We start from the raw sequence: 55,715 nt of genomic DNA, 5'->3' as shown, positions 1-55,715 counted from the left end.
ACGGCGGTGGATTTGGGGGCGTGGGTGTGGACTACCGCGGCGGTGGGCAGCGTGCGGTAGATGCCCAGGTGGAGTTCAAGTTCCGAGGTGGGGGCGAGGTCGCCGGAGACGGCCTCGCCGTTGAGATCGACGATGGTGACGTCGTCAGAGGTCAGGTCCGCTAGGACTGCGCCGGTGGCGGTTACGGCTACCCGGTTGCCGAAGCGGAGGCTGACGTTGCCTGCGGTGCCGATCAGGAGGCCGGCGGTGGCCAGGTGGCGGGAAGCCTCGGCTACCTGGGACCGTTCGGGGTGGGCGTTGGTCGGCATGTGGTCAATCTACGAGATCTTGGGGGGTCAGTTCGTGTGCCAGGTGACGGACTGGGCGAGATCTGCTCGGGTGGTGCGGAATCCGTTGGCGGCGTGGTCGGGGTCGGGGTAGCCGAAGGAGATGCCGGCGATGATTTGGCGGTGGGCAGGGATCGAGAAGTACTCGTGGAGGAAGGGGGAGTAGGTCGCGAGGGCTGCTTGGGGTGCGGTGGCTATGCCCAGGCTTTGGGCGGCCAGGAGGAAGGACGTCAGGTAGAGGCCGCAGTCGACCGCGCCATAGACACCCAGGTCGGCTTCCGTGGTGAGGATGGCTACGTGGGGAGCGTCGAAGAGTTCGAAGTTGCGGAGCATTTGGCGGAGGGTGGCCTCGCTATCGCCTCGGGCCACGCCGACTGCCTGGTAGAGGGCTGCGCCGCACTCCTTTCGGCGCTCGCGGAAGACACCGTTGTAGGACGCGGGGAACGGGATGTCCGTGGTGGCGGGGGTGCCTTCGACGTGGGACAGCAGCGCTTTTCGGAAGCGGTCGGTGGCGGTTGCGTCTTCGGTGATCGTGAGGTGCCAGGGTTGGGTGTTGCACCAGCTGGGGGTGCGTTGGGCCAGCTGGAGGATGGATTCGATGGTGTCGCGGGGGATCGGGTCGGGGCGGAAGGCTCGGCAGGTGTAGCGGTCGGCCAGGAGCGATTCGAGGGTGGTGTAGCGGTCTGACATGAGGATCCCCTTTATGGTCGGTCTCGTTTTGAGACCGGAGCAAGTTGGTCTCATATTAGGACCGAATCGGTAGGATCGGTAGATGCGGTATGAGGAGCTGGCCGAGGAGCCTTGTTCGATCACGCGGGCGCTGGTGGTGTTCGGCGATCGGTGGACATTGCTGATCCTCAAGGCGGCCTTCTCGGGGGTGCGGCGGTTCAACGGGTTTCAGAGTTATCTGGGGATCAGCAAGGGGCGGCTGCTGGATCGGCTGGATCGCCTTGTGGAGCACGGAATCCTGGTGAAGCAGCCAGCGGAGACCGGGGCGCACGAGGAGTATCGGCTCACGGACAAGGGGCACGATGTGTACCCGATTCTCATGGCGTTCCGCGACTGGGGCGACGCGCATATGGCGCCGGACGGGCCGCCGGTCTACTACCGGCATCGGGAATGCGAGGGGGAGGCGCATGTGCGGCTCGAATGCGATCGGTGTGGGAGCGAGCTGACGGCCCGGGATGTGACGCCCGAGGCGGGGCCGGGACTCACGGCCGATGCGGCGGGATGACGAGCGGGTTATGGTCGGAGAGGTGTCCGGTGTGATAGTTCGGCCCACCACGGTCGACGATGAGAAGTTCTTGTGGGCAATGCTTTTCGAAGCTTCCCACGCGCGAGACCAGGGTATGGCGAACCCGGACGAGTTGCGGGACGTGCCGGCGCTGACGCGGTACGTCGAAGGATGGGGGCGGCCCGGCGATATCGGCGTGGTCGGCGGCATGGACGGCGTGCTGCTGGGCGCAGCCTGGGTGCGGGTGTTCGACGCGGAGGAATCCGGTTACGGCTTTGTCGCGGACGGGATTCCGGAACTGGCGATCGGGGTGGCGCCGGAGAGTCGCGGATTCGGGATCGGCACCACCGTGCTGTCCGCGCTGCTGGACACGCTGCGCCCGCTCTACCCGGGCGTGAGTTTGAGTGTGCGACTGGAGAATCCGGCGCGGAAGCTGTACGAGCGCCTGGGATTCGTCGACGTCCCCGACTCCGAACACCGCAATCGCGCCGGATCCACCAGCGTCACCATGTACACCGTCTTCGACGCGGACTAGCTGAAAGGTCCCTCGGCCATGAACCGCTGCAGGGAGCGGGCGAACGCCGCCGCTTCCCCGGCGGGCCATGCGTCGAGGCTGTCGGTGATGCGGGCGGCCAGGCGGCGGCGCAGTTCCGCGACCGTGCGGTTGCCCTCATCGGTGAGAACCAGCAGGGATGCGCGGCGATCGGTCGGGTCCGGGTCGCGGCGGATGAGGCCCGCTTCCTCCAGCCGGGTCGCCCGGCGGGTGACGCCCGAACGGTCCAGGCCGACCTCCGCGGCCAGGTCGGCGGCACTTCGCGGCCCGATTCTGGCGAGAGCGCTGAGGATCGGATAGGTCAGTTCGTCGACCGATTCGCCGAGTCCCTCGGTGAGCGCGCTGTAGAGCTGGGTGCGGGTCGTTCGCCGGAGCAGGACGCCGAGGGCGTCGGCGATGTCGTGGCCTACTTCGTTCTCCATGCCGCCACAATAGCGTGCGCGCCGCACGCATCTTGTGCTACCGTCCTCAAGAAGCGTGCGCCACGCACGCACTTGAGAGAAGGAACTCACCATGAGCGCCACGGATATCCACACCGCCCTCACCGACCTGCTGCTCACCCCGGGCCTGCCCCTCGACGAGGCCATCGACCGGCACTTCGCACCCGATTACCGGCAGCGCACCGACGGCAGCTGGGCCGACCGCACCGAATTCGCCGAGCACATCGCGCACCTGCGCACCGTGGTCGCGAACGGCAGCGTCGAGGTGCACGACGAACTCTGCGACGGAACGCGATACGCCGACCGCCACACGATCACCATCACCAAGAAGGACGGCGGCACCGTCCGCTCCGAGGTCTATCTCTTCGGTCACCTCGCCGAGGACGGCCGCTTCCGCGCCGTCGAGGAAGTCACCCTCATGCTCGAAGGCGCCGAAGTCGACCGCGACCTCGGCAGCGCCCGCGGGTAGCTACCGCAGGTCGAAGGTCAGCCGTCCGGGCGCCAGATAATCGTCCCGATCGAGGAGCATGCGGATCTCCGGCCGCGTCTCCTCGGGCAGGCGGGCGAACTCCTCGTGCAGCGGCGTGCGGAACGCCTCCCCGCGAGCCGTGATCAACGGCAACCAGTTGTCATGGTGATTCGGCACGAACACCTTGGGGCGCAACGCCTCCACGTAACTGCGGGGATCGCGCAGGCCGTTGGTGTACTGGTTGAAGCCCTGCACCGCACCGATGTGAACATCCGAGGCGGGCAGCGTATGCAGGACATCCAGCACATGCGGAGCCTTGTCCAGCAGCGGACCCGACGAGTCGTGCCACGTCAGCGTGAAATCGCCCACGCGGAACTGGTAGAGCAGCACTCCGCCCTCCGGAGCGAGCAGGTTGCGGGCCAGATGACCGGCATCGTCGAGAGTCGGTGGGTGCGTGCGGATATCGCAGGGGCACGGGCGTGGGCGCACCGGGGCGGAGGCATGCTCCTCATCGCGAGGCGTGCGACCGGAGTGGATGTGGCGGACAGCGGTCACCGACACTCCGCCGACCTCGAAATCGAAGCGGTCACCGGGCGCCGTCTCCTCGGAACCCAGTTCCTGGCAAGACAATTCGGCGCCGCCGACCTGCTTCCTTGCGGTCGCGCAATGCGAGGGGGTGCCGTGCAGCACGGCCCCACTCGCCAGCGTGATCGGGCCCGCGTCGGCGGCATGGTCGAAATGGCCGTGACCGATGAAGATTCCGGCCGGAGCGAGAGCCGCCACCTCGGTAGGCGTGGTCGGCACGTAACCGGAAGTCACACCGCGCGGCACCCACGCATCGAGCAGCAGCACCGTACCGCCCAGTGCCACAGCGAAACTCGCGCACCCGAACCACGACACGATCACCTGATCGGACCGCACCTCTCCGGTCTCACCATCCACCGCTTCCGCGCCGAAGAAGCGTCGCCGGGCGGCAATAGTGTCCGCGAGAGTCGGCCGGGGGAGCGGTGGCGTCGCGAAACGGCCGGACAACGCGGACAGGCCGCTCGAAATAGGACTGCTCGGCACGCTGATCCCCTTCACGTCTGGCAGGCAGCAGCGCCCGCTGCCGCGCATTCTTCCCGGATCCGGCAGGGCTGTCACGCAAGCGGCGCGAAACCGGACCCTCAGCGGGCGATCTTGCTGAAGGTCAGGTGCGTGACCGCCGGCGTCGATTCCATCCGGCTGCACTCGTAGCCCGGTAGTCGGCCCAGGCCGTCATAGAGCCGCTCGCCGGCGTTGAGCAGGATCGGCACCTGTGCAAGGTGCATCTCGTCGACGAGGCCGGCCTGGAGGTACTGCCGGATGAGGCCGGCCCCGCCGGCCAAGCGCACATCCCGCCCGCCCGCCGCGGCGAAGGCGCGTTTCAGCACAACACACAATGGGTCGTCGGTGAAGCGAAAGACGGTGCCGCCCTCCATATCCAGGTCCGGAGGCGGGTAGTGGGTGACCACGAAGACATCATGGTGATAGGGCGGGTTCGGTCCCCACCAACCGGCCCACGACAGATCCTGCCAATCACCCCGGGAAGGACTGAACATATTGCGCCCCATGATGCTTGCGCCGATATTGGCGTCGCCGGCCTCGGCGTAATCCTGGTCGATGCCGCGCTCGCCGCTCGGCGCCTGGCCGAGCAGCAGCCGCCCGTAATCGGTGTCGAAGAGCCAGGTGTGCAGTTCCTCGCCGTCGACGCCGAGGGGGTGATCCGGCCCCTGCGCTGGCCCGGCGACGTAGCCGTCGAGGGAGATCGACAGGTTGTGGACGCGAAGTTTCGGCATGATCCGCTCCTCCGGGATGGCGGCGATGGCGATGTGCGTATCGCTAGAATGCCTCATGGGTCCGACATTCCGCGGCCGCTTTGCGGGCGTAGAAGAACAGCGGGCCACGGCCGCGCGAACGCCATGCTGCGGCAGCCGGATAGGCGATCGCAGGTCAGCGGAGGTTGCCGAGATCTTGCCGTTGCCATTGGCAATCGGTCGGTGAATGTCGGAACCACACCGTGACCAAGCGGTATGTAAATGTTCAGGCCCTTGTTAAACAACTGGCGTTGCATCGATTTCAGTGGTAGCTGAACGAAGGCTGCCGGTAGGGCAATTGGGGGCCCATCATGTACGAAGGCGTGCATGTGGCCGCGCAAGATCGCGAAGACCACAAGTACACGATGCGCATCAGCCGGCTGGCGATCGACAAGCTCGGCATCCGGCTGTACGACCGAGTCTCGGCGGTATTGGCCGAACTCATCGCGAACTCCTACGACGCCGACGCCACCGAGGTGGAAGTGCTGCTGCCGTGGGGAGTCACCCTCGCCGGAACCGTCCGTGCCGCAGACGAACCCGCCTACGAGATCCACGTCTCCGACAACGGGCACGGCATGACGGCCGAAGAGGTCAACGAATACTATCTGATGGTCGGCTCGGATCGCAGGGTCCGCACCGGCTCCGATCTCTCCCGGGATCGGCGGCGACCGGTCATGGGGCGCAAGGGAATCGGGAAACTCGCGGCCTTCGGCATCTGCCGCACCATCGAGGTGGTGACCGCGGGCAGCAACGACGGGGATCGCACGGCGGAGGGCTGGCCGGTCGCGCACATCGTGATGGATCTCAACGACATGCTCTCCGACACCGAGAGCGATTATTATCCGAAACCCGGTGCGCTGGACGGGACTTTCAGCCACAAGCGTGGGACCACGGTCATCCTGCGTAACTTCTTCCGCAAGCGGGTCAATTCCGGCACTGAGCTGAGCCGGCAGCTGGCGTCGCGGTTCGGCATCGAACGCTCCGACTGGCGGGTCGAGGTGCGCAACACCATCGGCTCGGAGAGCTTCACGCTCAGCGACCTGGCCATCGATGTCATGGAGGAGACCCGCATCGATGTCGGGCGGGTGCCGGTGCGGTTCGGCCGGAACTATCTGCCCATGTCCGGGTGGATCGCGTATTCGAAACAACCGTATCGGGACGAGGCGATGGCGGGTGTGCGCATCTACGCGCGGCAAGATCGTCGCGCAGACAAGGGATTTCGGGATCCCGTCCGGTTTCACCGGCGAGTTCAAACTGCGCTCGTATCTGGTCGGCGCGATCCATGTGGACTGGCTGGACGACGAAGAGGACCTGGTCCGCTCCGATCGCCAGGACATCATGTGGAACTCCCCGCGCGGCGAGGCCCTCGCCCAGTGGGGGCGCGCGCTGATCAAGGAGATCGGCAGGCTCGGTGAGAAATCCATCCGGCGGCGGGTGTGGGAGGAGTTCGTGGACCGCTCCCGCATTCACGAGACGCTGGAGGCCATTGCGCCGGGGGATCGGATGTTCCGGGACTCCGTGCTCGATGCCGCGCGAATCCTGGTGGCGCACAAGGACCGTGCCTCCATGGACGATCCTTCGCACATCGAGAACATGCTGCGGCTGGCGCTGTCGCTGGGCCCGCAACGCAGCCTGCTCGAGACGCTCAAGGAGATCGCCGAGGACGCCGATCCCGAATTGGATGTGGTGGTCGCGCTGTTCGAGCGCGCCCGCGTGGCCGAGATCTACTCGCTCGGCCAGATCGCCAGTGAACGTGTCGCCGTGGTGGATCGGCTGCGCGCTCTCATCGACGATCGGCGCTCCCTGGAACGCCCCTTCCAGGAGCTCATCGAGTCCGCGCCGTGGCTGCTCGCACCGGAGTGGACGCCGCTCGGCATGAACGAATCCCTCAAGCGCGTGCGTGCCAGCTTCGAACGCTGGTACACACAGAAATTCGGCACCCCGCTGACGACCACCACCATCGGCAGCGAGAAGCGGGAACCGGACTTCGTGCTGCTGCACGACTCCGGCGAACTGTGGATCGTCGAGATCAAGCGCATGGACTACCACCTGACCGACACCGAATACAACCGCGCGGTCAACTACCTCTACGAGCTGGACCACTTCCTCGAAGAGAACCCGCGCATCGGCGCCCAATTCCCGCGCCGCCGCCTCACTTTCATCGTCGACCACATCGACCGGCTGGGCCCCGCGTCCCTCTCCTCCCTGGTCAGCGACCAGCGAGTGGACCGCCGCACCTGGCGCGAACTACTCGACTCCACCCTCCGAGCCCACCGCGACTTCCTCGAACGCGTCTACTCCATGCGCGGCGCGGACGAAGAGCCGCAGGAGGGCAGTGCCCGCGCCGGATGAAACAGCGCCCGCGCCGGATGAGCGGGCGCGGACGGGATTTGCCCCGGGGGTAAGGGCGCGGCCGAGGTGCGCGGCCGCAGACCGGGTGACGGCGCTCCGGCCGTCACCCGGGCCCCGGGGCTCCAGCCGGTGTGCGGGTCACACCTGGGGTGGGGCCGGTCCAGCCCTGGGTGAGTGCACGGCGAATTCATGCACGTGACACCATGGGTCGCGGCGCTGACGCGGTCGCGGGCGCTCGGACGGTCGAGAAGGTTTGGAGAATGGTGCACGGCACGGTGAAGTGGTTCGACAGCGAGAAGGGGTTCGGTTTCATCCACCCGGATAGCGGCGGACCCGACGTGTTCGTGGAGTACACCGCGGTCGAGGGCGAGGGGTTCCGGTCGCTCGCCGAGGGGCAGCGGGTGGAATTCGAGGTGCGCCGCAGCAAGCCGGGCCCGGAGGCCGTGACCGTGCGCGTCATCGCCTCAGCTGACGTCTGAAGAACTCCTCCGCCAGCCGGCGTGCGCGATCCCGGCCGGCGATATCGTCCGCGATGAATCGGTTTGCGGCCGCGGTGAACTCGCCGGCGATGAAATCGGTGATGGGCGCGGGTACCGTGCCCGAGCCCATTTCGCGGGTGCGGGACTTCAATTCCGTCAATTCGGTCACTGATTCGCGGAAATCGGCCGTCAATTCGCATTCTTCGAGCAAGGTCGGAAGATGCATGGGCGCGACCGCTTTATCCGGATGTTCGGTGAGCCAGCGCAATGCCATGGCCGGCCGCAGCGAATAGAACACCTTCTTCAGCGACCGGCTGGAATCGAACAGCCGCCACTGCCTGCGGCCCAGATGCAGATAGTGCCGCGCCACCCGGTTGCGGTCCGCGACCGCGTCCGCGAGTTCGCGTAATTCGTCCCGGAATTCGGGCTCGCCGCGGTAGACGATCGGCGACATCACCCATTCGATGAGAACCGCGTTGCCCGCCACCAGGAGTCGCAGCGCCTTCACCAGATCCCAGCCGTTCACATCCAGCAGGCCGATCAGCGGCGTCTCGATGACATCGCGGCCGGGCCACGGGGTGAGGTAGTCGTCGAGCGGCCGGAGGTAGACGAACCTGCAGTCGTAGTCCGAGTCGGGGGAGGGGAAACCCCATGCTCGGCTGCCGCTTTCGATGGCGAGCAGCACTCCGGCGCCGTGCTCGCGCTCGATCCGGTCCAGTTCGCCGTCGATCGTCGCGACCACCGCGGGGTCCATGGACGAGGGGATGGAACGCAAGGTCATGGACGGTGAGGCTAGCCGCCGCGCCGCGGCCGGTCCACGCGATAGCCGTCGCCTATGCCCCTATAAGTAGGGGCGTGATTTGCCTGTTATAACGGCGTGCCAAGTGCCGCATATGAACTGGCGCACACAATCCAAAGACTGTGTGCTGCATCACATCACGCTATCGACTCGTAACGATCACGAAATGCACCCCGATATGCGGGTTGTCAGACAGTTCGATCAAGTATTTGCAAGGAAGGCAATCTCATGATCCCCGTTATCATCGACACCGGTTCCGCTGCCCTCAATGGCGTTCTGAGCACCGGCAGTGCCGCGCTGAACGGCCTGCTGAGCACCCTGTGGACCGGCTCCTTCGGCGGCTGATTCGCTGATTGTCGACAAATTCGACTTCTGAAGACCGGCCTCGGACCCGCAGCTCCGAGGCCGGTCTTTTGCTGTGTCCGGGGCCTGTCGGCGGCAATTCAATTCCGTTCCGAATGCCTATGATTCGCTGAGTATCGGCTCGATCCGATTGCGGTGCTTTCGTTCCGGCGGCGCGTGCGATGCTCCGGATTGATCTCGGTCCGCGGCCGCCGCGCGTCGGCGCCGACCGCTGTCCGGTCGCCCGCGGTGCGCGACCGCCGCCAAATCTGGGCGTCCGACCAGAAAATTCCTGGGATGTATATGATTCCCCAGGTCAACGCTTTGATGGCAACTGCCTACCAGGCGGTAAAGCGCCCCGATTTCCCGCCCATTAAGCTGACGCCCGTAAATCCCGGATCTCTTCCACAGGAGTACCCCACAGTGAGCCAAGCAGGCCGTCCTGTTGTTCTGATCGCCGACAAGCTCGCCCAGTCGACCGTCGACGCGCTCGGCGACGGCGTCGAGGTTCGCTGGGTCGACGGCCCCAACCGACCCGAGCTGCTCGCGGCCGTTCCGGAAGCCGATGCGCTACTGGTGCGTTCGGCCACCACCGTCGATGCCGAGGTGCTGGAAGCGGGCAAGAACCTCAAGATCGTCGCCCGCGCGGGCGTCGGCCTCGACAATGTCGACGTGCCGGCCGCCACCGAGCGCGGCGTCATGGTGGTCAATGCCCCGACCTCCAACATCCACACCGCCGCCGAGCACGCCGTCACCCTGCTGCTCTCGGCCGCCCGGCAGATCCCCGCCGCCGACGCCACCCTGCGCGAGCACACCTGGCAGCGCAGCAAGTTCAACGGCGTCGAGATCTTCGGCAAGACCGTCGGCGTCATCGGCCTGGGCCGCATCGGCCAGCTCTTCGCCCAGCGTCTCGCCGCCTTCGAGACCAAGGTCATCGCGTACGACCCGTACACCTCCCCGGCCCGCGCCGCCCAGCTGGGCATCGAGCTGCTGACGCTGGACGAGGTGCTCGAGCGCGCCGACTTCATCTCCATCCACCTGCCGAAGACGCCCGAGACCAAGGGCATGCTGAACGCGGAGACGCTCGCCAAGACCAAGAAGGGCGTCATCATCGTCAACGCCGCCCGCGGTGGGCTGATCGACGAGCAGGCGCTCGCCGACGCCATCACCTCGGGTCACGTGCGCGCCGCCGGCATCGACGTGTTCGAGACCGAACCGTCCACCGACAGCCCGCTGTTCGAGCTGCCGCAGGTCGTCGTCACCCCGCACCTGGGCGCCTCCACCGCCGAGGCCCAGGACCGCGCCGGCACCGACGTCGCCAAGTCCGTGAAGCTCGCCCTCGCCGGTGAATTCGTGCCGGGCGCGGTCAATGTGCACGGCGGTTCGGTCAGCGAGACCGTCGCCCCGTGGCTGGAGATCGTGCGCAAGCAGGGCGCGCTGCTCGGCGCCCTCGCCGACGAGCTGCCGGTCAGCCTGGAGGTCCAGGTGCGCGGCGAGCTCTCCTCGGAAGCCGTTGAGGTGCTGGAACTTTCGGCCCTGCGCGGCGTCTTCTCCGCCCTGGTCGAGGACTCCGTCACCTTCGTCAACGCCCCGCAGCTGGCCAAGGACCGCGGCCTCGAGGCCACCGTCACCACGGTGACCGAGAGCCCCACCCACCGCAGCCTGGTCGACCTGCGCGCCGTGTTCGGCGACGGCCGCACCCTGAACGTGGCCGGCACCCTGACCGAGCCGCACCAGGTGCAGAAGATCGTCAACATCAACGGCCGCAACTACGACATGCGCGCCGAGGGCCTGAACCTGGCCGTCCTCAACTACGAGGATCGCCCGGGCCAGCTGGGCCGCCTCGCCACCCTCCTCGGTGACGCGGGCATCGACATCCTGGCCGCGCAGCTCACCCAGGACCTGCACGAGCCGGGCGCCACCGTCATCCTGCGCGTGCAGGAAGACGTGCCGGCCGACGTCCAGGCCACCATCGCCGAGGCCGTCGGCGCGTCGAAGGTCGCCCAGGTCAACCTGGACTGACATTCGAGAGTCCAAGCAGCACGCCCCCTTCCACAGCAGCGGAAGGGGGCGTGCTGCGTAGGTGACAACTGATCTCGTGAGAATCGGGGTAACTCGTCGGGTACGCCCGAAATCGGTTCGGCAGCCAGCCGCCGGTCCGCATGCGAGACTGGTGGCGGCACTTTGCCGCGCGCTGGAGTCTCGGGGAGGCGGGTTGTGAGAGGCAAGACGCCGCCGACCGAGCCGCTGACCGCGCGGGAACGGCGCAATCTGCTGGTCGGGTCCGCGATCATGGTCGCGGTGCTGGCGGTCGGTGTGGCGGCGTGGATGGTGCTCGATCATCGGCCGAACTACAGCCGATCCGGAAACGGTTGTGTCACAGTACAGTTCGCCGGAACCATGGGCGGATCGCAAGAGCATGCCTGCGGAGACAAAGCGCAGCAGTGGTGCAAGTCCGAATATGCGAAGCAGGACACGGAAGCCGAGCGGGTGCAGGCGCAATGCCGCCTCGCCGGAATCCTCCCGTCCCAGTGACTGAGAACGGTTTGCCCTGGTGGCAGCCCCTAAATCCACACCGGCTAGGGTGACGAACGGACTCGCCTAGATCCGAACGGAGCATGAATTCATGAAGCTGGCTGTCATCCCCGGCGACGGTATCGGTCCCGAGGTCATCGCCGAGGCCCTCAAGGTCCTCGATGTCGTGGTGCCGGGTGTCGAGAAGACCGAATACGACCTGGGTGCCAAGCGGTTCCATGCCACCGGTGAAATCCTCCCGGACAATGTTCTCCCCGAACTCAAGCAGCACGACGCCATCCTGCTCGGCGCCATCGGCGACCCCTCGGTGCCGTCCGGCGTGCTGGAACGCGGCCTGCTGCTGCGCACCCGCTTCGAGCTGGACCACCACGTCAACCTGCGCCCCTCCAAGCTGTACCCGGGCGTCACCAGCCCGCTGGCCGCCAACCCGGACATCGACTTCGTGGTGGTGCGCGAGGGCACCGAGGGCCCGTACACCGGTACCGGTGGCGCGATCCGCGTGAACACGCCGCACGAGGTCGCCACCGAGGTGTCCACCAACACCCGCTTCGGCATCGAGCGCGTGGTGCGCTACGCCTACGAGAAGGCCCGCCAGCGTCGCAAGCACCTGACCCTGGTGCACAAGAACAATGTGCTCACCTACGCGGGTTCGCTGTGGAAGCGCACCGTCGACGAGGTCGGCACCGAATACTCGGATATCGAAACCGCTTACCAGCACATCGATGCCGCGACCATCCACATGGTCACCGACCCGGGCCGCTTCGACGTGATCGTCACCGACAACCTGTTCGGCGACATCATCACCGACCTGGCCGCCGCCGTCTCCGGTGGTATCGGCCTCGCCGCCTCCGGCAATATCGATGCCTCCGGCGTGAATCCGTCCATGTTCGAGCCGGTGCACGGCTCCGCCCCCGATATCGCCGGCCAGTCCAAGGCCGACCCGACCGCCGCCATCCTCTCGGTCTCGCTGCTCCTGAACCACCTCGGCAAGACCGAGGAAGCGGCCCGCATCGAGGCCGCCGTCGCCAAGGATCTCGCCTCCCGCACGGCTCCGGCTTCCACTGTGGAGGTCGGCAACCGCATCGCCGCGGCGGTCTGACAGTCGTATTGCGGATCACCCCTGTGCCCGGACTCGTTCGGGCACAGGGGTTTTCTGTACGACCGGGCCCCGGAACAGGGTGATTCGCCGATGGTATTGCGAAACCACCTGGGGCAGTGAGACATATCGCACCATTGCATTCGGATGCGAAAACGTAACGGGGGCAGACATTCCGGATTTGCGGGGGGATCAGCACACAGCGGCGGGCCCCCGCGCTCGGACTCGGATGCGGGGGCCCGTGGCTGGGAGGTTCCTGTCAGCGGGAGTCTCTGGGGACCAAGGGGATCGCGGCCGCGGCGATGACGGCGGCCAGCACGTAGGTGATGGAGAAGCCGGCCGCGGTGATGAGGGCGCCGAAGACCGGCGCCACGGCCGCCATGGCCAGGTTCTGGCCGGTGTTCTGAATACCCAATCCGCGGCCCGACCAGTACGGTCCGGCGATCTCGGCCACCGCGGTGAAGGCCAGGCCGTTATCGGTGACCGTGATGACCGAGGCGGCGATCAGGATCGGCACCGCCAGCCACCACCAGTGCGCCCAGGAGGTGAAGCCCAAGGCGGCCATGGAGATTGCGGCCGCGACGGCGACGATCCGTAGCGGGCCCAGCCGGCTGCCCACTTTGTCCGACCACTGGCCGGCGCCGATACGCCCGGCGGCGCCCAGGAATTGGATGGCGGTCATCAATGCGCCGGCAGCTGGTAATGACCAGCCCAGGTCACGATGCAGCCACAACAAGGCGAAGGTCCACAGCGTGCCCTGCGGGATCACCAGCAACAACGAGACCATGTGTATACGCCACAGCGTCGAATCCCCACGATAGGGATTAACGGGACGGCCTGTGTCGCCGGTGATTTCGGGCCGGGGCGGATCGACGATGCCGATCAGGCAGGCGATCGCGCCGACGCCCGCCATCACCGCCGGTACCAGAATGGCCGTCGAGAACCCGTGTGCCGCAGCGACAGCCGGAATGGTCAGGGCCGCGATACCGACACCCACGGGCTGGGCGGTCTGCCGGATTCCCAGCGCCAGCCCGCGCCGATGCGCCGGGAACCAGCCCACGATGACGCGTCCGCTGGCGCCGTTGGTGCTGGCCGCGCCCAGGCCGCCGATGAACAGCAATGCCCCCAGCACAACGTAGTTCGTCACGGTGGCGGCGGCCACGCCCGCGATCAGCATGATGGCCGGACCGGCCACCAGCACCTTGCGCTCGCCGATGCGGTCCATCACGTAACCCCAGGCGATCAGCGTGCAGACCAGCCCCACAGTCGGCATGGCGACCAGCAGACCGGCAGTGGCCAGCGACATTCCGCGTTCGGTCAGCGCCGGCAGCAGGAAGGGCGTGCCGTTGATGAAGACCGCGCTGGCGGCCTGCGAGAAGACGCCGAGGCCCAGCATGGTCCACCGTCTGGTCGTGCCGATCTGCGTCACGGTGGCCATGGCCCTCACCTCATGTCTCACTATGTGGAACTGATGTCCTATACTTTGAACACCGGGCCCTACGTTACACCTGAGGCGCAAGGTGATTTCAGTGGCACGCTGTCTATTTGCTCACACTCCGTATCTGATCTTGTTCGAGCCCTTGCGGAGACTGAGTTGCCTTGCGTATAAGTCCTTTCCACATTTCCGGCGACCCGATGCGGGCCGGTATGCCACCGGTCCCCGGAAGCATGCGGCGCACCCCGGCCCGGGCCCGCGCGCCGGCTCCCGCGCCCCCGTGGTCGGGCGCGTTCGGGCAGGTCGAAGCCGGTCGATAGGATGCTGACCATGCGCCTAGGTCGAGTTGCAAGCCCAGATGGAGTCGCTTTCGTCAGCGTCGAAGGCGACGGCGATCAAGCCGTCGTACGGGAAATCGCCGAACATCCGTTCGGCACGCCGACGTTCACCGGTCGCAGCTGGCCGCTCGCCGATGTGCGCCTGCTCGCCCCGATCCTCGCCAGCAAGGTGGTGTGTATCGGCAAGAACTACGCCGCGCACGCCGCGGAAATGGGCGGCCCCGCCCCGGCCGACCCGGTCATCTTCATGAAGCCGAGCACCTCCATCATCGGCCCGAACGCCTCGATCGTGTTGCCGCCCAGCTCTTCTCAGGTGGACTACGAGGGCGAACTCGCCGTGGTCATCGGCCGCCCCTGCAAGGACGTGCCCGCCGCCCGCGCCGCCGACGTGATCCTCGGCTACACCGTCGCCAACGACGTCACCGCGCGGGATCAGCAGAAGTACGACGGCCAGTGGACCCGCGCCAAGGGCTACGACACCTTCTGCCCGCTCGGCCCGTGGATCGAGACCGCGCTGGACCCTTCGGATCTGGAGATCGTCACCGAGCTCGACGGCGAGGTGAAGCAGCGCAGCCGCACTTCACTTCTCCTGCACGATATTCCGAAGCTGATCGAATGGGTATCCACCGTGATGACCCTGCTCCCGGGCGATGTCATCCTCACCGGCACCCCCGAGGGCGTCGGCCCGGTCAAGGAGGGCCAGACCGTCTCGGTGACCGTCGAGGGCATCGGCACCCTCACCAATCCCGTTGCCGCCAAACGCTGATCGAGAGAGAGAAATGACTGACGTCCGGGTCCGATTCTGCCCGTCACCCACCGGCACACCACATGTCGGACTGGTCCGCACCGCCCTCTTCAACTGGGCGTACGCGCGGCACCACGGCGGCACTTTCGTTTTCCGCATCGAAGACACCGACGCCGCACGCGATTCCGAGGAGTCGTACGCCGCGATTCTCGACGCGCTGCGCTGGCTCGGCCTGACCTGGGACGAGGGCCCGGAAGTCGGCGGCCCGTACGGCCCGTACCGGCAATCACAGCGTCGTGACATTCATCTCGATGTGGTGCAGCGGCTATTGGCGGCCGGGGAGGCCTACGAATCCTTCTCCACGCCTGAGGAAGTCGAGGCCCGGCACAAGGCCGCCGGCCGCGATCCCAAACTCGGCTACGACAATTACGACCGGGACCTGACCACCGAGCAGATCGCCGCCTACCGGGCCGAGGGCCGGGGCGCGGTGGTCCGCCTGCGCATGCCCGACCACGACCTCACCTGGCACGACCTGGTGCGCGGTGAGACCACCTTCCGCGCCGGTGTGGTCCCCGACTTCGCACTCACCCGCGGTAATGGCGATCCGCTCTATACGCTGGTCAATCCGGTCGACGACGCGATGATGAAGATCACCCACGTATTGCGCGGCGAAGATCTGCTCTCGTCCACTCCGCGGCAACTCGCCCTGTACGACGCGCTGAAACGGATCGGGGTAGCCGAGTTCACCCCCGAGTTCGGACATCTGCCGTTCGTGATGGGGCAGGGCAACAAGAAGTTGTCCAAGCGTGATCCGGAGTCGAATCTCTTCCACCATCGCGACCGCGGGTTCATTCCGGAGGGTTTGCTGAATTATCTGGCGTTGCTCGGCTGGAGCATCGCCGATGATCATGATCTGTTCTCCATGACGGAGATGGTCGAGGCCTTCGATATTGCGAAGGTTAATTCGAACCCGGCACGTTTCGACCAGAAGAAGGCCGACGCGCTGAACGCCGAACATATTCGGTTGCTGACCCCGGGTGATTTCGCTCACCGGCTCCGGGAGTTCCTCACGAATCAAGGTCATATCGGCGCCGAGATCGACGAGCGGCTCTTCGAAACGGCAGCCGATCTTGTACAGACGCGCATCGTCGTTCTGAGTGATGCGTGGGATCTCCTGAAGTTCCTGTTCATCCGCCCCGAAGACTTCGTCATCGACGAAGCCGCCAAGGAAAAGAACCTCGGCGCCGATGCCGGACCCGTTCTGCAGGCGACGGTAAAGGCGCTGGAAGGCGTTTCGGAATGGACCGCGGCCGCGCTCGAAGAGGCGCTCAAGACCGCGCTCATCGACGAGCTGGGCCTCAAGCCGCGCAAGGCGTTCGCGCCCGTCCGCGTGGCCGTCACCGGTTCGCACATCAGCCCGCCGCTGTACGAGTCGATGGAACTGCTCGGCCGCGAGGTGTCCATGGACCGCCTCAACGCCGCGCAGGCACAGACGGCCTCGAACCAGCGTCCTAAAAACCGGCTCTGACCAGCCGATTTGTATATGACCGGTACCGGCCTGCTAATCTTCTTCTCGGTTCGAACGAGGCCGGGAAGCACTCACGAGGTGCAGGCCGAGTGTCCGGATCATTGGGGTATGGTGTAATTGGCAACACAGCTGATTCTGGTTCAGCCATTCTAGGTTCGAGTCCTGGTACCCCAGCTGCGAGCGCCGAAAGGCGCTCGATTGTTGTGAAGCCCAAGTGGTTACGCAACTCCTGGTCCCGTCGTCTAGCGGCCTAGGACGCCGCCCTCTCAAGGCGGTAGCGCGGGTTCAAATCCCGTCGGGACTACAAAAGCGAAGGCCCCCAGCAATGCTGGGGGCCTTCGCTGTTTCTGTCCTCTTATTTGCCGGTTACGGTGCTGCCGCCCAGCGGCATTGCCGGCAGGCCGAGTTTGCGGTGGTCCCAGCTGCGGGTGCGCTCGGGGACGATGCGAATGGCCACGCGCTTGTTCAGCATGGCTTCGACGTACGGTTTGGCATCCTCGCTGTAGGGGCCCGTGTAGCGCTCCCAGACGCTGATACCCACCTTGAACAGGGCGTCGGGGTCGTCGACGATCTCCGCGCGGCCTTCGATGGAGACGCCGCGCAGCTGGTCGTAGGTGTCGCCGGTTTCGACCATCACAGTGACGCGGGGGTCGCGGCGCAGGTTCACGGCCTTCTGCGACTTCGCCTTCGTTTCGAACCAGATTTCGCCGTCTACCAGGCCGTACCACATCGCGGTCAGGTGCGGCCGGCCCGTGGCGCTCAGGGTGGCGAGCGTGATGATGCGATTGCTCTCCAGAAATTCGCTGATCTCCTGGTCGGACATCACGATCTGAGCGCGTTGATTGACTCCCATGGACCGACTGTAATTTACGCCGTATGAGCCCGGTCACACGGTTGAGTCAACTCTCGGAACTCGCGGCTCCACCTCCCTGCGCCGGGGCTTCGCCCCCGAACCCCCCTCGAGCCGAGTTGCTCGTGGGGGACGGGAGGCCGCTGTGGCTGTGGGTGTGGCAGGGGGTACCCAGGGCCTGCCCCACGCCCTGATCGCCCGTCAGAGGCGCTTGTGGAGGGCGTCGGCGGCGGCCACCAGGTCGGCGGCCCAGCGGGCGCCGGGGCGGCGGCCCATGCGGTCGATGGGCCCGGAGACCGAGACGGCGGCGACCACCGCGCCGGCGGCGTCGCGGACGGGGGCGGAGACGCTGGCCACGCCGGCGGCGCGTTCGGCGGCACTCTGCGCCCAGCCGCGGCGGCGGACCTCGGCCAGGGCGCGTTCGCCGAAGACGGCCTCGGGGAGGACCGTGCGCTGGAGTTCGGGATCTGCCCAGGCCAGCAGGACTTTCGCGGCCGAGCCGGCGGTCAGCGGGAGGCGGGCGCCGATGGGGACGGTGTCGCGCAGGCCGGCGGCGGGTTCCATGGCGGCGGCGCAGACACGCGAATTGCCGTCGCGGCGGTAGAGCTGGACGCTCTCGCCGGTGATCTCGCGCAGGCGCGGCAGGATGGTGGCGGCGGCGTCCAGCAGCGGGTCGCTGGCGGTTGTCGCCAGCTCCGACAGGGCCGGGCCGGGACGCCACAGGCCCTGGCTGTCGCGGGCCAGCATCCGGTGCACCTCGAGGCCCACGGCCAGGCGATGGGCGGTGGCGCGGGGCAGGCCGGTACGGGTGCACAGCTCGTTGAGGCCGCAGGGTTGCTCGGCCACCGCGTGCAGGACCGCCATGGCTTTGTCCAGAACCCCGATGCCGCTATGCTGTCTCATAGAACGATATTAGCGTCTCACATGTCGGGAAATGCAAACCGGGCTCACCCGCCCGGGCGGCGCCCGGCCCCAATCGGGACGCGAGCCCCCGCGTCACAGCCCGATGCGGGTTTGTCTATCGAGAGGTGATGGAGATATGGCCGACCGGCCACGCACTCTGGCGGAGAAGGTCTGGGACCAGCACGTCGTCGTTCGCGGCGAGGGTGAGGGCGCGAACCGCGAACCCGACCTCATCTACATCGACCTGCACCTGGTGCACGAGGTCACCAGCCCGCAGGCGTTCGACGGCCTCCGCGCCGCCGGCCGTCCCGTGCGCCGGCCGGATCTCACCATCGCGACCGAGGATCACAACGTCCCCACCATCGATATCGACAAGCCGATCGCGGATCTCACCTCGCGCACGCAGGTCGAAACACTGCGCCGCAATTGCCAGGAATTCGGTGTGCGCCTGCACCCGATGGGCGATATCGATCAGGGCATCGTGCACGTGGTCGGCCCGCAGCTGGGCCTGACCCAGCCGGGAACCACGGTGGTGTGCGGTGATTCGCACACCTCCACGCACGGCGCGTTCGGCGCGCTGGCCATGGGTATCGGCACCTCCGAGGTGGAACACGTACTGGCGACACAGACTCTGTCGCTGCGCCCCTTCAAGACCATGGCCATCAATATCGACGGGCAGTTGCCCGAAGGCGTCACCTCCAAGGACGTGATCCTCGCGGTCATCGCGCAGATCGGCACCGGCGGCGGTCAGGGCTATGTGCTGGAGTACCGCGGCGAGGCCGTGCGCGCCATGTCCATGGAGGCCCGGATGACCATGTGCAACATGTCGATCGAGGCCGGCGCCCGCGCGGGCATGGTGGCTCCCGACGAGGTCACCTATGAATTCCTGAAGGGCCGCCCGCACGCCCCGCAGGGTGCGGACTGGGATGCCGCGGTGGCCGCCTGGGACGCGCTGAAGACCGAGGAGGGCGCGGAATTCGATGTCGAGGTGCATCTCGACGCCTCGGCGCTGACGCCGTTCGTCACCTGGGGCACCAACCCGGGACAGGGCCTGCCGCTGGGTGAATCGGTGCCGGACCCGGAGCAGATCTTCGACGAGAACGAGCGCGCGGCCGCCGAGAAGGCGCTGCAGTACATGGATCTGAAGCCGGGTACGCCGCTGCGTGAGGTGCCGGTGGACGCCGTTTTCGTGGGTTCGTGCACCAATGGCCGGATCGAGGATCTGCGTGCCGTCGCGGACATTCTGCAGGGCCGCAAGGTCGCGGACGGTGTACGCATGCTGATCGTGCCCGGTTCCATGCGGGTGCGCCTGCAGGCGGAAAAGGAGGGCCTGGGCGAGATTTTCACGGCCGCGGGCGCGGAATGGCGCCAGCCGGGATGCTCGATGTGCCTGGGTATGAACCCGGATCAGCTTTCGCCCGGTCAGCGCTGTGCCGCGACCTCGAACCGGAACTTCGAAGGGCGCCAGGGCAAGGGCGGTCGCACGCATCTGGTTTCGCCGCTGGTCGCGGCGGCCACCGCGGTGCGGGGAACCCTGTCCTCACCTGCGGATCTGAACTGATCCCGGGCATTTCCCGGGCATTCCAGGTCAGCGGCAGCCAGCCCTCTTCGGCCACAACAGACTCAGGAGAATCACGATGGAAGCCTTCAAGGTCCACAAGGGGATCGGCGTTCCGATGCGCCGATCCAATGTCGACACCGATCAGATCATTCCGGCCGTCTATCTGAAGCGCGTTACCCGAACGGGTTTCGAGGACGGTCTGTTCGCCGCATGGCGGGCGGATCCGAACTTCATTCTGAACGTCGAGCCCTACAACCGGGCCAGTGTGCTGGTCGCCGGTCCGGATTTCGGTACCGGATCCTCACGTGAGCACGCCGTTTGGGCCTTGAAGGACTACGGGTTCCGGGTGGTCATCTCGTCCCGGTTCGCCGACATCTTCCGCGGGAACGCGGGCAAGGACGGCCTTCTGACGGCTCGGATGGCGCAGAGCGATGTGGAATTGCTCTGGAAGTTGCTCGAGGAACAGCCCGGTTTGGAATTGACTGTGGACCTCGAGACACGCACCGTGGCGGCCGGAACGGTCGTGTTGCCGTTCGATATTGACGACTACACGCGGTGGCGTCTGCTGGAAGGGCTGGACGACATCGGGCTGACTCTGCGGCACGAGGACGAGATCACCCAGTTCGAAAACGCAAGGCCGACATGGAAACCCGCTACCATTCCGGCCCGTATTTCGCAGACGTAATCATTGATGGCGGTTAGCTGAACACCCTCTAACCCGGTAGCTGGGCGTGTGCCATGTCTCATCAAAATAGGCGTGGCACATAGACTCTTGCCCGGAAAGGGTTTACCGTGGTACCTAGTCGGTCCGACGACGGGCCATTTAGTCTGCGGAGGATTCAATGAACAAGGCGGAACTGATCGATGTTCTGACCGAGAAGTTGGGTACTGACAGGCGCACCGCTACTGCTGCAGTCGAGCAGATGGTAGACACGATCGTGCGTGCTGTGAACAAAGGTCAGAGCGTCACCATCACGGGATTCGGTGTCTTCGAACAGCGTAAGCGGGCCGCGCGTGTTGCTCGTAACCCCCGTACCGGCGAAACCGTCAAGGTGAAGCCGACTTCGGTGCCGGCCTTCCGTCCCGGCGCTCAGTTCAAGGCGATCATCGCCGGCAAGCAGAAGATCGCGTCGAGCGGCCCGGCCGTGAAGCGTGGTGTGGCTGCCCCGGTTTCGGGCAAGGCGGGTGCGAAGAAGACCACCGCCAAGAAGACCGCCAAGAAGGCAGCGACGAAGGCTCCGGCCAAGACCACGGCCAAGAAGGCGGCTTCCAAGGCTCCGGCCAAGAAGGCCACCGCCAAGAAGACGACTGCTGCGAAGAAGGCCACCACTGCGAAGAAGGCCCCGGCCAAGGCCACTGCCGCCAAGAAGACCACTGCGGCAAAGAAGACCACGGCCACCAAGGCCGTGAAGGCCACCGCCAAGAAGACTGCGAAGAAGGCTCCGGCCAAGAAGGCCGCCGCCAAGCGCACTGCCCGTCGCTGACGAGCGAAGCGTATTGCCCGTCCCTGACGGGCTTTCGACGCAGGACGACATGTGAGACGGCCCGGCGATGCCGGGCCGTTTCGCATGTCAGGGGCCGGAAATGGCCGGGCCGCGCGGGAATTCGGCCGCGGCCGGAAGCGGATCATCCCGGTCGACGAGATACGTTCTTCTCAGTTAGCCGGAAACGGTCGTGAATCCCCGTGTGCCGCCCGGTTATTACCGGGATTCTGTCCGCGAAAATCCCTATGGCCGAATATCGGTGGGCGCGAGCGCCTTATCCAGGTGATCCGCCGCCACCAATCGCCCCCCGTGCAATGAGAGCACCCAGACGCTGCCCTTCCGATTACGCGCCGGCGGCAGCGTGACGCCGTCCATGGCGGCCCACCACTCCACCAGGTCCGGAATCACCTTGCCCTGACTGCAGATCACCCGCACAGCACCCGGATCCACCAGCTCGCGGGCGCGTTTCCGGGCCGTGTCCCGCGCTGCCGCATAACCACTTTCGGAGAACAGCGGCTCCAGTTCGATCTCGGCGCCGAGCTGTTCGGCCAGCGGGGTAACGGTTTGGACACAGCGGGCCGGTGGGGCGGAGACGATTTCGGCCGCCCCGAAGGCGAGCAGGTTCGGCACCAGCTCGCGAGCCTGTGCGCGACCGGCCTTTTCGAGCGGCCGCTCGTCGTCGTCACCGGCGAACCGGTCCTTGCGGCCCGCCTTGCCGTGCCGGACGAGCAGCAGCGTGGACGTCTCGGCCGGGAGGCGCAGGAAATTGCGGATGATGGTGCGATCCATCGGATAGGAGACCGCGTCCATGACGCCCCGCGGGGTCTGCCAATCCAGCACGTCGACTTCCGGATTCGACTCGAACTCGCCGTCGAGGACGCGGGCCGCCCAGTAGTCCACTCGCTTGAGCTTGCGGTGCCCGGTGACCGGATACGTCACATGGCCGAGATAACGGCCCAGACGCGAATTCAGGCCGGTTTCCTCGGTCACCTCGCGCGCGGCCGCGACCACCGGGGTCTCGCCGGGATCCAATTTGCCCTTGGGCAGCGACCAGTCGTCGTACTTGGGCCGGTGCACGAGGGCCATCTCGGGTTCGCCGTCCGGGCCGGGGCGCCACAACACCGCCCCCGCGGCAAGGATATTGGCGGTGACCCGGGGGTCGGCATATCTGGCAGCGGGGGCGGTGTCGGGTCTGCTCACTGGTGATCCGGCCGTCGCAGTCGCATGAGGTATTCCTGATGGTCGCGAATGTCCTCGCCGGCCACTTCGGGATCGGGCTGCGCCTGCCAGCCGCCGTCGGCCTGCAGTACCCAGCAGCGGGTGTTGGGATGCAGGGCGGAATCGAAGACCTGCCCCAGCCGGTCGGCCAGCTTCGGATCCTTGACCTGGGCCAGCACTTCCACGCGCCGGTCGAGATTCCGGTGCATCATGTCGGCGCTGCCGATCCAGTACTCGTTCTGCGCCTGGAAATGCAGCACGCGCGAATGTTCCAGGTAGCGGCCGAGTATCGAGCGCACCTCGATATTCTCGCTCATTCCGGGCACGCCGGGGCGCAGCCCGCAGATTCCGCGGACCACGATCTGCACCGGTACGTCGGCCTGGGAGGCCCGGTACAGCGCGTCGATGACCTGTTCGTCGACGATGGCATTGGCCTTCAGCCGGATTCGCGCGTCCTTGCCCTCGGCGGCGAGCTGGATCTCGCGGTCGATGCGCTCGATGATCCCGGCCCGCACGCCGATCGGCGCCACCAGCAGATTGCGGTAGTTGGCCTTTCGGGAGTACCCGGTCAGCGAGTTGAACAGGTCGGTGAGGTCGGCGCCGATCTCCGGTGCGGCCGTGAGCAATCCGACATCTTCGTACAACCGGGCGGTCTTCGGATTGTAATTACCGGTGCCGATGTGGCAGTAGCGACGGATGGTGGCTCCCTCGCGCCGCACCACGAGACAGGTCTTGCAGTGTGTCTTGAGGCCGACGAGGCCGTAGACCACGTGCACGCCCGCCTGTTCCAGCGCCCGCGCCCATTTGATGTTGGCCTGCTCGTCGAAGCGGGCCTTGATCTCCACCAGCGCGACGACCTGCTTACCGGCCTCGGCGGCGTCGATGAGCGCGTTCACGATCGGGGAATCACCCGAGGTGCGGTACAGGGTCTGCTTGATGGCCAGCACCTGCGGATCGGCGGCGGCCTGTTCGATGAACCGCTGCACGCTGGTGGAGAAGGAGTCGTACGGGTGGTGCACCAGCACATCGCCCTCGCGCAGGGCGGCGAAAACGTTTCGCGGCGTTTCCCGTTCACCGAAGGCGGCCGGGGTGGCGGGCACGAACGGGGCGTCCTTGAGCATCGGCCGGTCGACGCCGTACACCTGCCACAGGCAGGACAGGTCCAGCAAGCCCGGCACCTGGATGACATCGGCGGGATCCACGTCGAGTTCGCGCAACAGCAGATCGAGCATGTGCTCGGTCATATCGTCGGAGACTTCCAGGCGCACCGGGGATCCGAAGCGGCGGCGGGCGAGTTCGCGTTCCAGAGCCTGCAGCAGGTCCTCGTCGCGGTCCTCCTCGACCTCCAGATCGGCATTGCGGGTGATCCGGAACGAATGCTGTTCCACCACTTCCATTCCCGGGAACAGCTGATCCAGGTGGGCGGCGATCAGCTCCTCCATGGGGAGGAAGGCGGCCATGTTGGTGGCTTGCGCCGCAGCGGATTCCCGCACGGCCGAATCCCGGCTGGCGTGCTGGGCGGCCTCGCGGGCGGTGGGGGTGCGGCGGACCCGGACGAAGCGGTCCACATTGTCGGGCACCTTGACGCGGGCGAAGTGCTCGCCGCCGGTGGCCGAATCCTTCACTGTCACGGCGAGATTCAGGCTCAGGCCGCTGATGTAGGGGAAGGGGTGCGCCGGATCCACGGCCAGCGGGGTGAGCACCGGGAAGACCTGATCCTGGAAATACCCGGAGAGGCGCTGCTTCTCGGTGTCGTCCAGATCGGTCCAGCGGATGATGGCGATGCCCTCCTCGGTCAGGGCGGGCAGCACCTGATCGAGGAACACATTGGCGTGCCGGACCGCGAGCTTCTGCGTGCGTTCGGCGATCATCTCGAGCTGTTCGGTGGGGGAGAGGCCGTCGGCGGACCGCACCGACAATCCGGTTTCCGCGCGGCGCTTCAATCCGGCGACGCGGACCATATAGAACTCGTCGAGGTTCGAGGCGAAAATGGCGAGGAATTTCGCCCGCTCCAGGAGCGGCTCCGACTGATCCTCGGCGAGGGCCAGCACACGGGCATTGAAGTCGAGCCAGCTCAGTTCCCGGTTGACGTACCGATCCTGGGGCAGCCGCGTCTGCGTGGCTGGGGTGGGCGCCGGGGTTGCCGCGGGCGGGGCCGCGGGTAGCAGCGGCGATTGCTTGACGGTATCCGTATCGCTCACTCTCACGATCATTCCTTATGTCGCGGGTGGGGTGCCGAAGTGACACCGTCCATTGCAGCGCAGATCACGCCCGGTCAGCGAACTGAAGACCGGGCGCTGTGCACATCTTCCTTTACTTGACACGCCAGCGACACGCCGATTTCATTCAGCAGCGTGCGGGTTGCCTCCCCAACGCCGAGCGCGACGGCGCGCTCCAGATCGACAGCGGTGTCGACGTCCTGACGCAGACCCGGCCAATCGCCGAGCAATTCGATCGCGCCGGCGGCAATGTGCCGCCGCGCCGAATCCCGGCCGAACAGCGGATCCAGCGCCTGCGGATCACGCGCCAGCAGCGCGACCGTGCCGCTGCCCTCGTGATCGGCCACCACCGCGCGCTGCTGCGTCGCCGCGGCCAGCACCTCGGCGAGTTCCTGCGGGCGCATTGCGGGCAGATCCGCTTGCAGGGCAAGCAGATCGACGGCCCCGTGGCGTTCCCGGACCGCCGCGGCGCCCGCGGCCAGCGCGGCATTCAAGCCACCGTGGCCGTTGCGGGTGAATTCCGTCGCGGGCGGCTCGGGATGTACCTGGGCGCCCAAGCGGTGCACCAGTTCGGTGACCGTGGGATCGGGGGTCACCACGGTGACCGAGGCGATCCCCGGGGTCGCCACCGCGGCGGTCACGGTGTCGGCGAGCATGGCCAGAACCAGCCGCGGCCGTTCCTGCGCGGGCAGGTGATCGGCCAGCCGGCTCTTGGCGAGCCCGAGATTCTTCACAGCGATGATGGCATGCACGTGCGTACCGGCCCTCCTGGAACCATTCGTGTCACTGCACCCAGCCACGCGCATGCCGGAAATCTTCCCACCCGAAAGTGTCCGGTGTGTGAGCGGTGTCGGGATCGGCGGAGTCCGTGCATGTGCGCGACCTATATTGATCTGATGGCTAGGGCAGCGGTACTGGGAGCGGGGTCATGGGGGACCTCCTTCGCGAAGGTGTTGGCGGAAGCGGGAACCGAGGTCACCATGTGGGCCCGGCGGCCCGAGGTGGCGCAGACGCTCGCGAACGAGCATCGCAATCCCTGGTATCTGCCGGAGGTGGAACTGCCGCCGATCGCGGCCACTCACGATCCGGCGATCGCCCTGGACGGGGCCGATATCGTGGTGCTGGCGGTGCCCTCGCAGTCGCTGCGCACCAATCTGGCCGAGTGGAAAACCCTCATTCCTGGTGATTCGACGCTGCTGAGCCTCGCCAAGGGCATCGAGACCGGCACCCTGTTGCGCATGAGCCAGGTGATCGCCGAGGTCACCGACGCGGATCCGAGCCGGATCGCGGTGCTCTCCGGGCCGAACCTGGCGCGCGAGATCGCCGAGCGGCAGCCCGCCGCCACCGTGGTCGCCTGCACCGACGCCGCGCGCGCGGAAGCCGTGCAGCGGGCCAGCGCCACCGGCTATTTCCGGCCGTACACCAACAGCGATGTGATCGGCTGCGAGATCGCCGGCGCTTGCAAGAACGTGATCGCGCTGGCCTGTGGCATCGCCTCGGGAATGGGCTTGGGCGACAACTCCGTTGCCAGCCTGATCACCCGCGGGCTGGCCGAGATCATCCGCCTGGGCGTGGCGCTCGGCGCGGAACCGGTGACCTTCGCGGGTCTGGCCGGGGTCGGCGATCTCGTCGCCACCTGTACCTCGCCACTCTCCCGCAATCGGTCCTTCGGGCATGTGCTGGGCGCCGGCGGGACCATGGAAACCGCGCAGCAGGCGACTCATGGCCAGGTGGCCGAGGGTGTGAAGTCGTGCACATCGGTGCGCGCGCTGGCCGAGAAGCACGGCGTGGAAATGCCGTTGACCACGGGTGTGCACGGCGTCTGCCACGAGGGCCTGTCCGCGGCGGATGCGGTCGGGCAGCTGCTGGGCCGCCGCCTGAAGTCGGAGTAGCCGGCGCCGCGCTGCACGATGGCCGCCGAATAACACGGCCCGATACGGCGACCCGGTATGACCGTGTAACACTGCCGCCACACCCGACCGGGTACGGTTCCCCGCATGACCAACAGGATCCGGGTGGCGGTGGTTTTCGGTGGCCGAAGCAACGAGCATGGCGTCTCGTGTGTCTCGGCCCGGACCGTACTGGGCAACCTGGATCCCGAACGCTACGAGGCGGTGCCGATCGGCATCACGCGCGACGGCACCTGGGTGCTCGGCAACGGCGACCCCCGCACCCTGAGCCCGCAGGGCCGGGCGCTCCCTTCGGTGGACGCGACCGGCACCGCGCTGACCCTGTCCGCCGATCCCTCGCGGCCGGGCAGCCTGGTGCCGCTGGACGGCGCCGAAACCGTGCTCGGCAGTGTGGATGTGGTGTTCCCGGTGCTGCACGGCGCCTTCGGTGAGGACGGCACCCTGCAGGGGCTGCTGGAACTGGCCGGGCTGCCGTACGTCGGGCCCGGCGTGCTGGCCAGCGCGGCCGGCATGGACAAGGAGTTCACCAAGAAACTCCTTGCGGCCGAGGGACTTCCGATCGGCGATCAGGTGGTGCTGCGTCCCGGCGTGAAGACCCTGTCCGACGAGGACAAGCAGCGCCTGGGCCTGCCGGTGTTCGTGAAGCCCTCGCGCGGCGGATCCTCCATCGGCATCACCAAGGTGGACGGCTGGGACGCGCTCGACGCCGCCATTGCCGTTGCCCGCCAGCACGATCCGAAGGTGATCATCGAGGGCGCCATCGTGGGCCGCGAAGTCGAGTGCGGCGTACTGGAATTCCCGGACGGCCGGGTGGAAGCCAGTGTGGTGGCGGAGATCCGGATGCCCGAGGAGACGCCGGACGGGCCGGAGTTCTACGACTTCGACACCAAGTACCTGGACGACGTCTGCGAATTCGATGTCCCCGCCAAGCTGGACGACGATGTGTCGCTGCAGATCCGGGAGCTCGCCGTACAGGCGTTCCGCGCCCTGGACTGCCAGGGCCTGGCCCGCGTCGACTTCTTCGTCACCGAGCAGGGCCCGGTCATCAACGAGATCAACACCATGCCGGGGTTCACCTCGATCTCCATGTACCCGCGCATGTGGGATGCCACCGGCATCGACAATCGCACGCTGGTGAGCACCCTCATCGAGACGGCGCTGGCCCGGGGGACCGGGCTGCGCTGACGGGTCAGTTGGGCAGGGGGTTCGGGTCCAGCGGCTGTTCCGGGATCGCCTTGGCGATGGCGTCCGAAACCTCCTGCAGCGGAGTCGCTCCGGCATTGTCCGGCGTGGTCAGGGCGATGTAGGTGCCGCGATCCACGGCCCACCAGGTGCCCGAGGTGACGCCGGTGGTCTGGTCCCGGACCTCGAACCAGCTGACCCCGTTGACCACCTGCAGCGGCGAGGCCTTGTTGAATTCCAGGGGCCGTTCCAGACCACAGCGCAGCACGATCGCGTTCCCGCCGTCCGGCAGCTGCCACGCCTGGGTGGCGGGCGGGGCGGGCTGCACCAGTTCGGATTTGGTGTAGTCGCCGATCTTGTCCGGCAGTCCGCCCATCAGGGTCGTGCACTGCGGGCCGTTCGCGGCCGGCGCGGACACCGCCCCCAGCGCGAGCGGATCGCGCGAGGGATGCCGGTTGGCCAGCACACCCATGACGAGCACGCCGACGACCAGGGCGACGGGCAGCGCGATGGCGGTCGCGATCAACGCGGGCGACCGCCTGCTCGAGTACTCGGCCTCCGCATCCTGGGCGGTGCTGCCACTCTCGGCCGCGGAGGAATCGGTGGTTTCTGCTGCGTCGCTGTCGCGGGTGTCGTTGCTCATCCGGTCGTCGGTCCCCGATCGTGCCGTGCCGGGGCGCACGCGCGTCCCGGCTGGTGGTCGTCGATTTCGGGTTCGAGGGTACCGTTTCCGGGTCAGCCGTCCGCATCACACTCTGTCCCGAGGAGACCGTCATCACCGCCAGCAGTCCTGCCCGCACCGTTCGCGAGCTCGGGGAGTTCGCGCTGATCGCGCGCATCAATGCGGGCCGCACCCAGGCCCCGGGCGTGCTGCTGGGTCCCGGCGACGACGCCGCGGTGGTAGCCGCGCCGGAGGGGCGGTTCGTGGTGACCACCGACATGCTGGTGCAGGACCGGCATTTCCGGCTGGACTGGTCGAGCGCGCGGGATATCGGGCGCAAGGCGATCGCGCAGAACGCCGCCGATGTGGTGGCCATGGGTGCGGTGCCGAGCGCGTTCGTGGTGTCGCTCGGCTGCCCGGCCGATACCGCCGTGGATTTCGTCACGGACCTGGCGGACGGCATGTGGGAGGAGGCCGCGCGGGCGGGCGCGTCCATCGCCGGCGGGGATATGGTGCGCAGCCCGGTGCTGATCGTCTCGGTGACGGCCTTCGGTGATCCGCGGCGCGCGCCGATCAAGCGGTCGGGTGCGCGCGTGGGGGATGTGGTCGCGGTGGCCGGGAAACTCGGCTGGTCCGGGGCGGGCCTGGCGGTATTGTCGGCCGTCGCCGCGCGGCCGGGCGTCGCGCCGGTCGATCTCGGCGAGTTCAGCGAGTTCGCGGATGTGGTTGCCACGCACCGGGTTCCGCAGCCGGTGTACGACGCGGTGCTGGAACTGCCGGATGACGTGGAGATCACCGCGCTCACCGACGTCTCCGACGGCCTGCTGGCGGATCTGGGGCATATTGCCGAATCGTCCGGTGTGGCCATCGATCTGGAGGCCGCGGCGCTGCACGATCCGGGCCTGGAGGCGGTCGGCAAGGCGCTGGGCGTCAACCCCCTTGACTGGATTCTGGCGGGCGGTGAGGACCACGCCTTCGCCGCGACCTTCACCGATTCGGGTGATTTGCCGGAAGATTGGACGGTCATCGGCCGGGTCGTCGCAGGCGCGGGCGTGACCATCGACGGAACCTCTCGGTCCGGACCTTCCGGTTGGGAATCCTTCGCATAGCAGGCCCCGGTTCCGCCGTGAAACTCGACACGATAAGTTTTCCCGACATGGGCGCCAAACCACTGTCGGAGGTCATAGATACGGGCTGGGCCGAGGCCCTCGAGCCGGTGACCGACCGCATCGCCGAGATGGGTGAGTTCCTCCGCACCGAAAACGCCGCCGGGCGTGGCTATCTCCCCAAGGGGGAGAACGTGCTGCGCGCCTTCCAGCGGCCGTTCGACAAGGTCCGGGTTCTCATCGTCGGCCAGGATCCGTATCCGACCCCCGGCCATCCGATGGGCCTGAGTTTCTCGGTGGCCCCGGATGTTTCGCCGGTACCGCGCAGCCTGGGCAATATATTCTCCGAGTACACCAAGGATCTCGGCTTCCCGACGCCGTCCAACGGTGATCTGTCGCCGTGGTCCGATCAGGGCGTGCTCATGCTGAACCGAGTCCTCACCGTGCAGCCCGGCCAGCCGGCCTCGCATCGCGGCAAGGGCTGGGAAGCGGTGACCGAACAGGCGATTCGCGCCCTGGTTGCCCGGGAACAGCCCATGGTGGCGATCCTGTGGGGCCGCGATGCGTCCACGCTGAAGCCGATGCTGGGCGCTACGCCCTGCATCGAATCCGCCCATCCGTCACCGTTGTCGGCGTCGCGGGGGTTCTTCGGATCCCGTCCGTTCTCCCGTACCAACGAATTGCTGGGTACCCTAGGGGCCGCGCCGGTGGACTGGCGTCTGCCCTAACGCGTAACCGTTGACCTGATTCAGGAGCATGTACATGCAGAAGAAGACTGCCCGTGGTGTTTTCGTCGCGCTGGCCGCGGGGGCCGCGCTCGCCGCTGTTCCGGCCGCCGCCAATGCGGAGCCGCTGACACTGGTGCCCGCCCCCGCAACCGCCCCGCAGGCCGCCGCGCCGGTCGGGAGCCTGTTCGACACCAACAGCGTGAGCGGGTTGTCGTCGAATGTGACCTCGCGGGTCGCCTGCATCTTCCAGTCGATCAGCCAGAATGTGGACTGCATCAACGGCCAGAACTAGGCCCGGCGCAGCATCCGCACTTGTGATGCGGGAGTGAAGGCTTCGACTCGGCGCCTGCCGTCGAGTTCGAAGCCGTTCTTCTTGTAGAAGGCCTGTGCGCGGGGGTTCTCTTCGAACACCCACAGTGACGTGTCCTCGGTCCGCGACAGCACCGCGTCCATCAGATCCTGTGCCACTCCGGTGCCGTAGTAGGCGGCGCGTACGTACATGGCATTGAGTTCCTGTGCGGCAGGCGGGTTTTCCTCCCGGGCCGGGCTGCTACAGGCGAAGCCGATGACGATATTGTCGGCGACCGCGACCACCATGCGGCCCGCGGATCTGATCCGGATGCGTTCCCAGGCCTCGGCGCGCCTGCCGATATCGAAGGCGTCCAGCATGTGCTGGGGCACCAGGCCCTGATACGCCTCACGCCAGCAGGCGACGTGACAGGCCCCCAGACTGTAGGCGTGCACCGCCGCCAGCGGCACAACATTCCAGTCACGCAATTCCGCCCCCGAGTGGTCGATCGTTCCGGGCACAAACAAAAGCCCCGGACCCATTCTGGGTGCCGGGGCTTCCGTAGTGAAGCTGATCAGCCGCGAACGACCTTGCCCGCCTTCAGGCAGGAGGTGCACACGTTCATGCGGCGGGTGTTGCCGGGCGCCACCTGCGCGCGCACGGTCTGGATGTTCGGGTTCCAGCGACGGTTGGTGCGCCGGTGCGAGTGCGAAACCGACTTACCGAAGCCGGGGCCCTTGGCGCAAACGTCGCAGACGGCAGCCATAGTCGCGAGCTCCTTCATGTCATGTGGGGACGCGCTGCAAGATATACAGCGTGTCCGAAATCTAATGTCTTGGACGTGCCAGCCAGTGGATCACTGGCGACGCTGTGCCGATTCCGACAGAGTGCGGTATCAGCTGCCGCGTCAGGCAACCCTGCAAGAGTAACCAACCTGTATCGGCGATGTCCAATTGCCCCCTGCGCGGTGACCTGTGTACGGCGGCTGGCCGGTGGTATTCGCTACCCGAATGCCAGGTGACGGCGCGATGTCGGTGTACGCGACTAGGCTGGCGGCCGGGGTTTGTACAGCTGTGTGACCGGAATGCCTGGTGTGGCGGAAGGACGGTGACGGTGCCCGGGGTAGGGGACGCGCTCGACGGTACTGCGCTGCTGCGCTGGGCTCGGCTCAGCCTGGCCGCCCTCGACCGCCACCGCGACGAGATCAACACCCTCAATGTCTTCCCGGTAGCCGACTCGGACACCGGCACCAACCTCCTCGCCACCATGCGCGCGGCTGTCCGCGCCGGCGACGCGGCCGTGCACAAGCTCGAGGATGATGCTGATCACACCGAGTCCGCGCACGAGATCGCGGCCGCGATGGCCCGGGGTGCGACGGCCGGGGCGCGGGGGAATTCGGGGATCATCCTGTCGCAGGTATTGCGTGGGATCGCGGATGCGGCAGCCGATGGGCCGTTGAGTGAGCGCACCCTGCGGGTCGGGTTGCGGCGGGCGGCGCGGCTGGTGCGGGAGGCGCTGAGTTCTCCGGTCGAGGGGACCATGCTCACGGTGCTGGATCGGGCTGCCGAACGCGCGGCCGATTGCCCCGAGCATTCGCTCGAAGCGGTGGCACTCGCGGCCGCGGATGGGGCGGCCAAGGCTTTGGGGGAGACGCCCGCGCAGTTGGGAGTGCTGCGCGAGGCGGGTGTGGTGGACGCGGGGGCGCGCGGGCTACTGGTGCTGCTGGATGAGCTCGTTGCCATCTCGGGTGGGGTCGCACCCACGCGGCCCGCGTATGCGCGGACGTCGCCGGCGGGTGGATCGCGTGGGCGAGGCCCGGGAACCACGGGCCTCGGCGGCGCGGTCCGGCCCAGGGGGATCGTTTCGGCCCCCGGGGAGCGCGCTGCGGAGCTGGATCGGCTCGGCGGTGACTCGGATGTGGTTGCGGACGAGGCGAATTCGTGGGTGGGCGCGCCGCAGTACGAGGTGATGTATCTGCTTCGGGAGACCGATGAGGGGCGGACTCGGGTGCTGCGGGATCGGCTTGCGGAGCTGGGGGATTCGGTGGTCGTGGTGGGGGATGGGGTGGGTGGGTGGTCGGCGCATGTGCATTGTGCGGATGCGGGGGCTGCCGTGGAGGCCGGGATGGCGGCGGGGGCTTTGAGCGGGATTCGGATCGAGTGGCTGGCGGTGTCGGCGCATGCGCCGGCGGGGGATCGGGGAATTCTGGCTGTTGCCAATGGGAGCGGGGCGGTGCGGTTGTTCGAGGATGCGGGCGCCGCGGTGCTGGAGGGTGATGTGACGGCGGAGGCGCTGCTGGCGGCGATACGGCGGATGCCGCAGCGCGAGGTGCTGGTGCTACCCAACGGCGCGTTGCCGGCGCACGAACTGGTGGCGGTGAGTGTGGCCGCCCGCGACGGGCAACGCGATGTATTGATGCTGCCGTGCGGGTCGATGGTGCAGGGGCTGGCGGCGCTGTCCATGCACGACGGCGGCCGGATGGCGGTGGACGATGCGTTCGCCATGTCCGAGGCTGCGGCCGGAACCCGTTGGGGCGCACTGCGTATCGCGCCGGAGCGGGCGCTGACCATTGTCGGCACCTGTGCGGCGGGCGACGGGCTGGGCCTGGTGGGGCACGATGTGGTGGTGATCGATTCGGATGTGCGGGGCGCCGGGCGCACGCTGCTGGATCGAATGCTCGGTCTCGGCGGGGAATTGGTGACGATGCTGGTCGGAGCCGAAGCGCCGCAAGGGCTTTCGGAAGAGCTGGCCGACCATGTCACCGCGGCCTTCCCGGGCGTGGAGGTGGTGGTGTATCCCGGCGGACAAGCCGGTGACCTGGTGCAGATCGGGGTGGAATAGATGGCGACACTGGCTGATCGGCTCGACTACGTACTCGGGGTGAAGGCCGCCGAGCCACTGGGCGAGGCCTTCGACATGCAGACCGTCGAGGATCTGCTGCGGCACTATCCGCTGCGCTACGCCACCCAGGGGCAGCCCCTCACCGAGGAGGCGCCGGAGGAAGGCCAGCACATCACCGTGATGGGCCGCGTCACCAAAACCGAACTGCGGCCCATGAAGAACCGCAAGGGCAGCCTGCTGAAGGTCTCCCTCGACACCGGCGACGCCCGCCCGGTGGAGATCACCTTCTTCAATGGCGACAAGGTGCGCTACCTGGTGAAGGAAGGCGTGCGCGCCATGATGTCGGGCACCGTGCACTGGTGGCGCCCCGACCGCTGGAACCTCTCGCACCCGGACTATCTGATCCTGCCCGACAAAGAGGACGGCTCGATCGAGAACCTCACCTCGGTCCGCGGCGGCGGCGCGCTGCGCGGGCTGGCCGCGAGCGCGAAAGGCGCGGGCGGCGTGGATGTCTCGTTCTTCGAGCGGGAATTCATCCCGGTGTATCCCGCGACCGCCAAGGTACAGAGCTGGGATCTGCTGCGCTGCGTACGGCAGGTGCTCGATCAGCTCGACCCCATCGACGATCCGCTGCCCGAATCCCTGCGCACCGAGCACGACCTGCTCCCGGTCTCGGACGCCCTGCGCCTGATCCACCTACCCGAGCACAAGGCCGATATCGAACAGGCCAGGGGCCGTCTGCGTTTCGACGAGGCCCTGGCCTTGCAGCTGGTGCTGGCCGAACGCCGCCACCAGGTGGAGGGCCGCACCGCCAAGCCGTGCCTGCCCCGCACCGACGGCATTGCCGCCGCGTTCGACAAGCGCCTGCCCTTCGAGCTGACCGAGGGCCAGCGCACCGTCATCGACGAGATCTCCGCCGACCTGTCCCGCAGCCATCCCATGCACCGGCTGCTGCAGGGTGAAGTGGGTTCCGGTAAGACGATCGTCGCCCTGCACGCCATGCTGCAGGTGGTCGACAACGGCCAGCAGTGTGCGCTGCTCGCGCCCACGGAAGTGCTTGCCTCGCAGCACTTCCGGTCCTTGAAGAACATGCTCGGCGATCTCGGTTCGGCCGGTGAACTGGGTGCCGCGGACCTCGCCACCAAGGTGGTGCTGGTGACCGGTTCCATGTCCGCGGGCCAGAAGAAGTCGGCCCTGCTGGACGCGGTCACGGGTGAGGCCGGTCTGGTGATCGGCACGCACGCCCTGATCCAGGACAATGTCGACTTCTTCGATCTCGGCATGGTGGTGGTCGACGAGCAGCACCGTTTCGGCGTCGAGCAGCGGGATGCCTTGCGCGCCAAGGCCAAGAACGGCATCAGCCCGCACCTGCTGGTGATGACCGCCACCCCGATTCCGCGCACCATCGCCATGACGACGCTCGGCGATCTCGAAACCTCCGTTCTCACCCAGCTACCCCGCGGCCGCTCGCCGATCACCTCGAAGGTGGTGCCCGCCAAGGTGAAACCCGCCTGGGTGGACCGGGCGTGGGAACGCATCCACGAGGAGGTCGAGGCGGGCCGCCAGGCGTACGTCGTGTGCTCCCGCATCGGCGACGACGAGGAGAACGGAAAAGCCAAGGGCCGCAAGAAGGCCGAGGAGGAGAAGGAAGGCCCCACCACCCACTCCGCCCTCGACATCTACGAACTCCTCCGCACCGGTCCCCTGAAGGATCTGCGCGTGGGCCTGCTGCACGGCCGCCTCCCCTCCGACGAGAAGGACCGCGTCATGCGGGCTTTCAACGATTGCGAGATAGACGTCCTGGTCTGCACCACGGTCGTCGAGGTCGGTGTCGACGTCCCCAATGCCACGGTCATGGCCATAGTCGATGCCGACCGCTTCGGCGTCAGCCAGCTCCACCAGCTCCGCGGCCGAGTAGGCCGAGGCAAGCACGCCGGCCTGTGCCTCCTCATTACCGAGACCAACCCGGTAGGCACCGCCATGGCTCGCCTGGAAGCGGTGGCAGGCACCACCGACGGCTTCGAACTCTCCGTCCTCGACCTCCGCCAACGCCGCGAAGGCGACGTCCTGGGCTCCGCCCAATCCGGCACCGCCCGCAGCCTCCGCCTCCTCTCCCTCCTCGACGACCTCGAAGTCATCACCGCGGCACAGCAATTGGCCCGCGAGGTGGTCGAATCCGACCCGGGCCTGCAGAACCACCCCGGCCTGGCCCGCATGATGCACGCCGCCGTCGACGGCGAACGCCTGGAGTACCTGGCCAAGTCCTGACCCGACCTCGCCGGTCAGCTCACCAGTCGTGAGTCCGGCAGCCCGTCGTAGTCGGGGAGTTCGATGCCGTTGATGGCCCGGTCGATCAGGTCGAGGTCCCATTCGGGCTCAGCGTCCGGGTCGGGAGCCGCGAGGCTGAGCGCGTGGAGCCGGCCGATCTCCTGGTTGGCCTCGACGAAGGGCCGCATTCGAGCCTCGTAGGCGGCGAACCCGGCCTCCGGATTCCAGTCGGCGGCGGCCAGCTCGCCGGCCAGCAGGTAGGCGCCGACCAGGGCCAGCCCGGTGCCCTGCCCGGACATCGGCGACGAGCTGAACGCCGCATCCCCGAGCAGCCCGACCCGCCCGCTCGACCAGCGGTCCATCAGCACCTGGGCGACCTGGTCGAGGTAGAAGTCGGGGGTGTCGTCCAGGTGCGTGAGGATGCGCGGGGTCAGCCAGCCCATGCCGGTCATGTTCTCGCGCAGCAGTTGTTTCTGGGCCGCGATGTCGCGGTAGTCGATATCGAGATCGGGCGAGGTGAAGGAGAACAGGGCCATGGCCCGGGTGGTGTCCGGGATGGGTCGCAGGCCGGCCGAGCGACCGGGCATTTGGTGGTCGAGCAGCCAGCGTTCCAGCCCGAACTCGTTGGGCACGGTGTAGAAGGCCAGGACGAGCCCGAGATGCCGGACGAACTGCTCGTGCGGCCCGAAAACCATGCCGCGCAATGCCGAATGCAACCCGTCCGCGCCGATCACCAAGTCGAAGCGCCGCCGGTCGCCGCCCGCGAAGAACACGTCGACCCCGTCCGCGTCCTGCGTGAGCTCGGTGATCCGATCGCCGAAGACGTACTCGACCCCATCGCGAGTGTCGTCATAGAGCACGCGGGACAGATCCCCGCGCAGGATCTCGATCTCCGAGATGTACCCGTCGCCACCGTCGTCCTCCGCGCTGAAGGTCTCCAGCACTTTCCCGTCCGCGTCCACGGTGTGCGCGCCGGCCGTCTCGGTGCGCGCCGCCCGCACGGCCGCGTCCAGCCCCATCCGCCGGATGACCTCCTTGGTCACCCCGCGCGCATCCACCGCCTGCCCGCCGGGCCGCAATTCGGGCGCCCGCTCCACCACGGTCACCTCGGCTCCCCGCCGCCGCAGCCAATGCGCCAGCGCAGGCCCCGCAATGCTCGCCCCGGCCACCAACACCTTGCTACCGCTCATTGCGCCTCCCGCCCATCCACCGGATCACTGCCCGGATCGATTGCTGTCACCCTGGCCGACCACTGCCGACCTATCCAGAGATACGGACGATCTATCCACCCGGAATTCATCGGTGCCCCCGCAAGCGCAGGATCCGCCCTTGCTCCTGACGTAGCGTCAGGTCCTAGCGTCGGCGATACCGGCGCGAGGTGCGCCGGCGGAAGTGAGATGGAAACCGATGGCCGAGAAGGGATTCGACCGGGTGTGGAAGATCGGTGAGCTCGCGGCAGAGGCCGGACTGACGGTCCGGACGCTGCATCACTACGACCGCATCGGACTGGTGCGCCCGGCCGGTCGCACCAGCACCGGCCACCGCCTCTACACCGAAGCCGACGTCCAGCGCCTGTATCAAGTGCTGGCACTGCGTCAGCTGGGCCTGGGCTTGGACCGGATCGCGGACGTGCTCGCGGGCACCGTGGCAATGGCACGGGTGCTGGCGGTGCATCGCGACTATCTGGCTGCCCAGATGGTTGCGACGCAGGACCTGCACACCCTGGTGACGGCGCTGGCGACAACCGCGGCGAATCGGCCGGACATCTCCGTGGATCACTTCCTCGGATTGATCAGGAGGACTGTCATGGTCGAGCGGTACTTCACCGAAGAGAATGCGACGGCTTTCACCACCCTCTACTTCGCGCAGTTGACGGCTCGGCAACGCGCACTGGAGTTTTGGTATGCCGAGGATGCGCAACTGACCGTCGGGGAGACTCCGTACGTGGGTACGGCGGCGATCTTCGAGCAGCTCATCGGATTCCCGCAGGCCGGGTACGCCGTCGGCGCGGTCGATGTCGAATCGGATACCGATGTTTCCGCGCTGCTTCGGGTGAGCGGAAATCTTCTGCGGGACAGGGCTTCCGATGAGCGCCCGTTCGAGGCGTCGTTCACGCTGAGCAGGTCCTCGGTGAACGACGCCTATGTGATTGCCGGTCAGACCTTCCGCTGGATCTGACCGCTAGCGGACGCCGACGGTCGACCGGGCCGAGTCGTTGGTGGTGACGCGGACGGATCGGGCCCAGGTGGGCATGGCTTCGGGGTCGTTGATCAGGCGCCAGATTCGGTCGCGGGAGAACGGTGTCTCGCAAGGGCGGTCGCCGACTGCGCGGCGGATTGCGTTGCCGAGGGCGGCCGGGACGGGGTTGTAGGGGCTTTCGCTCATCGACTTCGCGCCGAACGGGCCCAGTTCGTCGAAGGTTCGGGCGAAGTGGATCTCGGTTTCGGGGACGTCGTTCATTTGCGGGATGCGGTAGGCGCGGAGGACCGGGGTGAGGAGGGTGCCCTGGTCGTCGACCATGACCTCCTCGTACATGGCGGTGCCGAGGGCTTGTGCGATGCCGCCTTCCACTTGGCCGCGGCATTGTTCCGGATTCAGGACGGTGCCGGCGTCGGCGGCGTGTACCGATTGCAGGATGCGGACGGCGCCGGTGCGGGTGTCGACGGCGACGCGGAAGCCGTGCACATTCCAGGCCAGGGAGCGGAATTCGCCGAGTTCCTCGCCGCGGGCGAAAGCGGTGTCGCCGTTGCGGTTTTCGGCCGGGCAGGCGGCGATGAGTTCGGCGAAGCCGATGTTTCGTGAGGGGGTGTGGACGCCGTCGGGGAGCATTGCGCAGTCGCCCGGCTCAGTGCCGGTGAGGTCGGCGGCGACGCCGAGCAGGAGGCGGCGCAGGGCGAGGGCGCTGGCGTGTAATGCCTTGCCCGCCACTGTGATTCCTGCCGAGGCGAAGGCGCCCGTGTCGTAGGTGGCGCCGTCGGTGTCGCCGTTGGTGAGGACCACGCGGCCGGGTTCGGTGGCCATGTCGGTGGCGATGATCTGGGTGTGGACGGTGGTGGTGCCGTTGCCGAATTCGCAGGTGCCGACGGCGGCGGTGTAGGTGCCGTCGGGTGCTACCGACAGGGTGGTCTTGGAGACGTGGCCGAAGGGGGCCATGGTGGCGATCATGGCGATGGCCATGCCCTCGCCCACCCGCCAGTGCGGACCTTCCGGGGCGGGTACGCCGTTGCCGCGGGAAAGGCCGCGCTGCACCAGATCCAGGCATTGGTCGAGGCCGTAGCTGCCGTAGACGAGGCCCGCGTCCGCCGGGTGCGCTTCGATCAGTGGGTCGCCATTGCCGACGACATTGATTCGCCGCAGCTCGAACGGGTCCATGTCCAGGGCGATGGCGAGTTCGTCCATTGCCGACTCGACGCCCAGGATCACCTGGCCCAGACCGTAACCGCGGAAGGCGCCCGAGGGCAGGTTGTTGGTGTAGACCGTCTGGGCGTCGACCCGCTTCACCGGTGCGCGGTACACGCTGAGCGATTCGGCGCACGCGTGGAACATCACGCCGGGCCCGTGATTGGCGTAGGCGCCGGTATCGGAGAGCACGTTCAGTGCGATGGCGGTGAGCCGGCCGTCGCGGCGCGCGCCGAGCCGGACCCGCACCCGGAAGGGATGACGCACCGAGGTGCGCGCGAATTCGTCGGGACGGCTCATCTCGTAGATCGCGGGTTTGTGGGTGCGCAGGACCACGAGCGCCACCAGATCCTCGGTGAGCATCTCCTGCTTGCCGCCGAACCCGCCGCCCACGCGCTTGGTGAACACCCGCACCCGGTCCTCCGGAAGTTCGAGCAGCCGGCACAGGGTGCGGCGGGTGAGGAAGGGAACCTGGGAGCTGGTGCGGATCTCCAAGCGCCCGTCCCGGTCCAGCCACCCTATGCTGCCGTGGGTTTCGAGCTGCATATGCGATACCCGCTGGGTGCGCCATTCACCCGAGACCGTGACCTCGGACTCCGCGAGGGCCTGCTCGATATCACCGCCCATGCCATCGTGGATGGCGGCCACCACATTTCGCGCAGGGTCGAGGGGTAGTTCGTCGGCCGGTTGATCGGTGTCCAGCAGTTCCGGATGCACCAGGGGCGCGCCCGGGGTGCGGGCGAGTTCGGGATCGTGCACGGAGGACAGGACTTCGTAGGTCACCGTGATCAGCCGGCACGCCTCTTCGGCCGCGGCCGCCGTGGTAGCGGCCACCGCCGCGACGCGCTGCCCCTTGAAACGCACTACGTCATCGAAGATCCGGGTGTCGTGGGGGTCGTCGGTGCGGCGTTCGTGTTGTCCGGTGGAGTACCGGGCCTTCGGCACATTGCGATGGTCGAGCACCAGCGCGACACCGGGAAGGGCTTCGGCTGCCCGGGTGTCGATCGCGATGATCCGCGCGTGCGCGTGTGCGGAACCGAGCACTCGAATGTGCAGTGCGCCGGGCACATTCACATCGAAGGTGTACGGCTCGGTGCCCGTGACGACCCGCTTGGCCGCCGGCGGATTCACCGAGGTCCCGACCTTCGACGGCCGGTCACCGGCGGAGGCGCGGTCGGCGTCGTCCGGTGCGCGGCCGCCGCAGCCGGCGACGCCCTGCCGGATCGCCTGCCGGATCGACCGATAACCGGTGCACCGGCACAGGCTGCCTTTCATCAGCCGGTGCATGTCACCGAGTTGATCCTCGGCCAGCGTCGACGCGGTGACGATCATTCCGGCTGTGCAGAAACCACATTGGAAGGCGAAGTTGTCGACGAAGGCCTGCTGCATCGGATGCAGATTGTCGACGGTCCCCAGCCCGGAGACCGTGGTGACCTTCCGGCCCTCGATGCGCTGCGCCGGATAGATGCACGAGTGCACCGGCTTCCCGTCGACGAGCACCGCGCAGGCCCCGCAATCGCCTGCGTCGCAACCCTTTTTGACCTCGAAGTGTCCCTGGTCGCGCAGGAAGGTGCGCAGGCATTGTCCCGCGCGGGGGTCGGCGGAGCACGACTTGCCGTTGATGTTCAGTTCCATGGCGCCAGTTCCTGTCGGATTTCCTCGAGCAGTACTCCGCTGACGGCGCGCCGCCAGTCGGCGCTGCCCAGCGGGTCGGTGTAGTAGCCGTCGGCATTGCGGCTGTCGGCGCGCAGTTCGGCGGCGGAGGGCAGGCTGCGGTAGCGCAGCACCACGGGGCGCAGGGTGGCGGCGGTGATAGTGAATACCGCGGCGCCGGATTCGTCCACGCGGCCGGTGAGAACCGCTCCGCTGCGGCCGATCTCGGCGAGTGCGATCTTCCGGAAGCCGGTGTGGGCGCGCAGCGCGTGTGCGGGAATGTCGATGCAGCGCAGCACATCTCCGCGCCGCAGCAGGCTGGTCCCGTTGCCGGTCGGCAGCTCGGCGACGGGCATCGTGTACTGCCCGCCGGCGGCGGTCCAGATCAGTGCGGTGGCGTCGAGCGCGGAGGCCAGCGACACCATCGACGCGGCGGCGTAGGACCGGGCGATATTGCCGCCGACGGTCATGACGTTCCAGATCTTGAACGAGGCCAGCAGGGCGGTGGCGGCCTGGAAGAAGATCGGATGCGCCGTCCATTCCGCGCGCCGGCGGATGCGGGACAGTTCGGCGACGGTGCAGGTGGCTCCGATGCGCAACCCCTCGGGCGTCTCCTCGATCGAGGGCCAGCCCATGGCGCCCAGGTCGACCAGTCCGGTGGTGTGTACCTGCGGTTCGGAGTACAGCCAGGTTCCGCCCCCGAGGAACGCCTCGCCCGGCGCCAGCGTCAGGTCCTCGCGAGTGCGTGCCGGCCGCCAGCTCTCGATCGTGTTCAGGTCCATTCGGTACGTCACCCTCCGCAACAGGCCGCCTGGTCCGGCGGCGTGAGACTCGGGTAAGTACAGCGCCGGCGGGCTCGGACCGACACCGCTGCCGGATCCGAAGTATTCGTGCGGACCTTGGATGATCAACCAACGAGGGGTGACACCGAATAGGAGTGAGTGTACAGTCACTCACCTGCTCGATTGATTGAGCAGTCACACACTCGGAAGGTTGAAAACGATGATCTACCACGGCAATCGCTTCACCATCAAGCCCGGCACCCCGGCCGATCGACTCGAGGAAGCGCTGGAAAGCCTGCGCAACCAAGGCCGCCGGATCCCGTCGGTGCGGCACTTCATCGTCGGGCCCGACTACGGCGGCGAATACGACTTCGGCGCGACCTACGTCATCGATGATCTCGACGGCTACTGGGAATACCTCATCCACCCCGCCCACCTGCACACCGATCGCATCGGCCTGCCCCTGGTGGACAAGTTCGTATCCTTCGACATCACCGACGACCCCGACCCCGAGATGGGCGCGAAGATCGCCGCCCTACATCAGCGGCGCTACGACGGCCATCCCGAAATCAACCAGCTGGTCAGCGATCTCGGCGAATACCACGGCAGCGCGGCGCCCGGACCGCACGGCAACCACTAACCACCCTGGCGGAGAGCCAGGCGGCCGGTGGTGAGGACCCCGGCGAAGGCGGCGGCGATCAGGAGCATCGGCCACAACAATTGCTGGGAGAAGGTCATGCCGCCGAGGACGGCCACGGCGATCACCATGCCGGATTGGCGGCTGGTATTGAGGAGGCCGGCGGCGGTGCCGGCCACCGGGGCGGGGCTGAGATGCATGGCGGCGGCGCTCAGCGACGAGGCGAGAACGCCTGCGGCATAACCGATCAGCGCGGTGGGGACCATGGCCGCGTAGAGGTTTCCGCTCAGCGACAGCAGGGCCGAGCCGGCGGCGCCGACCAGTCCGAGGGCCGCGGTCAGGACGATAGCGCGGTCGCGGTGGGCCGGGCTGATGATCAGCGCGGTCACATTGCCGAGGAACCAGCTGATGCAGCAGATCAGCAGGACGTAGCCGGTGTGCTCGGCGGTGAGGCCGTGCTTGCGTTGCAGGAGGAGGGCCAGGACCAGCAGGGAGCCGTAGGAGGCGAATTGGTAGCAGCCGCCCGTCAGCGCCACCAGCAGGTACGGCCTGTTGCGGGAAAGCTCCGGTGGCACAGTCGGATTCGCGGAGCCGAGTTCGATGCGGAGAAGGCCGGCGGCCGCGATCACGGCCAGGGCGGCAGCCGCGGCCAGGAGCCAGACCGGCCATTCGCCGTGGCGGCCCTCGATCAAGGCCGCCGCGACCGCGGTCAGCAGTACGCAGAGCAGGATCTGGGAGGCCGGATTCACCTTGCGCCGCACGGTTTCCGGCGCGTCGGAGAAGCGGCGGAGCATCCAGAGGGCGATCAGGCAGATGGGGACGTTCACCGCGAACATCCAGCGCCAGCCGAGATACCCGGTCACCAGCCCGCTGAGCAGCGGTGAGGAGGCGATGCCCACGCCGCCGACCACGCCCCAGGCGCCGATCATGCGGGCCCGTCGTTTCACGTCCGGAATGCCCTTGCCGAGGATGGCGAGGGTTATGGGCAGGGCGAAACTGGCGCTGGCGCCCTGCAGGATTCGCGCCCCGATCAGTTCGGGGCCGGTGGTCGCGGCGGCGCAGAGGGCCGACGCGACCAGGAAGACGGTCAGCGCCAGCTTGTAGACCTTCGCCGCGCCGAGGCGGTCACCGGCGGCGCCGGAGACCATGAGGAACACACACAGCGGAATGGTGTAGCCGTCGAGGAACCATTGGCCCGAGCCCGCCGAGGAGTGCAGCTCGCCGGTGATGGTCGGCAGGGCGACATTGACCGCCGACGCGTCGAAGGCGACCAGGAAGTTGCCGATGCTGACGGCGATCACCCCGGCGAGGCCGAGCTGGGCGGGTAGCGGGGGAGCGGAAGCGCCTGTGGCACTGCCGGACTCGGTGGCGTGGCGGATCTCGGTCATGATCGCTGTCCTCTGGCGAGTAGTTCAGCGGGTAGTTGCGAGGCGTAGATGGTCCGGTGGATGGGTGTCGGCACCCCGGCCGCGCGGCCGAAGCGCACGACCGCGCCGTTCTGGTACTCCAGCTCGGAGGGCCGCCCGGCGGCCAGGTCGCGTTGCATGGAGGACGTGGTGTCGGGGCTGAATCCGAAGTACACCTTCATCATCCGATCCACATCGTGCCCGCCGAGCGCGATGTCGCGAGCACGCGCCACATCCAGCACTTCCACCATGGCCGCTCGAACCAGTTCGGCGGTAGTGGGTTCCGTGCGGGTGATACCGACCGGCTGCCGGGCCAGCGCGCCGACTCCGCCGTAGGAGGAGATCAGCATGAGTTTGCGCCACAACGTGGCCTCGATATCCGCGGAGCGGGTGACGCCGATCCCGGCGGCCGCGAGCGCCGCGGCGCCCGCATCGTTCCGCCGACGGTCCGCGCCGGATTCCCTTGCGAGCGGACCGATCTCCACCGTGGCATGCCCGCCCAGACATCGCACCGCCCACGGCCCGACGCGCTGTGCGATGACCACGCAGGTACAGCCCAGGATCGCTTCCGCCCCCAGCGACTCTGCGAGATCACTGCCCGCTTCCACACCATTCTGGACCGGCAGCACGGTGGTGCCCGGTCCGACCAGTGGCCGCAGTGCGGTCGCCGCCTCGGCGACCTGCCACGCCTTCACCGCGACGACGATCAGATCCGCCGGTCCGTCATCGGACGCGACCTCCGTCACCGCGCGTACTCCCGGTACCGAAAGTTCCGCTCCCCCTTGCCCGAGCACCAGTGGTCCGGCCGCCGCGGCCGAGACGGTGTCCGCCCGGCCGACGACGGTGACCCGATGCCCGGCGCGGGCGAGTACGGCCGCGAAGTACAGCCCCATTCCGCCCGCGCCGAAGATCGTGATGTTCATCAGGCCACTGCAGCCTCGACGTCGACTCGCCCGAGACCGCGGCCGAATTCACCAGCGGCGGCATGCGCCGCGACGCCACCAGGAAATCGGAGGTCGTGCGCATGGCCGCCACCCCGCGCAACCCGATCAGCAAAGTCGCCAGCATCACCCCCGCGGCAGCCACCACTCCGACCATCAACGACCCCGCTCCACCGCCTCCGCACGCCGCAACTGCCAGCCACCCAGGGCCGCCAGCGCCGGATAGGGCAACAGCCACAACATGATCCACGACACCGGAATATCGAACACCCGCACCCGATCCAGACCGGGAAAGACGCTCTGCGTCACCGGAATACCGATCAGCAGCACCGCCAGCAGGACCAGCGCGGGGATCGCCCGCCGCCGCTGCGCACGGTAATTGCGCAGGGCCCGTTCGGTATCGGTCACCGGCGGCAGGACCAGATGCCGGGGCGGGCGGCGGCGGCCGCGAGCCTGCGCCAGCCGCGTCTGCGGGCTCATGACGGTGGCGCGGCGGGCCATCAGGGTTTCCCGTTCTCGGTGCGGCGGGCCGCGTGCAGCAGACGCCCGCGCAGTTCGCGGGCGTGCCGACGACTGACGGGCACATCGCCGAGCTCGGTATGGGCGCGCAACCCCTGCACGGAATCGGTGCGCAGTTCCCGGATGGCGTCCACGGCCACCAGGAAACCCCGGTGGGTGCGCACGAATCCCGCACTCTCCCAGTACTCTTCGAGCCGCGAGATGGGCATGCGCACCAGGTGCGCGCCGGAGGCGGTGTGCAGCTTCACGTAGTCACCCTGGGCCTCCACGAACTGCACCTCGCTGCGGCGGATGTAGCAGGTGCGGCCGCCACTGTCCACGGGCAGCGCGGACATGGCGTCGGCGAGATCGGGGGACACCGTGGTGGCGGGGGCCTCCGGCAGCATGCGCAGCACCTTGGCCATGGCGGCCGAAAGACGTTCGGCGCGTACCGGTTTGAGCAGGTAGTCGACCGCGCCGATCCCGTAGGCGGCCACCGCGTGCCGGTCGTGGGCGGTGACGAACACGATGATCGGCGGATCCGACAGCTGGGCCAGCAGATTCGCCAGTTCCAGCCCGTCCAGTCCCGGCATGGAGATATCCAGGAACACCGCGTCGAAGCGCTCGTTCTGGATGCGGCGCAGGGCGTCCAGGGTGGTGCCGGCGGTGGCGGCCTCCTCGATCTCGGGGGCCTCGCGCAGCAGCCGGGTGAGGTCCGCCAGCGCGGAGGGCACATCGTCGACCGCCAGGACGCGCAGGCGGGGCAGGGTTCTCGTCATGACGGCAGCACTCCCGGCTGGGACAGGGGAACCCGGACCAGCACCCGGGTCCCGGCATCGCGTTCGGTCTCCACGACCAGCCCGTACCAGGGCCCGTAGGCGGTGCGCAGCCGCCGATCCACATTGCTCAGGCCGACCCGCCCAGTGGCCTTACCGGCCAGCAGCGCCGCCACCTCCGCGGGCGCCATGCCGACTCCGTCGTCCTCCACACTGATCACGCAGTCGCCATTGCGGGCCTCGCCCTGCACCTGCACGGTGCCGCCGCGGCCGAGCGGTTCGAGGCCGTGCCGGATGGCGTTCTCCACCAAGGGTTGCAGCACCAGATACGGCAGCGGCACGGCCAGCACATCGGGCACCACCCGGATCTGCACCTGCAGCCGCTCGCCCATCACCGCCCGCTGCAGCACGAGATAGGTCTCGATGGCCTCGAATTCGTCGGCGACCGTGGTGTATTCGCCGTGCCTGCGCTCCAGCGCGTTCTCCACCAGCCAGGCGGCCTCGCGTACCGCCTTGCCGGCGCTCGGCCCGTCCACCACGAGGACTCCGGTCACCTCGTGGTCGACGATCAGCGGCACCGCCGCCAAACCCGGCTTCCCGGTGAACTTTTCACTGTGCGGGGCCGCCGCCGCCAATTCCAGCGCGGCCGCCTCGTCCACCGGCCGACCCGACCATTCCACGGTTCCGGACAGGCCGGCCAACCCCACCGCGTGCACGCCCAGCAGCCAGCGCAATCGCCGCGCCGCGGCCCTTCCGCCCGCGCCGGCCGGGCCTTCGCTCAGATGCGCGGCCACCTGCCGTGCGACGCTCAGCACCGCGATCGGATCGACGGGTCCGTCCCGTCGCAACCAGGTCGGCACGTCGGTGACCCCCCGCCGTCGACCCCGAACTTCGATCATAGATCGATCACATTATCCGGTCCACCGCAGGAGTAACTCGGAAGATGTTGCTACCGCACATCATTCGGCGAAGATATATTTCCCGTGCGTGAAATTCGCGCGGGGTGTGGCGGCGCCCGCATCCCCAGATCCCGTGTCCAGGCGCCGCGAACGGGTTCACACCTCGAGGTCTTCTTCGATGCCTTTGAGCCGGTGGCGCGCCATCGCCAGGTTGGCGCGATTCCGATCGAGCGCCAGATAGAGGAACAGGCCTTTGGATTTGCGGCCCGTCATCGGGCGGATGACATGGTATTGGCTGCTCAGGGTGATGAGGATGTCCTCGATATCCTCATTGAGGCCGAGCTGTTCGATGGTGCGCATCTTCGACCGCACCACCTCGGTATTGCCGGCCGCGGCCACCTGCAGGTCCAAAGCCTTGGAGCTGCCCAGCATCCCGAGCGCCATCCCGCTGTTGTAGTCGACGACAGCGGCGCCCAGGGCGCCGTCTATCACCATCATGTCCTTGAGGGCCAGATCCATATTGGACATGTTCATTCCTTTCAATCGGTGTTTCGGTGTTCTCATTTGGTGTCGGTCATCTGGTCTGTCCGGTTGGAGTTGGTGATCGCCGACAACTGCGCGGCGATGGTCCGGGCTGCGGGACGCGATTCGAGGTGGAGGCGGCCGACATTCACGCCCGGGCCCGCGAGCACGGTGAGCGACGCGGTCCAACCGGCCGCGTAGATGACCACATGGCCCTCCGCACTGTCGACCACCACCTCCTGGAAACCGCCGCCGTGCGCGGTGACCGAAAGCCGGTGCGACAGCGAGAGATGCGCCGCCGTGAGCGCGGCCATTCCGGTGGGTTCGATGTGTGCCGGCAGATCGTGTGCGATGAGCAGCCCGTCCGTGGACGCCACCAGCGAACCGGTCAGCTGCGGTACCCGTTCCCGTAGCGTCCGCAGCTCCGCCAGCACCGCCGTGTTCGGTTCGGGTCCGGACATGGTCACTTTGGTCAACCTTCCTATCAATCCGGTCCGCCTCTTGCGCGCGGTCACGCCAGGTCCTCCAAGGCCGCCTCCCTTTCCGTTCGGTCATGCTGTTCCTTCGGAGGCATGATCGGGGGCGCTGCGTGGTTACGCAGGCCAGCGCGGGGTGGCGGAGCGGCTCCTCCGCGCCTGACCCGTTCATGCCAGCTCCTCCAGGGCCGCCCGCAGGCGGACGAGCACATCGCGGTCCGGCGGTTCCCACCGATCGGGGACGGCGACCGAGGTCGCCTGCCGGACCCGGCGTCTCAGGGGTGGGGCCTGCGATTCGGACCGCGGGGGTATCGGCAGCGCGGGGCCGGGCAGCATCGGGTCGGGCCGCGTCGGATCGGGCCGCACGGGCTCGGACAGCCGGTCGCGCAAGGGATCCGGCAGTACGACCACGACCGGCGGCTCCACCAGCCCCGCCACTGTCAGCTCCCGCACGGCGAGCAGACAGCCGTAGGTGGTGCGCCCCAGATCCCGGGCGATGGCGGCGATGCTGCGCCGGGCATCCGCGGCGGCGAGCACCTCGGCCTGCCCGCCGGTGAGCACCACCCGCCGGCGCCGCACCCGCCGGATCGGCACCACCGGCGCCTGATCGACCAGGGTCACCGGCCACGGCGGGGCATCCGGATTCCCGCGGCGCCGGCATTCGTGCAGCAGCGCGCCCGGGGTGATGCGGCAGGCGGCGGCCAGCCAGTGCGGCGGCCCGGGCCGGAATTCCAGTGGCGCGGGCGCGGCGAGCAGGAAGTAGGCGGCATCGAAAACCGCCAGCAGCGCGAAGGTTTCGAGCCGCGACCGCGCCAGCAGGCCGCCCGGTTCGCCGGCGCGGGCGCGCCGCCATTCCTCGACCGTCGCCACGCCCGCCTCGATGAGCAGCCGATCCAGCCCGGTGGTGTGCGGGCAGTCTGCCGCGGTGACCGCACCGTCCACCAGATGGATAGCTCCCGCACCCGAATGCAGGGTGCCGGTGCCGCGTTGTTGTTCCAGCCGTTGCAGTTCGAATGCGAGTTCATCGCTCATGACTGTCCTCGGCGAATTCCTCGAGAATCGCCCGGAGCTGGAATCGCGCTAAACCGAGATTGCCTGTCTCGTCATCGAACAGCACATGCACGAACAAGCGTCCGTCGAAGTCGCCGTTGATCATATTGAGCAGGTGATATCCGTGGGTGCCGGCGATGATGATCGCGGTGATGTCATCGCCCGGGCGACCGGTGGCGAGGGCGGGACAGGTGAGCACGGCACGCACCACATCGGTGGCGGCCGCGGCGTCTTCGTGCTGGTCCACGAGGTCGTGCCGCCCGGCGGCGGCGATGGCGAGCCCGCTGGCCCCGTCCACGAGGGTGGCGCTACGAGCGCCCGGAATGTCCATGATGAGTTTCAGGCATCCATCAATACCGAGCACCGCGCCACCGCTTTGTTCAGAAGACTTCGAGCGACTGCAGAGGCTACACACGGTGACCAGTTGATGTCCGGCAAATTCGCGAGATCATTGCGCGGACAAGGTATTTCCCCTGGCACCAGGAAAAGAATACCTTTTGGTATTCAATACCCGGCGGTACCAGGTTTGCTGGACGCGAAATTCGGTTTGCTGGACCGCTGCCGGAACTAGATCGAAAAAGTTGCGGGGAAACGATTTCAGCGCGGCAGCCGCGGATACGGCAGATCCGAACTCGTGTTCTCGCTGATGGCGAGCGGCCGGCCGATCTGCGGGAAGGCGCGCTGCGCGCAGTTGGGCCGCTCGCACACCTTGCACCCCGCCCCGATCGGCACCGCGGCCGCCGGATCGTCGAGCTGCAGGCCCTTGGCGTAGATCAGCCGATCCGTGTATTCGATATCGCAGCCCAGCGCGATCGCGAATTCCTTACCGCCCTGGCCGAATCCGGTCGGCGGCGGCGTCGTGGTGCGCGCGATCCAGAGATAGCGGCGGCCGTCCGGCATGGCGGCGACCTGCGTGAGCATGCGGCCCGGATGGGCGAACGCCTCGTGCACCACCCACAGCGGGCAGCTGCCGCCCACGCGAGAGAAGTGAAAAGCGGTGGCGGACTGGCGTTTCGAGATGTTCCCGGCGCGATCGGCGCGGATGAGGAAGAACGGCACCCCCCGATGCCCCTGCCGCTGCAGGGTGCTCAGCCGATGGCAGACGGTTTCGAAGCCGACCTCGAAACGTAGGCTGAGCAGGTCGATATCGTAATGTAGCTCCTCCGCCGAGCGCAGGAACTTGCCGTACGGCAGGACCAGCGCGCCCGCGAAGTAATTGGCCAGCCCGATCCGGGCCAGCGTGCGGGATTCATCGGTGAGCGACGGGGTTTCGTCCAGCACCTCGTCGAGCAGACTGCCGTGCAGCAGGAAGGCGAGGGTGGTGGCGATCTGGAAGGCGCGCTGCCCGGGACGTAGCCGGCGCGCGAGAGTCAGTGTGCGCGTTTCGGGTTCGTAGTGGCGCTTGGGGATATTGGGATCGGCCCCGTCGCCGCGGACCAGGACGGTCACGCCCGCGCGTTCCTCGGCGACCCGCGCCAGCTGGCGGTCCAGCGAGCCGATGGTGAGCCCGCTGTCCTCGAACAATCGCTCGGCGGCGAGATCCAGCTGGGCGATGTGATTGTGGTGATCGTAGAAGAAGTCGCGGACGTCCTCGTAGGGCATGGGTACCCCGGGTGCGCCGGTGGGCGTGGCGACCTTCGAGGATAAAAGATCCAACTGGTCGGTCGCCGCGCGTAGTCGGCGATGCATGGCCACAACGATTTTCGCGACCTCCGGCATGCGGGTGGCCAGATCCTCGACCTCCGCCACCGGCGCGGCGTTACCACCCGCCGCCTCCACCAGGATCTCGTGCAGATCCGACACCAATCGGGCATCGGAGTCGGCGGCGAAGAACTGCACATCCAGATCGAAGGTGGAGTTCAGTTTCAGCAGCACCGGAATGGTGAGCGGTCGCTGATCACGCTCGAGCTGGTTGAGGTAGCTGGGCGAAAGATCCAGGGATTTGGCCAAGGCCGCCTGGGTCATCCGCCGTTCCTCGCGCAACCGCCGTAGTCGGGCACCCGCATACATCTTGCGCACAGTGCAGGATGGTACCGATTCGGCTTCGCAAACATCGCAGTATCGAGTGGACTCGCCGCGATTTCCCCGATTCTCCGAGGCACTCGCCGGTCCGGTGTATCTGCGTAGCATGCGAATTCGGTGCTACGGGCGGCTCTGCGCGCGAGTACTCATCGTACGTGTACCCACTCGGCGGCGCGGCTGAACCATATCCGGAATGTTTGCCCACGGCACCCCGAACCGAATGCGCCTGGAGTTCGCCGGCTCACGCCTCCCGGATCCGGGCCGATCGATCGTCCAGGACCACCGCCTGCGCTGCGATCACATCGGTGCCGTCGAAGGTGACCGCCGGCGAACCGTACAAGCGATACCCCTGTTCCAGCAATGCGCTGATCCGCTCGCAGAAGGTGGCGTCGTCCGGTCCGGTGATGAGGCGGTACCGCAGGGGCTGCTCTTGGGTCATGCGCCCAGCCTAGGCGGCGGTGATCCCGCGGCCGCGGTGCCGGTGCGCTGCTTAGCAACTCGGCCAATCGGCGAGCGTCCGGAACACAAGCCTCACCGGCAGGCATGTGTCCGAGTGATTAACACAAATTCGCAATCCGGGCGGCGGCTCTGTGAAGATTCCTGAGAACGGGATTCGGTGCCCGTTCCGTATCCGGAGGCAGGTACCTTAGGCGAATGTTCTCCAAAGTCCTGGTCGCCAACCGCGGCGAGATCGCCATTCGCGCCTTCCGCGCGGCGTATGAGCTCGGCACCGGAACAGTCGCGGTGTTCCCGTACGAGGACCGCAACTCCGTCCACCGGCTCAAGGCCGACGAGGCGTACCAGATCGGCACCCCCGGACACCCCGTCCGGGCCTACCTGTCGATCGAGGAGATCATCAAGGCCGCCAAGAGCGCCGGAGCCGACGCCATCTACCCCGGATACGGCTTCCTCTCCGAGAACCCGGACCTCGCCGCCGCCTGCGCGAGCGAAGGCATCACCTTCATCGGACCGTCCGCGCACGTCCTCGAACTCACCGGCAACAAGGCGCGCGCCATCGCCGCCGCCAAGGCCGCCGGACTCCCGGTGCTGAACTCCAGCGCACCCTCCGCCGACGTCGACGAACTGCTCGCCGCCGCGGCGAACATGGAATTCCCCGTCTTCGTGAAGGCCGTCGCCGGCGGCGGCGGGCGCGGCATGCGGCGGGTCGCGGATCGGGCACAGCTGCGCGAAGCCATCGAAGCCGCCGCGCGGGAAGCGGAGTCCGCCTTCGGTGACGCGACCGTGTTCCTCGAGCAGGCCGTGATCAACCCGCGCCACATCGAAGTGCAGATCCTCGCCGATCAGCAGGGCAATGTGATCCACCTCTACGAGCGCGACTGCTCGTTGCAGCGGCGGCATCAGAAAGTCATCGAACTCGCGCCCGCCCCGAACCTGGATCCCGCACTGCGCGACCGCATCTGCGCCGACGCCGTGGCCTTCGCCGAGGAGATCGGCTACAGCTGCGCGGGCACCGTCGAATTCCTGCTCGACGAGCGCGGCAAGCACGTCTTCATCGAGATGAATCCGCGAATCCAGGTGGAGCACACGGTCACCGAGGAGATCACCGATGTCGACCTGGTGCAGTCCCAGATGCGCATCGCCGCCGGCGAGACGCTGGAAGACCTCGGGCTGAGCCAGGATTCGATCCAGATCCGCGGCGCCGCACTGCAATGCCGCATCACCACCGAGGACCCCGCCAACGGCTTCCGGCCCGACACCGGCCGCATCACCGGCTACCGCTCCCCGGGCGGCGCCGGCGTCCGCCTCGACGGCGGCGCGAACGTCGGTGCGGAGGTCGGCGCCTACTTCGACTCCATGCTGGTCAAGCTCACCTGCCGCGGACGCGACTTCCGCACCGCCATCGCCCGGGCGCGCCGGTCCGTCGCCGAATTCCGGATCCGTGGCGTGACGACCAATATCCCGTTCCTGCTCGCGGTGCTGGACGACCCGGACTTCCGCGCGGGACACGTGAACACCTCGTTCATCGAAGAGCGGCCGCAACTGCTCACGCTCAAGAGCTCCGCCGACCGCGGCACCAAGATCCTGCAGTACCTCGCGGACGTCACCGTGAACAAGCCGCACGGATCAAGGCCCACCAAGCTGTACCCGCACGACAAGCTGCCCGCCCTCGACATGACCGTGCCACCGCCCGCCGGATCACGGCAGAAGCTGCTGGAACTCGGACCCGAAGGGTTCGCGCAATGGCTGCGCAACCGGGAAGGCGTGGCCGTCACCGACACCACCTTCCGTGACGCGCACCAGTCGCTGCTCGCCACCCGCGTGCGCACCAACGGCCTGCTCGACGTGGCCGGGCATGTGGCGCGGATGACGCCGGAACTGCTGTCCATCGAATGCTGGGGCGGCGCGACCTACGACGTCGCACTGCGATTCCTGTTCGAGGATCCGTGGGAGCGGCTCGCCGCGCTGCGCGAGGCCGTGCCGAACATCAACCTGCAGATGCTTTTGCGGGGCCGCAACACCGTCGGCTACACCCCCTACCCGGAAAAGGTCACGCGCGCTTTCGTTTCCGAAGCCACCGCCACCGGTATCGACATCTTCCGCATCTTCGACGCCCTCAACAATGTCGACCAGATGCGGCCCGCCATCGACGCGGTGCGGGAAACCGGTACAGCTTTGGCCGAAGTCGCCATGAGCTACACCGGCGATCTCTCCAACCCGGACGAGAACCTCTACACGCTCGACTACTACCTCAAGCTCGCCGAGGAGATCGTCGACGCCGGGGCGCACATCATCGGCATCAAGGACATGGCCGGACTGCTGCGCGCACCGGCCGCGCACACACTGGTCACCGCGCTGCGGCGGGAATTCGATCTGCCCGTGCACGTCCACACCCACGACACCCCCGGCGGACAGCTGGCCACCTACCTCGCCGCATGGCAGGCCGGAGCCGACGCAGTCGACGGCGCATCGGCGCCCATGGCGGGCACCACTTCTCAGCCCGCGCTCTCGGCAATCGTTGCGGCAGCGGCCAATTCGCCGTATGACACCGGCTTGAACCTGCAGAACGTGTGCGATCTCGAGCCGTACTGGGAAGCGCTGCGAAAGGTGTACGGGCCCTTCGAATCCGGGCTGCCCGGCCCCACCGGTCGCGTCTACCACCACGAGATCCCGGGTGGCCAGCTGTCGAACCTGCGTCAGCAGGCCATCGCCCTCGGCCTCGGTGACCAGTTCGAGGAAGTCGAAGCCAAATACGCTGCGGCCGACCGGCTCCTGGGCCGCCTGGTCAAGGTCACCCCCTCCTCCAAGGTGGTCGGCGACCTCGCGCTCGCACTGGTCGGCACCGGCGTGGACGTGGAGGACTTCGCCGCCGATCCGGCGCGCTACGACATCCCGGATTCCGTAATCGGTTTCCTCCGTGGCGAACTCGGCACGCCCGCCGGTGGCTGGCCCGAGCCCTTCCGCAGTCGCGCCCTCGCCGGCCGCGGGCCCGCCAAGCCGGAAACCCAGCTCACCGCCGACGACGAAGCGGGCCTCAACGGTTCGTCCGACGAACGCCGCGCCACCCTCAACCGGCTGCTGTTCCCCGGCCCCACCGCCGAATTCCTCGCGCACCGCGAGAAGTTCGGCGACACCACCGGACTGTCCGCGAACCAGTTCTTCTACGGCCTGCGCCACGACGAGGAACACCACGTCCAGCTGGAGAAGGGCGTCATCCTCCTCATCGGCCTGGAAGCCATCTCCGAGCCCGACGAGCGCGGCATGCGCACCGTGATGTGCATCCTCAACGGCCAGCTGCGACCCGTCGCCGTCCGCGACCGCTCCATCTCCAGCGAGGTCCCCACCGCCGAGAAGGCCGACAAGACCAACCCCGGCCACATCGCCGCGCCGTTCGCGGGCGTCGTCACTCTCGCGGTCTCCGAAGGCGATTCGGTCTCGGCGGGCGACACCATCGGCACCATCGAGGCGATGAAGATGGAAGCCGCCATCACCGCGCCCCGCGGCGGCACCGTCCGCCGCGTGGCCATCTCCAAGGTCCAGCAGGTGGAAGGCGGCGACCTGCTGGTCGACGTCAACCTCACGGAGGCCGCGGCCGAATGACCGCTGCCCCACGCCTATCCGCGGCCCGGTCCACCCCGGGCCGCGGGACGGCGGTCATCCGATGACCCGCATCGTCGCCGGAACGGCCGGCGGCCGTCGCCTACGGGTGCCGCCCGCCGGCACCCGCCCGACCTCCGATCGCGTGCGCGAGGCGCTGTTCAGTGTGCTGCACGCGCGCATGGACTTCGACGGTGTGCGGGTGCTGGACCTCTACGCGGGGTCGGGCGCGCTCGGCCTGGAAGCCTTGTCGCGCGGCGCATCCCACGCGCTGCTCGTCGAATCCGACAAGAAGGCCGCGGCGATCATCCGCGGCAATATCGGCGACCTCGGCTTGCCCGGTGCGGAATTGCGGCCGGGCGCGGTGGCGAGCGTGCTCGCCGGGCCCCCGCCCGAGCGCTACGACCTCATCTTCTCCGATCCGCCCTACGCCCTCGACATCACCGATGTCCTCGGCGATCTCCGCGCCCTGGTGTCCGGCAATTGGCTGCACGAGGGTGCGATCGTGGTGGTGGAACGGTCCATCCGATCGCCCGAACTGTCCTGGCCCCCGGAGTTTTCCGCGCTGAAGTCGCGCACGTACGGCGAGACCCGGATCGACCTGGCCGAGTACGAACCGGTCTGACGCGCCCTGCTAGCGTTCGACCATGGCTGGAGCACTGTGCCCCGGGTCGTTCGACCCGGTGACCAATGGACATGTCGACATCTTCGCGCGGGCGGCGGCGCAATTCGACGAGGTCGTCGTCACGGTCGTGGTGAATCCCAACAAGCAGGGCATGTTCACCATCGACGAGCGGATGGAGATGATCCGTGAGGTGACGGCGCACCTGCCCAATGTGCGGGTCGAATCCTGGCGCGGACTGCTGGTCGAC

Annotated in this window: 54 protein-coding genes and 2 tRNA genes (2 of these 56 running past the window's edge); 27 read left to right on the top strand and 29 right to left on the bottom strand. The window is 67.6% G+C overall.

The features are described 5' to 3' along the window. Positions 1-308: the 5' end (the start) of a class II aldolase/adducin family protein gene (locus tag ACH438_RS08810; RefSeq protein ID WP_397002833.1), read on the bottom strand. Its footprint begins 349 nt before the window's first position; only the first 308 of its 657 coding nucleotides appear in the window; its start codon is at positions 306-308; the stop codon falls past the left edge of the window. A gap of 27 nt (positions 309-335) precedes the next feature. Next, complete coding sequence (locus ACH438_RS08805) at positions 336-1,016, bottom strand: nitroreductase family protein (protein WP_397002831.1); 681 nt, start codon at positions 1,014-1,016, stop codon at positions 336-338. 82 nt (positions 1,017-1,098) lie between these two features. Between ACH438_RS08805 and ACH438_RS08800 the strand changes: the two genes are divergently transcribed. Together ACH438_RS08800 and ACH438_RS08795 are read left to right on the top strand one after the other, a co-directional pair. Beyond that, a complete protein-coding gene (locus ACH438_RS08800; RefSeq protein WP_397002829.1) occupies positions 1,099-1,560 on the top strand; it encodes a winged helix-turn-helix transcriptional regulator in 462 nt (153 codons plus the stop codon). A gap of 22 nt (positions 1,561-1,582) precedes the next feature. After that, a complete protein-coding gene (locus ACH438_RS08795) occupies positions 1,583-2,095 on the top strand; it encodes a GNAT family N-acetyltransferase (protein WP_397002827.1) in 513 nt (170 codons plus the stop codon). Here ACH438_RS08795 and ACH438_RS08790 read toward each other — a convergent pair. After that, a complete protein-coding gene (locus tag ACH438_RS08790; protein WP_397002825.1) occupies positions 2,092-2,535 on the bottom strand; it encodes a MarR family winged helix-turn-helix transcriptional regulator in 444 nt (147 codons plus the stop codon). The genes ACH438_RS08795 and ACH438_RS08790 overlap by 4 nt on opposite strands. A 91-nt stretch (positions 2,536-2,626) precedes the next feature. On the opposite strand from ACH438_RS08790, the gene ACH438_RS08785 reads away from it, so the two are divergent. Then, positions 2,627-3,022 (top strand): nuclear transport factor 2 family protein, encoded by a 396-nt coding sequence (locus ACH438_RS08785; protein ID WP_397002823.1) that lies wholly within the window; start codon positions 2,627-2,629, stop codon positions 3,020-3,022. On the opposite strand, the gene ACH438_RS08780 is transcribed toward ACH438_RS08785, so the two are convergent. Beyond that, positions 3,023-4,090 carry an MBL fold metallo-hydrolase gene (locus ACH438_RS08780; RefSeq protein WP_397002821.1) on the bottom strand — a complete coding sequence of 356 codons (1,068 nt, stop codon included), beginning with the start codon at positions 4,088-4,090 and terminating at the stop codon, positions 3,023-3,025. Positions 4,091-4,188: 98 nt separating this feature from the next. Further along, on the bottom strand, positions 4,189-4,896 hold the full coding sequence (locus ACH438_RS08775) for a dihydrofolate reductase family protein (RefSeq protein ID WP_397002819.1): 708 nt from the start codon (positions 4,894-4,896) through the stop codon (positions 4,189-4,191). A 272-nt stretch (positions 4,897-5,168) separates the two neighbouring features. Between ACH438_RS08775 and ACH438_RS08770 the strand changes: the two genes are divergently transcribed. Both ACH438_RS08770 and ACH438_RS08765 read left to right on the top strand, forming a co-directional pair. Then, positions 5,169-6,272, top strand: a complete 1,104-nt coding sequence (locus tag ACH438_RS08770; protein ID WP_397002817.1) for an ATP-binding protein — start codon at positions 5,169-5,171, stop codon at positions 6,270-6,272. A gap of 1,197 nt (positions 6,273-7,469) precedes the next feature. After that, the gene (locus ACH438_RS08765) at positions 7,470-7,688 is read left to right on the top strand and encodes a cold-shock protein (protein ID WP_397002815.1); all 219 of its coding nucleotides are present in this window, start codon (positions 7,470-7,472) and stop codon (positions 7,686-7,688) included. Here the strand turns inward: ACH438_RS08765 and ACH438_RS08760 are convergent. Further along, positions 7,666-8,469, bottom strand: a complete 804-nt coding sequence (locus ACH438_RS08760; protein WP_397002813.1) for a DNA polymerase beta superfamily protein — start codon at positions 8,467-8,469, stop codon at positions 7,666-7,668. The genes ACH438_RS08765 and ACH438_RS08760 overlap by 23 nt on opposite strands. A 783-nt stretch (positions 8,470-9,252) precedes the next feature. Here ACH438_RS08760 and serA point away from each other — a divergent pair. The 3 genes from serA (at position 9,253) to ACH438_RS08745 (ending at position 12,463) form a co-directional block, all read left to right on the top strand. Then, positions 9,253-10,851, top strand: a complete 1,599-nt coding sequence (serA, locus tag ACH438_RS08755; protein WP_397002811.1) for a phosphoglycerate dehydrogenase — start codon at positions 9,253-9,255, stop codon at positions 10,849-10,851. A 195-nt stretch (positions 10,852-11,046) separates the two neighbouring features. After that, complete coding sequence (locus tag ACH438_RS08750; protein ID WP_397002809.1) at positions 11,047-11,364, top strand: hypothetical protein; 318 nt, start codon at positions 11,047-11,049, stop codon at positions 11,362-11,364. Positions 11,365-11,455: 91 nt separating this feature from the next. Beyond that, positions 11,456-12,463: a 3-isopropylmalate dehydrogenase gene (locus ACH438_RS08745; RefSeq protein WP_397002807.1), complete on the top strand. Its 1,008-nt coding sequence runs from the start codon at positions 11,456-11,458 to the stop codon at positions 12,461-12,463. A gap of 256 nt (positions 12,464-12,719) precedes the next feature. On the opposite strand, the gene ACH438_RS08740 is transcribed toward ACH438_RS08745, so the two are convergent. Further along, positions 12,720-13,898 carry an MFS transporter gene (locus tag ACH438_RS08740; protein ID WP_397002805.1) on the bottom strand — a complete coding sequence of 393 codons (1,179 nt, stop codon included), beginning with the start codon at positions 13,896-13,898 and terminating at the stop codon, positions 12,720-12,722. Between the two features lie 327 nt (positions 13,899-14,225). On the opposite strand from ACH438_RS08740, the gene ACH438_RS08735 reads away from it, so the two are divergent. The 4 genes from ACH438_RS08735 (at position 14,226) to ACH438_RS08720 (ending at position 16,810) form a co-directional block, all read left to right on the top strand. Next, positions 14,226-14,999, top strand: a complete 774-nt coding sequence (locus ACH438_RS08735; RefSeq protein ID WP_397002803.1) for a fumarylacetoacetate hydrolase family protein — start codon at positions 14,226-14,228, stop codon at positions 14,997-14,999. A 13-nt stretch (positions 15,000-15,012) separates the two neighbouring features. Further along, on the top strand, positions 15,013-16,506 hold the full coding sequence (gene gltX, locus ACH438_RS08730; protein WP_397002801.1) for a glutamate--tRNA ligase: 1,494 nt from the start codon (positions 15,013-15,015) through the stop codon (positions 16,504-16,506). Between the two features lie 102 nt (positions 16,507-16,608). Continuing rightward, a tRNA-Gln gene (locus tag ACH438_RS08725) sits at positions 16,609-16,680 on the top strand. Positions 16,681-16,737: 57 nt separating this feature from the next. Then, positions 16,738-16,810 (top strand) — tRNA-Glu (locus ACH438_RS08720). A 51-nt stretch (positions 16,811-16,861) separates the two neighbouring features. Here ACH438_RS08720 and ACH438_RS08715 read toward each other — a convergent pair. Next, positions 16,862-17,359, bottom strand: coding sequence for a pyridoxamine 5'-phosphate oxidase family protein (locus ACH438_RS08715; protein WP_397002799.1), 498 nt, complete (start codon positions 17,357-17,359; stop codon positions 16,862-16,864). Between the two features lie 198 nt (positions 17,360-17,557). Next, a complete protein-coding gene (locus ACH438_RS08710) occupies positions 17,558-18,259 on the bottom strand; it encodes an IclR family transcriptional regulator (RefSeq protein WP_397002797.1) in 702 nt (233 codons plus the stop codon). Positions 18,260-18,395: 136 nt separating this feature from the next. Here ACH438_RS08710 and leuC point away from each other — a divergent pair, with 136 nt between their 5' ends. From leuC to ACH438_RS08695, 3 genes are all read left to right on the top strand, one after another. Next, positions 18,396-19,820, top strand: a complete 1,425-nt coding sequence (gene leuC, locus ACH438_RS08705; protein WP_397002795.1) for a 3-isopropylmalate dehydratase large subunit — start codon at positions 18,396-18,398, stop codon at positions 19,818-19,820. A 76-nt stretch (positions 19,821-19,896) separates the two neighbouring features. Continuing rightward, entirely contained in the window at positions 19,897-20,505 is a 609-nt protein-coding gene (gene leuD / locus ACH438_RS08700) for a 3-isopropylmalate dehydratase small subunit (protein WP_397002793.1), read from the top strand. Between the two features lie 157 nt (positions 20,506-20,662). Next, positions 20,663-21,304, top strand: coding sequence for an HU family DNA-binding protein (locus ACH438_RS08695; protein WP_397002791.1), 642 nt, complete (start codon positions 20,663-20,665; stop codon positions 21,302-21,304). 243 nt (positions 21,305-21,547) lie between these two features. Here the strand turns inward: ACH438_RS08695 and ACH438_RS08690 are convergent, their stop codons facing one another. The 3 genes from ACH438_RS08690 to cofC all read right to left on the bottom strand — a co-directional run bounded on the left by ACH438_RS08690 (position 21,548) and on the right by cofC (position 25,556). Then, positions 21,548-22,504, bottom strand: coding sequence for an NUDIX domain-containing protein (locus ACH438_RS08690; protein ID WP_397002789.1), 957 nt, complete (start codon positions 22,502-22,504; stop codon positions 21,548-21,550). Then, positions 22,501-24,735 (bottom strand): RNA degradosome polyphosphate kinase, encoded by a 2,235-nt coding sequence (locus ACH438_RS08685; protein ID WP_397002787.1) that lies wholly within the window; start codon positions 24,733-24,735, stop codon positions 22,501-22,503. Before ACH438_RS08685 ends, ACH438_RS08690 begins: the two co-directional genes overlap by 4 nt. A gap of 62 nt (positions 24,736-24,797) precedes the next feature. After that, complete coding sequence (gene cofC / locus ACH438_RS08680; RefSeq protein WP_397003705.1) at positions 24,798-25,556, bottom strand: 2-phospho-L-lactate guanylyltransferase; 759 nt, start codon at positions 25,554-25,556, stop codon at positions 24,798-24,800. 81 nt (positions 25,557-25,637) lie between these two features. Here cofC and ACH438_RS08675 point away from each other — a divergent pair, with 81 nt between their 5' ends. Together ACH438_RS08675 and ACH438_RS08670 are read left to right on the top strand one after the other, a co-directional pair. Continuing rightward, complete coding sequence (locus tag ACH438_RS08675) at positions 25,638-26,633, top strand: NAD(P)H-dependent glycerol-3-phosphate dehydrogenase (RefSeq protein WP_397002785.1); 996 nt, start codon at positions 25,638-25,640, stop codon at positions 26,631-26,633. Positions 26,634-26,738: 105 nt separating this feature from the next. Continuing rightward, positions 26,739-27,836: a D-alanine--D-alanine ligase family protein gene (locus tag ACH438_RS08670; protein ID WP_397002783.1), complete on the top strand. Its 1,098-nt coding sequence runs from the start codon at positions 26,739-26,741 to the stop codon at positions 27,834-27,836. Between the two features lie 4 nt (positions 27,837-27,840). On the opposite strand, the gene ACH438_RS08665 is transcribed toward ACH438_RS08670, so the two are convergent. Further along, the gene (locus tag ACH438_RS08665; protein ID WP_397002781.1) at positions 27,841-28,476 is read right to left on the bottom strand and encodes a DUF3515 domain-containing protein; all 636 of its coding nucleotides are present in this window, start codon (positions 28,474-28,476) and stop codon (positions 27,841-27,843) included. A gap of 182 nt (positions 28,477-28,658) precedes the next feature. On the opposite strand from ACH438_RS08665, the gene ACH438_RS08660 reads away from it, so the two are divergent. From ACH438_RS08660 to ACH438_RS08650, 3 genes are read left to right on the top strand one after another with little or no spacing between them, the layout of a single operon-like run. After that, positions 28,659-29,603 carry a thiamine-phosphate kinase gene (locus tag ACH438_RS08660; protein WP_397003703.1) on the top strand — a complete coding sequence of 315 codons (945 nt, stop codon included), beginning with the start codon at positions 28,659-28,661 and terminating at the stop codon, positions 29,601-29,603. Between the two features lie 47 nt (positions 29,604-29,650). Beyond that, positions 29,651-30,328, top strand: a complete 678-nt coding sequence (locus ACH438_RS08655) for a uracil-DNA glycosylase (RefSeq protein WP_397002779.1) — start codon at positions 29,651-29,653, stop codon at positions 30,326-30,328. 34 nt (positions 30,329-30,362) lie between these two features. Beyond that, positions 30,363-30,620, top strand: coding sequence for a hypothetical protein (locus ACH438_RS08650; protein ID WP_397002777.1), 258 nt, complete (start codon positions 30,363-30,365; stop codon positions 30,618-30,620). On the opposite strand, the gene ACH438_RS08645 is transcribed toward ACH438_RS08650, so the two are convergent. Further along, positions 30,617-31,138, bottom strand: a complete 522-nt coding sequence (locus tag ACH438_RS08645; protein WP_397002775.1) for a GNAT family N-acetyltransferase — start codon at positions 31,136-31,138, stop codon at positions 30,617-30,619. The genes ACH438_RS08650 and ACH438_RS08645 overlap by 4 nt on opposite strands. Positions 31,139-31,191: 53 nt before the next feature. Beyond that, the gene (gene rpmB, locus ACH438_RS08640) at positions 31,192-31,383 is read right to left on the bottom strand and encodes a 50S ribosomal protein L28 (protein ID WP_011210730.1); all 192 of its coding nucleotides are present in this window, start codon (positions 31,381-31,383) and stop codon (positions 31,192-31,194) included. Between the two features lie 347 nt (positions 31,384-31,730). Between rpmB and ACH438_RS08635 the strand changes: the two genes are divergently transcribed. Together ACH438_RS08635 and recG are read left to right on the top strand one after the other, a co-directional pair. Then, entirely contained in the window at positions 31,731-33,458 is a 1,728-nt protein-coding gene (locus tag ACH438_RS08635; RefSeq protein WP_397002772.1) for a DAK2 domain-containing protein, read from the top strand. Next, positions 33,459-35,726 carry an ATP-dependent DNA helicase RecG gene (recG, locus tag ACH438_RS08630; protein WP_397002770.1) on the top strand — a complete coding sequence of 756 codons (2,268 nt, stop codon included), beginning with the start codon at positions 33,459-33,461 and terminating at the stop codon, positions 35,724-35,726. Between the two features lie 14 nt (positions 35,727-35,740). Here recG and ACH438_RS08625 read toward each other — a convergent pair whose 3' ends face one another. After that, positions 35,741-36,916 carry an FAD-dependent monooxygenase gene (locus ACH438_RS08625; protein ID WP_397002768.1) on the bottom strand — a complete coding sequence of 392 codons (1,176 nt, stop codon included), beginning with the start codon at positions 36,914-36,916 and terminating at the stop codon, positions 35,741-35,743. Positions 36,917-37,133: 217 nt separating this feature from the next. Here ACH438_RS08625 and ACH438_RS08620 point away from each other — a divergent pair, with 217 nt between their 5' ends. Further along, complete coding sequence (locus ACH438_RS08620) at positions 37,134-37,904, top strand: MerR family transcriptional regulator (protein ID WP_397002766.1); 771 nt, start codon at positions 37,134-37,136, stop codon at positions 37,902-37,904. 3 nt (positions 37,905-37,907) lie between these two features. On the opposite strand, the gene ACH438_RS08615 is transcribed toward ACH438_RS08620, so the two are convergent. Both ACH438_RS08615 and ACH438_RS08610 read right to left on the bottom strand, forming a co-directional pair. After that, positions 37,908-40,760 carry a molybdopterin-dependent oxidoreductase gene (locus tag ACH438_RS08615; protein ID WP_397002764.1) on the bottom strand — a complete coding sequence of 951 codons (2,853 nt, stop codon included), beginning with the start codon at positions 40,758-40,760 and terminating at the stop codon, positions 37,908-37,910. Then, positions 40,751-41,560: an FAD binding domain-containing protein gene (locus tag ACH438_RS08610; RefSeq protein ID WP_397002762.1), complete on the bottom strand. Its 810-nt coding sequence runs from the start codon at positions 41,558-41,560 to the stop codon at positions 40,751-40,753. Before ACH438_RS08610 ends, ACH438_RS08615 begins: the two co-directional genes overlap by 10 nt. A gap of 220 nt (positions 41,561-41,780) precedes the next feature. Here ACH438_RS08610 and ACH438_RS08605 point away from each other — a divergent pair, with 220 nt between their 5' ends. Then, a complete protein-coding gene (locus ACH438_RS08605; protein WP_397002760.1) occupies positions 41,781-42,200 on the top strand; it encodes a Dabb family protein in 420 nt (139 codons plus the stop codon). Here the strand turns inward: ACH438_RS08605 and ACH438_RS08600 are convergent. The 11 genes from ACH438_RS08600 to ACH438_RS08550 all read right to left on the bottom strand — a co-directional run bounded on the left by ACH438_RS08600 (position 42,197) and on the right by ACH438_RS08550 (position 51,226). After that, complete coding sequence (locus ACH438_RS08600; RefSeq protein ID WP_397002758.1) at positions 42,197-43,585, bottom strand: MFS transporter; 1,389 nt, start codon at positions 43,583-43,585, stop codon at positions 42,197-42,199. The two genes, ACH438_RS08605 and ACH438_RS08600, sit on opposite strands and share 4 nt — an antisense overlap. Next, entirely contained in the window at positions 43,582-44,526 is a 945-nt protein-coding gene (locus ACH438_RS08595) for a ketopantoate reductase family protein (RefSeq protein ID WP_397002756.1), read from the bottom strand. Before ACH438_RS08595 ends, ACH438_RS08600 begins: the two co-directional genes overlap by 4 nt. Before the next feature lie 174 nt (positions 44,527-44,700). Next, the gene (locus ACH438_RS08590; protein ID WP_397002754.1) at positions 44,701-45,045 is read right to left on the bottom strand and encodes a hypothetical protein; all 345 of its coding nucleotides are present in this window, start codon (positions 45,043-45,045) and stop codon (positions 44,701-44,703) included. Next, entirely contained in the window at positions 45,045-45,821 is a 777-nt protein-coding gene (locus ACH438_RS08585; protein WP_397002752.1) for a LytR/AlgR family response regulator transcription factor, read from the bottom strand. The genes ACH438_RS08590 and ACH438_RS08585 overlap by 1 nt, the downstream gene beginning before the upstream one ends. Continuing rightward, complete coding sequence (locus tag ACH438_RS08580; protein WP_397002750.1) at positions 45,818-46,717, bottom strand: sensor histidine kinase; 900 nt, start codon at positions 46,715-46,717, stop codon at positions 45,818-45,820. Before ACH438_RS08580 ends, ACH438_RS08585 begins: the two co-directional genes overlap by 4 nt. Positions 46,718-46,873: 156 nt before the next feature. Then, positions 46,874-47,245 (bottom strand): hypothetical protein, encoded by a 372-nt coding sequence (locus ACH438_RS08575; protein WP_397002748.1) that lies wholly within the window; start codon positions 47,243-47,245, stop codon positions 46,874-46,876. A 32-nt stretch (positions 47,246-47,277) separates the two neighbouring features. Beyond that, positions 47,278-47,700, bottom strand: a complete 423-nt coding sequence (locus ACH438_RS08570) for a roadblock/LC7 domain-containing protein (RefSeq protein ID WP_397003701.1) — start codon at positions 47,698-47,700, stop codon at positions 47,278-47,280. A 183-nt stretch (positions 47,701-47,883) separates the two neighbouring features. Continuing rightward, a complete protein-coding gene (locus ACH438_RS08565; RefSeq protein WP_397002746.1) occupies positions 47,884-48,747 on the bottom strand; it encodes a hypothetical protein in 864 nt (287 codons plus the stop codon). Beyond that, positions 48,737-49,129, bottom strand: coding sequence for a hypothetical protein (locus tag ACH438_RS08560; protein WP_397002744.1), 393 nt, complete (start codon positions 49,127-49,129; stop codon positions 48,737-48,739). The genes ACH438_RS08565 and ACH438_RS08560 overlap by 11 nt, the downstream gene beginning before the upstream one ends. A 233-nt stretch (positions 49,130-49,362) precedes the next feature. After that, a complete protein-coding gene (locus ACH438_RS08555) occupies positions 49,363-50,784 on the bottom strand; it encodes a short-chain fatty acyl-CoA regulator family protein (protein ID WP_397002742.1) in 1,422 nt (473 codons plus the stop codon). Positions 50,785-51,028: 244 nt separating this feature from the next. Next, on the bottom strand, positions 51,029-51,226 hold the full coding sequence (locus ACH438_RS08550; protein WP_397002740.1) for a DUF1737 domain-containing protein: 198 nt from the start codon (positions 51,224-51,226) through the stop codon (positions 51,029-51,031). Positions 51,227-51,441: 215 nt separating this feature from the next. Here ACH438_RS08550 and ACH438_RS08545 point away from each other — a divergent pair, with 215 nt between their 5' ends. The 3 genes from ACH438_RS08545 to coaD form a co-directional block, all read left to right on the top strand. After that, positions 51,442-54,846 (top strand): pyruvate carboxylase, encoded by a 3,405-nt coding sequence (locus tag ACH438_RS08545; RefSeq protein WP_397002738.1) that lies wholly within the window; start codon positions 51,442-51,444, stop codon positions 54,844-54,846. A 61-nt stretch (positions 54,847-54,907) separates the two neighbouring features. Next, positions 54,908-55,468: a 16S rRNA (guanine(966)-N(2))-methyltransferase RsmD gene (gene rsmD, locus ACH438_RS08540; RefSeq protein WP_397002736.1), complete on the top strand. Its 561-nt coding sequence runs from the start codon at positions 54,908-54,910 to the stop codon at positions 55,466-55,468. A gap of 22 nt (positions 55,469-55,490) precedes the next feature. Beyond that, positions 55,491-55,715, top strand: the start of a protein-coding gene (gene coaD / locus ACH438_RS08535) for a pantetheine-phosphate adenylyltransferase (protein WP_397002734.1). Its footprint extends 261 nt past the window's final position; the window shows 225 of its 486 coding nt (coding positions 1-225); the start codon lies at positions 55,491-55,493; the stop codon falls past the right edge of the window.

Origin of the sequence: Nocardia sp. NPDC020380 (assembly GCF_044386975.1) — a bacterium.
In the GTDB taxonomy this organism is placed as follows: domain Bacteria; phylum Actinomycetota; class Actinomycetes; order Mycobacteriales; family Mycobacteriaceae; genus Nocardia.
The sequence above is the reverse complement of the archived record's forward strand: the minus strand, read 5'-3'. Positions and strand labels throughout refer to the sequence as shown.

What these genes read in the sequence shown, in the direction of transcription:
- ACH438_RS08805 (WP_397002831.1), bottom strand. Translation starts at nt 1,016, where the DNA reads ATGTCAGACCGCTACACCACCCTCGAATCGCTCCTGGCCGACCGCTAC.
- ACH438_RS08800 (WP_397002829.1), top strand. Translation starts at nt 1,099, where the DNA reads ATGCGGTATGAGGAGCTGGCCGAGGAGCCTTGTTCGATCACGCGGGCG.
- ACH438_RS08790 (WP_397002825.1), bottom strand. Translation starts at nt 2,535, where the DNA reads ATGGAGAACGAAGTAGGCCACGACATCGCCGACGCCCTCGGCGTCCTG.
- ACH438_RS08785 (WP_397002823.1), top strand. Translation starts at nt 2,627, where the DNA reads ATGAGCGCCACGGATATCCACACCGCCCTCACCGACCTGCTGCTCACC.
- ACH438_RS08775 (WP_397002819.1), bottom strand. Translation starts at nt 4,896, where the DNA reads ATGAGGCATTCTAGCGATACGCACATCGCCATCGCCGCCATCCCGGAG.
- ACH438_RS08770 (WP_397002817.1), top strand. Translation starts at nt 5,169, where the DNA reads ATGTACGAAGGCGTGCATGTGGCCGCGCAAGATCGCGAAGACCACAAG.
- ACH438_RS08765 (WP_397002815.1), top strand. Translation starts at nt 7,470, where the DNA reads ATGGTGCACGGCACGGTGAAGTGGTTCGACAGCGAGAAGGGGTTCGGT.
- ACH438_RS08760 (WP_397002813.1), bottom strand. Translation starts at nt 8,469, where the DNA reads ATGACCTTGCGTTCCATCCCCTCGTCCATGGACCCCGCGGTGGTCGCG.
- ACH438_RS08745 (WP_397002807.1), top strand. Translation starts at nt 11,456, where the DNA reads ATGAAGCTGGCTGTCATCCCCGGCGACGGTATCGGTCCCGAGGTCATC.
- ACH438_RS08740 (WP_397002805.1), bottom strand. Translation starts at nt 13,898, where the DNA reads ATGGCCACCGTGACGCAGATCGGCACGACCAGACGGTGGACCATGCTG.
- ACH438_RS08735 (WP_397002803.1), top strand. Translation starts at nt 14,226, where the DNA reads ATGCGCCTAGGTCGAGTTGCAAGCCCAGATGGAGTCGCTTTCGTCAGC.
- gltX (WP_397002801.1), top strand. Translation starts at nt 15,013, where the DNA reads ATGACTGACGTCCGGGTCCGATTCTGCCCGTCACCCACCGGCACACCA.
- ACH438_RS08715 (WP_397002799.1), bottom strand. Translation starts at nt 17,359, where the DNA reads ATGGGAGTCAATCAACGCGCTCAGATCGTGATGTCCGACCAGGAGATC.
- ACH438_RS08710 (WP_397002797.1), bottom strand. Translation starts at nt 18,259, where the DNA reads ATGAGACAGCATAGCGGCATCGGGGTTCTGGACAAAGCCATGGCGGTC.
- leuC (WP_397002795.1), top strand. Translation starts at nt 18,396, where the DNA reads ATGGCCGACCGGCCACGCACTCTGGCGGAGAAGGTCTGGGACCAGCAC.
- leuD (WP_397002793.1), top strand. Translation starts at nt 19,897, where the DNA reads ATGGAAGCCTTCAAGGTCCACAAGGGGATCGGCGTTCCGATGCGCCGA.
- ACH438_RS08695 (WP_397002791.1), top strand. Translation starts at nt 20,663, where the DNA reads ATGAACAAGGCGGAACTGATCGATGTTCTGACCGAGAAGTTGGGTACT.
- ACH438_RS08685 (WP_397002787.1), bottom strand. Translation starts at nt 24,735, where the DNA reads ATGATCGTGAGAGTGAGCGATACGGATACCGTCAAGCAATCGCCGCTG.
- ACH438_RS08675 (WP_397002785.1), top strand. Translation starts at nt 25,638, where the DNA reads ATGGCTAGGGCAGCGGTACTGGGAGCGGGGTCATGGGGGACCTCCTTC.
- ACH438_RS08670 (WP_397002783.1), top strand. Translation starts at nt 26,739, where the DNA reads ATGACCAACAGGATCCGGGTGGCGGTGGTTTTCGGTGGCCGAAGCAAC.
- ACH438_RS08665 (WP_397002781.1), bottom strand. Translation starts at nt 28,476, where the DNA reads ATGAGCAACGACACCCGCGACAGCGACGCAGCAGAAACCACCGATTCC.
- ACH438_RS08655 (WP_397002779.1), top strand. Translation starts at nt 29,651, where the DNA reads ATGGGCGCCAAACCACTGTCGGAGGTCATAGATACGGGCTGGGCCGAG.
- ACH438_RS08650 (WP_397002777.1), top strand. Translation starts at nt 30,363, where the DNA reads ATGCAGAAGAAGACTGCCCGTGGTGTTTTCGTCGCGCTGGCCGCGGGG.
- rpmB (WP_011210730.1), bottom strand. Translation starts at nt 31,383, where the DNA reads ATGGCTGCCGTCTGCGACGTTTGCGCCAAGGGCCCCGGCTTCGGTAAG.
- recG (WP_397002770.1), top strand. Translation starts at nt 33,459, where the DNA reads ATGGCGACACTGGCTGATCGGCTCGACTACGTACTCGGGGTGAAGGCC.
- ACH438_RS08625 (WP_397002768.1), bottom strand. Translation starts at nt 36,916, where the DNA reads ATGAGCGGTAGCAAGGTGTTGGTGGCCGGGGCGAGCATTGCGGGGCCT.
- ACH438_RS08620 (WP_397002766.1), top strand. Translation starts at nt 37,134, where the DNA reads ATGGCCGAGAAGGGATTCGACCGGGTGTGGAAGATCGGTGAGCTCGCG.
- ACH438_RS08615 (WP_397002764.1), bottom strand. Translation starts at nt 40,760, where the DNA reads ATGGAACTGAACATCAACGGCAAGTCGTGCTCCGCCGACCCCCGCGCG.
- ACH438_RS08610 (WP_397002762.1), bottom strand. Translation starts at nt 41,560, where the DNA reads ATGGACCTGAACACGATCGAGAGCTGGCGGCCGGCACGCACTCGCGAG.
- ACH438_RS08605 (WP_397002760.1), top strand. Translation starts at nt 41,781, where the DNA reads ATGATCTACCACGGCAATCGCTTCACCATCAAGCCCGGCACCCCGGCC.
- ACH438_RS08600 (WP_397002758.1), bottom strand. Translation starts at nt 43,585, where the DNA reads ATGACCGAGATCCGCCACGCCACCGAGTCCGGCAGTGCCACAGGCGCT.
- ACH438_RS08595 (WP_397002756.1), bottom strand. Translation starts at nt 44,526, where the DNA reads ATGAACATCACGATCTTCGGCGCGGGCGGAATGGGGCTGTACTTCGCG.
- ACH438_RS08590 (WP_397002754.1), bottom strand. Translation starts at nt 45,045, where the DNA reads ATGGCCCGCCGCGCCACCGTCATGAGCCCGCAGACGCGGCTGGCGCAG.
- ACH438_RS08585 (WP_397002752.1), bottom strand. Translation starts at nt 45,821, where the DNA reads ATGACGAGAACCCTGCCCCGCCTGCGCGTCCTGGCGGTCGACGATGTG.
- ACH438_RS08580 (WP_397002750.1), bottom strand. Translation starts at nt 46,717, where the DNA reads ATGATCGAAGTTCGGGGTCGACGGCGGGGGGTCACCGACGTGCCGACC.
- ACH438_RS08575 (WP_397002748.1), bottom strand. Translation starts at nt 47,245, where the DNA reads ATGTCCAATATGGATCTGGCCCTCAAGGACATGATGGTGATAGACGGC.
- ACH438_RS08570 (WP_397003701.1), bottom strand. Translation starts at nt 47,700, where the DNA reads ATGTCCGGACCCGAACCGAACACGGCGGTGCTGGCGGAGCTGCGGACG.
- ACH438_RS08565 (WP_397002746.1), bottom strand. Translation starts at nt 48,747, where the DNA reads ATGAGCGATGAACTCGCATTCGAACTGCAACGGCTGGAACAACAACGC.
- ACH438_RS08550 (WP_397002740.1), bottom strand. Translation starts at nt 51,226, where the DNA reads ATGACCCAAGAGCAGCCCCTGCGGTACCGCCTCATCACCGGACCGGAC.
- ACH438_RS08545 (WP_397002738.1), top strand. Translation starts at nt 51,442, where the DNA reads ATGTTCTCCAAAGTCCTGGTCGCCAACCGCGGCGAGATCGCCATTCGC.
- rsmD (WP_397002736.1), top strand. Translation starts at nt 54,908, where the DNA reads ATGACCCGCATCGTCGCCGGAACGGCCGGCGGCCGTCGCCTACGGGTG.